Source organism: Pseudomonas sp. UBA6699 (assembly GCF_002454615.1).
Lineage (GTDB): Bacteria > Pseudomonadota > Gammaproteobacteria > Pseudomonadales > Pseudomonadaceae > Aquipseudomonas > Aquipseudomonas juntendi.
On record NZ_DKJF01000076.1, the window covers coordinates 1 to 57,671 of the forward strand.

General features: G+C 64.2%; 48 protein-coding genes (1 of these 48 running past the window's edge). 30 read left to right on the forward strand and 18 right to left on the reverse strand.

Annotated features, from left to right (window positions below):
- The 3 genes from B3361_RS14320 to B3361_RS14330 form a co-directional block, all read right to left on the reverse strand.
- Positions 1–675 (reverse strand): type VI secretion system Vgr family protein (locus tag B3361_RS14320; protein WP_286920258.1); only part of this gene is annotated, 675 nt, incomplete at its 3' end.
- Positions 676–1,161: 486 nt separating this feature from the next.
- Positions 1,162–2,178, reverse strand: coding sequence for an ADP-ribosylarginine hydrolase Tri1 (gene tri1 / locus B3361_RS14325; protein ID WP_286920259.1), 1,017 nt, complete (start codon positions 2,176–2,178; stop codon positions 1,162–1,164).
- 73 nt (positions 2,179–2,251) lie between these two features.
- The gene (locus tag B3361_RS14330) at positions 2,252–3,580 is read right to left on the reverse strand and encodes a DUF6861 domain-containing protein (protein WP_286920260.1); all 1,329 of its coding nucleotides are present in this window, start codon (positions 3,578–3,580) and stop codon (positions 2,252–2,254) included.
- Between the two features lie 268 nt (positions 3,581–3,848).
- Between B3361_RS14330 and B3361_RS14335 the strand changes: the two genes are divergently transcribed.
- The 24 genes from B3361_RS14335 (at position 3,849) to B3361_RS14450 (ending at position 37,419) form a co-directional block, all read left to right on the forward strand.
- Positions 3,849–4,400 carry a hypothetical protein gene (locus B3361_RS14335; RefSeq protein ID WP_054904735.1) on the forward strand — a complete coding sequence of 184 codons (552 nt, stop codon included), beginning with the start codon at positions 3,849–3,851 and terminating at the stop codon, positions 4,398–4,400.
- Between the two features lie 27 nt (positions 4,401–4,427).
- Complete coding sequence (locus tag B3361_RS14340; RefSeq protein ID WP_054904765.1) at positions 4,428–4,997, forward strand: hypothetical protein; 570 nt, start codon at positions 4,428–4,430, stop codon at positions 4,995–4,997.
- A gap of 437 nt (positions 4,998–5,434) precedes the next feature.
- Entirely contained in the window at positions 5,435–6,184 is a 750-nt protein-coding gene (locus tag B3361_RS14345; RefSeq protein WP_182336721.1) for a hypothetical protein, read from the forward strand.
- Between the two features lie 64 nt (positions 6,185–6,248).
- On the forward strand, positions 6,249–6,788 hold the full coding sequence (gene tssB / locus B3361_RS14350) for a type VI secretion system contractile sheath small subunit (RefSeq protein WP_028697264.1): 540 nt from the start codon (positions 6,249–6,251) through the stop codon (positions 6,786–6,788).
- A gap of 14 nt (positions 6,789–6,802) precedes the next feature.
- On the forward strand, positions 6,803–8,305 hold the full coding sequence (gene tssC / locus B3361_RS14355) for a type VI secretion system contractile sheath large subunit (RefSeq protein ID WP_286920261.1): 1,503 nt from the start codon (positions 6,803–6,805) through the stop codon (positions 8,303–8,305).
- Positions 8,306–8,331: 26 nt separating this feature from the next.
- On the forward strand, positions 8,332–8,814 hold the full coding sequence (gene tssE, locus B3361_RS14360) for a type VI secretion system baseplate subunit TssE (RefSeq protein WP_009686742.1): 483 nt from the start codon (positions 8,332–8,334) through the stop codon (positions 8,812–8,814).
- On the forward strand, positions 8,814–10,634 hold the full coding sequence (gene tssF, locus B3361_RS14365) for a type VI secretion system baseplate subunit TssF (RefSeq protein ID WP_054904737.1): 1,821 nt from the start codon (positions 8,814–8,816) through the stop codon (positions 10,632–10,634). The genes tssE and tssF overlap by 1 nt, the downstream gene beginning before the upstream one ends.
- A complete protein-coding gene (gene tssG, locus B3361_RS14370) occupies positions 10,598–11,668 on the forward strand; it encodes a type VI secretion system baseplate subunit TssG (RefSeq protein WP_182336723.1) in 1,071 nt (356 codons plus the stop codon). The genes tssF and tssG overlap by 37 nt, the downstream gene beginning before the upstream one ends.
- Positions 11,665–14,262 (forward strand): type VI secretion system ATPase TssH, encoded by a 2,598-nt coding sequence (tssH, locus tag B3361_RS14375; protein ID WP_054904739.1) that lies wholly within the window; start codon positions 11,665–11,667, stop codon positions 14,260–14,262. The genes tssG and tssH overlap by 4 nt, the downstream gene beginning before the upstream one ends.
- A 25-nt stretch (positions 14,263–14,287) precedes the next feature.
- The gene (gene tssJ / locus B3361_RS14380) at positions 14,288–15,010 is read left to right on the forward strand and encodes a type VI secretion system lipoprotein TssJ (protein ID WP_054904767.1); all 723 of its coding nucleotides are present in this window, start codon (positions 14,288–14,290) and stop codon (positions 15,008–15,010) included.
- On the forward strand, positions 15,007–16,350 hold the full coding sequence (gene tssK / locus B3361_RS14385; protein ID WP_009686737.1) for a type VI secretion system baseplate subunit TssK: 1,344 nt from the start codon (positions 15,007–15,009) through the stop codon (positions 16,348–16,350). Before tssJ ends, tssK begins: the two co-directional genes overlap by 4 nt.
- On the forward strand, positions 16,347–17,063 hold the full coding sequence (gene icmH, locus B3361_RS14390; protein ID WP_286920262.1) for a type IVB secretion system protein IcmH/DotU: 717 nt from the start codon (positions 16,347–16,349) through the stop codon (positions 17,061–17,063). The genes tssK and icmH overlap by 4 nt, the downstream gene beginning before the upstream one ends.
- Positions 17,064–17,093: 30 nt before the next feature.
- On the forward strand, positions 17,094–20,894 hold the full coding sequence (locus B3361_RS14395; protein WP_054904741.1) for a type VI secretion protein IcmF/TssM N-terminal domain-containing protein: 3,801 nt from the start codon (positions 17,094–17,096) through the stop codon (positions 20,892–20,894).
- Entirely contained in the window at positions 20,891–21,799 is a 909-nt protein-coding gene (gene tagF, locus B3361_RS14400; protein WP_029887854.1) for a type VI secretion system-associated protein TagF, read from the forward strand. The genes B3361_RS14395 and tagF overlap by 4 nt, the downstream gene beginning before the upstream one ends.
- Positions 21,796–24,288 (forward strand): type VI secretion system membrane subunit TssM, encoded by a 2,493-nt coding sequence (tssM, locus tag B3361_RS14405; protein ID WP_054904742.1) that lies wholly within the window; start codon positions 21,796–21,798, stop codon positions 24,286–24,288. Before tagF ends, tssM begins: the two co-directional genes overlap by 4 nt.
- Positions 24,289–24,432: 144 nt before the next feature.
- Entirely contained in the window at positions 24,433–24,951 is a 519-nt protein-coding gene (locus tag B3361_RS14410; RefSeq protein ID WP_029887856.1) for an Hcp family type VI secretion system effector, read from the forward strand.
- 94 nt (positions 24,952–25,045) lie between these two features.
- Positions 25,046–26,143: a type VI secretion system protein TssA gene (gene tssA / locus B3361_RS14415; protein ID WP_054904743.1), complete on the forward strand. Its 1,098-nt coding sequence runs from the start codon at positions 25,046–25,048 to the stop codon at positions 26,141–26,143.
- A gap of 57 nt (positions 26,144–26,200) precedes the next feature.
- Entirely contained in the window at positions 26,201–28,717 is a 2,517-nt protein-coding gene (locus B3361_RS14420) for an excinuclease ABC subunit UvrA (RefSeq protein WP_054904744.1), read from the forward strand.
- 100 nt (positions 28,718–28,817) lie between these two features.
- Positions 28,818–29,327, forward strand: coding sequence for a sigma-70 family RNA polymerase sigma factor (locus B3361_RS14425; protein ID WP_009686728.1), 510 nt, complete (start codon positions 28,818–28,820; stop codon positions 29,325–29,327).
- Positions 29,324–30,289 carry a FecR domain-containing protein gene (locus B3361_RS14430; RefSeq protein ID WP_054904745.1) on the forward strand — a complete coding sequence of 322 codons (966 nt, stop codon included), beginning with the start codon at positions 29,324–29,326 and terminating at the stop codon, positions 30,287–30,289. Before B3361_RS14425 ends, B3361_RS14430 begins: the two co-directional genes overlap by 4 nt.
- A gap of 112 nt (positions 30,290–30,401) precedes the next feature.
- On the forward strand, positions 30,402–32,804 hold the full coding sequence (locus tag B3361_RS14435) for a TonB-dependent receptor (RefSeq protein WP_054904746.1): 2,403 nt from the start codon (positions 30,402–30,404) through the stop codon (positions 32,802–32,804).
- A 213-nt stretch (positions 32,805–33,017) separates the two neighbouring features.
- Positions 33,018–34,667, forward strand: coding sequence for an MFS transporter (locus tag B3361_RS14440; protein ID WP_286920263.1), 1,650 nt, complete (start codon positions 33,018–33,020; stop codon positions 34,665–34,667).
- Positions 34,664–35,797, forward strand: coding sequence for an HlyD family secretion protein (locus B3361_RS14445; protein WP_054904747.1), 1,134 nt, complete (start codon positions 34,664–34,666; stop codon positions 35,795–35,797). Before B3361_RS14440 ends, B3361_RS14445 begins: the two co-directional genes overlap by 4 nt.
- A gap of 326 nt (positions 35,798–36,123) precedes the next feature.
- Entirely contained in the window at positions 36,124–37,419 is a 1,296-nt protein-coding gene (locus tag B3361_RS14450) for an MFS transporter (protein WP_009686723.1), read from the forward strand.
- 29 nt (positions 37,420–37,448) lie between these two features.
- On the opposite strand, the gene madM is transcribed toward B3361_RS14450, so the two are convergent.
- The 9 genes from madM to mdcA all read right to left on the reverse strand — a co-directional run bounded on the left by madM (position 37,449) and on the right by mdcA (position 44,791).
- On the reverse strand, positions 37,449–38,213 hold the full coding sequence (gene madM, locus B3361_RS14455; protein ID WP_054904748.1) for a malonate transporter subunit MadM: 765 nt from the start codon (positions 38,211–38,213) through the stop codon (positions 37,449–37,451).
- Between the two features lie 2 nt (positions 38,214–38,215).
- Positions 38,216–38,638 carry a malonate transporter subunit MadL gene (madL, locus tag B3361_RS14460; RefSeq protein ID WP_054904749.1) on the reverse strand — a complete coding sequence of 141 codons (423 nt, stop codon included), beginning with the start codon at positions 38,636–38,638 and terminating at the stop codon, positions 38,216–38,218.
- Positions 38,639–38,761: 123 nt separating this feature from the next.
- The gene (gene mdcH, locus B3361_RS14465; protein WP_054904750.1) at positions 38,762–39,682 is read right to left on the reverse strand and encodes a malonate decarboxylase subunit epsilon; all 921 of its coding nucleotides are present in this window, start codon (positions 39,680–39,682) and stop codon (positions 38,762–38,764) included.
- Positions 39,679–40,293 (reverse strand): malonate decarboxylase holo-ACP synthase, encoded by a 615-nt coding sequence (locus tag B3361_RS14470; protein WP_054904751.1) that lies wholly within the window; start codon positions 40,291–40,293, stop codon positions 39,679–39,681. Before B3361_RS14470 ends, mdcH begins: the two co-directional genes overlap by 4 nt.
- Before the next feature lies 1 nt (position 40,294).
- Positions 40,295–41,086 (reverse strand): biotin-independent malonate decarboxylase subunit gamma, encoded by a 792-nt coding sequence (gene mdcE, locus B3361_RS14475; RefSeq protein ID WP_054904752.1) that lies wholly within the window; start codon positions 41,084–41,086, stop codon positions 40,295–40,297.
- The gene (locus B3361_RS14480; RefSeq protein ID WP_054904753.1) at positions 41,083–41,931 is read right to left on the reverse strand and encodes a biotin-independent malonate decarboxylase subunit beta; all 849 of its coding nucleotides are present in this window, start codon (positions 41,929–41,931) and stop codon (positions 41,083–41,085) included. The genes mdcE and B3361_RS14480 overlap by 4 nt, the downstream gene beginning before the upstream one ends.
- Positions 41,924–42,223: a malonate decarboxylase subunit delta gene (locus B3361_RS14485; protein ID WP_009686716.1), complete on the reverse strand. Its 300-nt coding sequence runs from the start codon at positions 42,221–42,223 to the stop codon at positions 41,924–41,926. Before B3361_RS14485 ends, B3361_RS14480 begins: the two co-directional genes overlap by 8 nt.
- Position 42,224: 1 nt before the next feature.
- A complete protein-coding gene (locus B3361_RS14490; protein WP_054904754.1) occupies positions 42,225–43,130 on the reverse strand; it encodes a triphosphoribosyl-dephospho-CoA synthase in 906 nt (301 codons plus the stop codon).
- Entirely contained in the window at positions 43,130–44,791 is a 1,662-nt protein-coding gene (mdcA, locus tag B3361_RS14495; RefSeq protein ID WP_054904755.1) for a malonate decarboxylase subunit alpha, read from the reverse strand. The genes B3361_RS14490 and mdcA overlap by 1 nt, the downstream gene beginning before the upstream one ends.
- A gap of 329 nt (positions 44,792–45,120) precedes the next feature.
- Between mdcA and B3361_RS14500 the strand changes: the two genes are divergently transcribed.
- On the forward strand, positions 45,121–46,191 hold the full coding sequence (locus B3361_RS14500) for an enoyl-CoA hydratase/isomerase family protein (protein ID WP_054904756.1): 1,071 nt from the start codon (positions 45,121–45,123) through the stop codon (positions 46,189–46,191).
- Between the two features lie 16 nt (positions 46,192–46,207).
- On the forward strand, positions 46,208–47,359 hold the full coding sequence (locus B3361_RS14505; RefSeq protein ID WP_029887231.1) for an acyl-CoA dehydrogenase family protein: 1,152 nt from the start codon (positions 46,208–46,210) through the stop codon (positions 47,357–47,359).
- Between the two features lie 39 nt (positions 47,360–47,398).
- On the opposite strand, the gene B3361_RS14510 is transcribed toward B3361_RS14505, so the two are convergent.
- Complete coding sequence (locus tag B3361_RS14510; RefSeq protein ID WP_029887230.1) at positions 47,399–48,331, reverse strand: LysR family transcriptional regulator; 933 nt, start codon at positions 48,329–48,331, stop codon at positions 47,399–47,401.
- 124 nt (positions 48,332–48,455) lie between these two features.
- Between B3361_RS14510 and B3361_RS14515 the strand changes: the two genes are divergently transcribed.
- Positions 48,456–48,716 (forward strand): DUF2790 domain-containing protein, encoded by a 261-nt coding sequence (locus tag B3361_RS14515; RefSeq protein ID WP_286920264.1) that lies wholly within the window; start codon positions 48,456–48,458, stop codon positions 48,714–48,716.
- Positions 48,717–48,747: 31 nt separating this feature from the next.
- Here B3361_RS14515 and B3361_RS14520 read toward each other — a convergent pair whose 3' ends face one another.
- On the reverse strand, positions 48,748–49,410 hold the full coding sequence (locus B3361_RS14520) for a tRNA (adenine(22)-N(1))-methyltransferase (RefSeq protein WP_154211025.1): 663 nt from the start codon (positions 49,408–49,410) through the stop codon (positions 48,748–48,750).
- 136 nt (positions 49,411–49,546) lie between these two features.
- Here B3361_RS14520 and B3361_RS14525 point away from each other — a divergent pair, with 136 nt between their 5' ends.
- Both B3361_RS14525 and B3361_RS14530 read left to right on the forward strand, forming a co-directional pair.
- Complete coding sequence (locus B3361_RS14525; protein ID WP_054904758.1) at positions 49,547–49,927, forward strand: RidA family protein; 381 nt, start codon at positions 49,547–49,549, stop codon at positions 49,925–49,927.
- A 123-nt stretch (positions 49,928–50,050) separates the two neighbouring features.
- Complete coding sequence (locus B3361_RS14530) at positions 50,051–52,051, forward strand: peptidase U32 family protein (RefSeq protein ID WP_054904759.1); 2,001 nt, start codon at positions 50,051–50,053, stop codon at positions 52,049–52,051.
- Between the two features lie 47 nt (positions 52,052–52,098).
- Here the strand turns inward: B3361_RS14530 and B3361_RS14535 are convergent, their stop codons facing one another.
- A complete protein-coding gene (locus B3361_RS14535; RefSeq protein ID WP_054904760.1) occupies positions 52,099–53,424 on the reverse strand; it encodes a sigma-54 dependent transcriptional regulator in 1,326 nt (441 codons plus the stop codon).
- Positions 53,425–53,764: 340 nt separating this feature from the next.
- Between B3361_RS14535 and B3361_RS14540 the strand changes: the two genes are divergently transcribed.
- Positions 53,765–54,031, forward strand: a complete 267-nt coding sequence (locus tag B3361_RS14540; protein ID WP_009686703.1) for a hypothetical protein — start codon at positions 53,765–53,767, stop codon at positions 54,029–54,031.
- Between the two features lie 106 nt (positions 54,032–54,137).
- Here B3361_RS14540 and B3361_RS14545 read toward each other — a convergent pair whose 3' ends face one another.
- From B3361_RS14545 to cobN, 3 genes are all read right to left on the reverse strand, one after another.
- Positions 54,138–54,716, reverse strand: coding sequence for a vWA domain-containing protein (locus tag B3361_RS14545; protein WP_054904769.1), 579 nt, complete (start codon positions 54,714–54,716; stop codon positions 54,138–54,140).
- A gap of 89 nt (positions 54,717–54,805) precedes the next feature.
- Positions 54,806–55,816 (reverse strand): ATP-binding protein, encoded by a 1,011-nt coding sequence (locus B3361_RS14550; RefSeq protein WP_054904761.1) that lies wholly within the window; start codon positions 55,814–55,816, stop codon positions 54,806–54,808.
- A gap of 1 nt (position 55,817) precedes the next feature.
- Positions 55,818–57,671 carry the 3' end of a cobaltochelatase subunit CobN gene (gene cobN, locus B3361_RS14555; RefSeq protein ID WP_054904762.1) on the reverse strand. It continues 1,908 nt past the right edge of the window, so the window shows 1,854 of its 3,762 coding nt (coding positions 1,909–3,762); the start codon falls outside the window, past its right edge — the gene reads right to left on this strand; its stop codon occupies positions 55,818–55,820.

Below are 57,671 nucleotides of genomic sequence, written 5' to 3' on the forward strand. Positions count from 1 at the left end.
CCACTGGGTGATGGAGTCGGCGGTCTCAGTGACTGAGGCGCTGTGGAAGCGGATTTGCGGCTGCTCGGGGATGTCCACCAGTGTGCTGGAGTCATCGCAGATGATCATCGTGTGGCCTTCGGCAGTGTGCTCGAAGAAGTAGAACATCCCCTCTTCCTCCAGCAGGCGCTGGACGAAGTTGAAGTCGGTCTCGCGGTACTGGGTGATGTAGGTGTAGCGCTTCTGCGGCCGGGTCAGGCGGAACTCGTGACGGGAGAACGCCGGGCACAGGGCGAACACTTCGGTGACCACTTCCTCGACGGTGTTGCCCTGGAAGATCCGCGTGTCGAAGCGGTTCTTGAGCATCGAGAACCACGGGTTGAGGGTGGCAGTGTAGCGCGCCATGCCACCGTCGCTGCCGATGCTGGCAAAGCGCGTGAGGTAACCGGTGATATAGCGCGGGCCGCCTTCGGCCAGCTCGATCTCGATGCTGACGTGCTGGCCCATCATCGACTTCAGCGGCACGCCAGAATCTTCGCAGACCAGCAGCAGTTCGTAGTTGAATGCCCGCGACAAAGCCTCGACGCCCTTGAAGGTTTCCAGCAGCAGTTCCTGCTCGGGGTTGGCGAGGTTGTGGAACTTGAACAGGCGGCGGTTCTGCGGCGACAGCAGCGCGGAGGCCAGGTCCATGATCATGCGAAATCTCCTTGAAAACACGGCCAGCACGCGCTTGCGATGCTCAGCGACAACTCTGTTCATGCGGGGTACGAGGCGCACGCTTCGCGCGTGCGCGTCCCGCGGGTTCATGCGACCGCAAGCACCCGGAAAAGTGCCTTGTCGCGTTGCCATGAACGTGACACTGGTCACATTCGGGCGGGTCAGCGGCCAGAAAGGCCCAAAGAAAACACCGTCAAAAGCTACCCTGTCAACTTGCTGCAAGCCGCGAAAACCGTGGCTCACATGCAATCAAGGCAATGCCATATAGCCATCATTCAGGCAATTTGCTCCATCACCTGCACACCTGCTGTGTCGCGTGAAGCTTCCGCGTGCGCGGCTTTGCGCGGTCAGCGGGGCCAGCGCCAAGCGCTCTGTCAATCGTGCTCCGCAACTGTTGCAGCCATCGCAACCGCCACAAAAAAATGTATCGATTCGTGGCGCAGTTCACATTTGCTCCCCGTACCTTCAACGCTGGCCGTAAAGCAACGCATCCAGTTCATCCACTTGCGGTGCCAGCTCGAACAACTTCCCTGCCAGCGCCTGGATATGTTCCGACCAGGCAACCTTCGCCACCCACTCCGGCGGCATGCCAGAGACGCCGTACAGCGCCCCCGCCAGTTGGCCGGCAGTGGCCGCGACGCTGTCGGCATCATCGGCAAGGTTGGCAGCCAGCAGAATCGCGTCCTTGAAGTTGTCGGTGTTCCAAACTGCCCACAGCGCAGCTTCCAGGGTGTCGATCACATAACCGGAAGAGCGAATCTGGTCGCGGGACTTTTGCTTGTACTCGCCAGCGTTGATGATCATCGGGCGGGGGCGCAACGAACGCACGGCAGGTGCCAGGGTTTCTTCCTTATCGGCGCCATTGAGTGCCAGATGCAGTTGAGCGGCCAACAACTGGCAGCTGTTCACTGCCTCGTCGGCGTTGTGCGTCACGCTGCTCTGGGTGACGCTTTCCCACCAGCTCGCGGACAACGAATGCCGGCGATAGATCGCCGTAGGTGCGAGGCGGATGATCGATCCATTGCCTGCACTGGACGGGTCGTAGTTGCCTTGCCAGGTGATGCCTTCGCGCAGCCAGCCTTCGAGCGCGTTGCGCGTGGCATTGCCAATATCGAAGCAACGGCCATTGGCACTGTTTTCACCCTTGCGGTACCAGCGCACGAGAGCATTCGCATAGGTGGCGTAATCGAACTTGCCCTGGCTCACATAGGTATCTGCCAGGCACAGCGCCATGCTGGTGTCATCGGTCCACTCGCCCGCAGTGAGCTTGAAGGGGCCACCGCCGACCATGTCGCTCACCTGTTCCCGGTCACGCGGCAGGAACTCGAGCGTGGTGCCGACCGCATCGCCAATGGCCAGCCCCAGCAGCGCGCCTTTGGCACGGTCCAGCGCCTGCTCTGGCGTCAAGGTGCAGGCCCTGGACTGCAGCCATTGGGGTTTGACTGCGGGCGCCGCCGGCGCATCCGGCTGGCTCGAACGCATTGCTGGCCGATTACGTGCAGCGTTATGCGCACCTGTCACCGGAACCCTCCCGGCCGTTGCAACAGCGGATGGACTACACCTTGAAAGCAAGGGCCGAGTCTGCAGATGTGCTCATGAACGCCGCATCACTGGTTGGCAGGCCGACCTGCATCCTCGACAGGACATCGGACGGCAATGTGGTGCCGCGGAAGGTGTCACCTAAAGCGTAGGACGGCAGTTTGGCCAGACCGTCGTTCGCATGCGCGACGAAAGCCTCCATCTGCGGGCTGAACGGGGTTTGCCCGCGCAGTGCCGGGTTGATCCACTGATAGCCCTCGTTAGTGGTGTAACCATGCAGCGCGCCGATCTGGTCGTCGGTCAGCAATGCAGAGCGTTTGGGGTCGGTGAAGTCGGCAATACGCCTGCCCGTTGATATCCAGCGGTCTGCGGTCTGATTGCCCACGGCATCGCGCAAGGACATGACCGGCGGCTTAGCCACGGGTTTGGCTGCAGGTGCTGGTTCAGGGCGACGAACCGGCTCTGGCAGCTCAGGTTTCTTGAGGGGCGTCGGGTCTTTGACCTGCAGGTCTGGATGGGCCAGCAGCTTGGCTTCGTTCTTGGCCAGCCAGGCGCCAAACTGCTTGTTGGCGATATCGGCCTGCAGCTTGGCACTGCGGCTGGCGATGTTCTCCATGCTGCCCATGATGCCGGCTTTCATCTGCCCACGCAGCAGGTAGGTGACGATGCCCACCAGCAGTAGCAGCACCAGTTGCTCCTGGCCGCGAGCCAGTTGCCGGGCGGCACGCTCGGTGCGCTCCTGGATCACCGCCGCCGAGCCTCCGGTCGGGTCCAGCCCGGCGGGCTTGACACCTTCTTCGGCATTCCAGGCGGTGGCGATGCCTTCCTGGAGCGTACTCAGGCAAGCCGGCAAACCCTTGATGAAATACTCGGCAATGGCCGAAAGCCCCAACGCCAGGAGGATCAGGTTGCCGACTTCCAGGCCGATGCCCGCCCCCGCCACCGCACCCGGAGCTGCGCCAAAACCAAAGGCCAAGGCGCCGATCGCGCCGCCTGCGGCAGAGCCCACGGCGATGCTGCCACCGAGAATCATCGACACTTCCTTCACCAGTTGCAGCAGCACTGGCAGGATCTGTTCGATACCGATGGAGGCCCACTTGCGCTTGAGGTCTTCCTGGAAGATCGGATACGACATCGCCAGCGCCTGCTGCACGTTGTCGATGCGGTGGCCCCCCATGTAGCCATAGGCCTGGCTGGCGCCATCGCTGACGCGTCGACTAAAGCCGTCCCAACTGTCGTGGGCGCTCTGCAACCCGTGGCGGATGCTCTGGTTCGCCGCGCTGAACTTCTGGTCGAGGTTGCGCTCGATGTCACTCCAGCTGGGGACGTTGGCTAAAAGGTCCATTTTCTACATCACAGTCCGTTGAAAATTGGCGCGCCTGCCTTGTACCTCGGCAAGCACGGTGGAGGCCGCCAGTGGAGCAACTGATAGCGCATGGCCGCTACGCAGATGTGTGACCACCGTTCGTGAAATAAATTTCCCGGCGGCAGCATTTTCCTCAGGGAATCGCACGGCGGCAATGATGGCAAATAGTCAGCACCGCTTTGATGCCATTGCCCCTCCCTCACGAAAACAGGCACCCTGTCGCCCAGCACGGAATGCTGAGGCATGCATGAAAAACCATCCCGAACTGCACGTCAGGTCTCCGGTCCTTTTCAGGTTCACGGCCATAGGCCTGTGCCTGTCCATGTTAGCCATGGGCACATTTGCAGCCTACATCCTATGGGTGGATATCGTGCCACTCTATGGCCGCCTTTACCGAAATGCGCCCGTCGTGGAAACGTCGCTCAAAGGCTTTTTCATGATTGGCTTCATTCCCCTGACACCCTGCCTGATCGTCGCCTGCACGATCGCCGCATGGACCGGTCGCAAATTCGACCCACCTGGAAAATCCTGGCTATATCGATTCCAGACGCGCTCACTACAACTGACAGTCCTGCTGATGGTTATCGTCGCCCCGGCAATGATCGCACTGACGATCGCCACGCTTTCGGCGCAAGGCTACTGGTCGTGCCCCAAGCTGCGCATTTCAGGTTCTGGCTGGCAAATGTTCTGGGTGAACGATGAGCGCGTGTGCTTCAAGCCGGACTTCTACATCAACGACCACTGGCCATGCAAAACGATCGGCAGGAAGGACATCTGCATTCAGGTGGATGGCCGCTAGATGCATGTCTCGAAGGCGCAACCCAGCATGAAATTCAATGACACCTACACCAGCCAAGCGCACCGTTTTTCGCTTGGGATAGAACTGGCTTCATGGCAGTTCTACCTGTCGATCCCGGTCAGCAACGCCCTGGTCGATTACGAAGAGTATTACCGCATCGACCAGGCCCGGTACACGGCCTGGCTACAGGATCCATCAGCAGCGCTGCCCATGGTCGTTCGATGCCGCCGCCGCGAACTGGACCATGCCCTAATGATGCAACCTGGCACCCAGCGCGGCACAGCTGAGCCGTGCACTTGGGATCTGACGGAAATCTCCGCGGTACTGGCGCGTGCAGCAACCTTGCTGCTGCGCGATGGCGGTTACTCAAGCTGGGCCAACACGCTCCTGGGCTACCACTCACGGCTGCACAGCGACCCCGAACAGGTTCGCTTGAGCGCGTTCGCAATGCCCTGCGGGATGGGCACGCTCAGCGTTGCCGTCCTGTACGAAAACGGCACGCTGTCGGTCGAGGCCACTGATGAATTACACGCCTTGCTCGGGTGGTTACGGGAGTGGGCAATCGAGGGTCGCATGGTGGGCGCAAAGCCGCTCTGACAACCCTCACGAAACCGCTTCGGCACGCCATATTCCGTCGCATTGCCATCATTGAAACGCGCCGCGACGGAAGTCGAATGCCAATGGCATGACGCAAAAAAATGAGACCCGCTTCACTTTTTGAAAAAAACTTTTTACGGCAATTTTTACCGTTCTCTTAGCACTTCAGCCCCCTGACTTTAGGGGTAAAACCCCCATTTCCCGCACTCGAAACCCACCGTCAATGGCATGGCGCCATCATTGCGCGGCATCACAAAACAGGGAAAAATCGCGCCCCTCGCCGGAACTTCTTCCGCAGTGGGGTGCCCTACTCGGCATTGCTGGCAACACGATATTCATGTGCCAGCACTCAAATTGCCGCAGCCGAGAGGCGCGATTTTCAGGTCCTCGCCATTGGCGTTTCAGGACGATCAAGCAGGCTCATGGACGATGTACCGATGACACAGACTTTTGATGTCGAAGCACTGATCAAGCTGCGTAGCCAGACGCGGGCGATCTCCGATGCGCTGAAGGCGCAGGCGGCGGATTACCTTGCCACCGTGGCACCGCTGATCCGTCCGCAAACCCTGTTTGGCGAATACCTGCAAGGCGCCCAGCGCAGCAGCGGGCGCGAAACCCAGGGCCATTTCCAGTCGTTGATCGAACTCTACGAGCGCATCGGCTCGGCCGCGCCGTTCCAGCTGGTCACCGAGCTGGAAGTACCGCTGAACCTGATCAGCACCACCCCCGAACTGTTCCCGCTGGAATACGACAAGACCCTGGAACACAGCGGCCAAGTCATCCGCATCACCAGCCCGACCCGCTGGGTTGTGGGCTTCCACGCCTTCGACCTGGCGCGGTTTCGCAATGTCATCAAAGACCCCAACCGCAGCAGCGCCGAGCTGTACCGCTTCGTGGTGCACTACCTGGTGCTGTTCTACTGCCTGAGCAAGTCGCCTGGCCTTGGGCGGCTGTTCGAAGGCTTGCGCTACGGGCTGAGCTTCGAGCGCCTGAAGGGCTTTGGCGACCTGCCGTTCTGCGTCATCAGTTCGCCGGTACGCTCGGAACTTCCCGACGATTCGGTTATCCGTAGCAGCACGCAAATTGCCGGCAACACCAGCTTCGAAGAGCTGGTGGGGCGCGACAACATCCTGGAAATGAACGACGACATCCGTCAGCGCCTGCTGCGGACGATCGAAGGACTGTAACGCGCAGGGCCCGGATACGGGCGGCGCAATGATTCGCAGCGAACTGCTTGCACTGGAGAATACGATGGCGAAGAAGGAAAGCACCCAGCACAAACTCGACCGCGTCCGCGCGCCCCGGGTCCATATCACCTACGACGTGGACATCGGCGATGCCATCGAGAAAAAGGAGCTGCCCTTCGTCGTCGGCGTACTGGGCGACTTCTCCGGCAACCCGCTGGAGCCATTGCCCAAGCTCAAGGACCGCAAGTTCGTGTTCATCGACCGCGACAACTTCAACGGCGTGCTCAAGGGCATCAAGCCACGCCTGACCTACCGCGTCGACAACACCCTGGCCAAGAACGGCACCCAGCTCGGCGTCGAGCTGAACTTCAACAGCCTCGAAGACTTCGAGCCACAGAACGTGGTCAAGCAGGTCGAGCCGCTGCGCAAGCTGCTGGAAGTGCGTAACAAGCTGGCCGATCTGCGCAACAAGATGGGCGGCAACGACAAGCTCGAAGAGCTGCTGATGGACGTGCTGCAGAACACCGAAAAGCTCAAGACCCTGGGCAAGGAATTCGGCCGTGAAGCCGAAGTGAAAGACCCGTCCAGCGACGATCGCGCCTGAGCAGGAGCCCGAACATGACCGACAAGCAAACCGCACCGCAACAGGCCGGCGACCTGGTCGAAGTGGAAAACTTCGCACCGCAGCCATCGCTGCTCGACAGCATCATCTCGCAAAGCCGCGTGGCCCGCTCCGACACCGAGCGCAATCGCACCCGCGACCTGATCGGCGAACTGGTGAACCAGGTGCTCGAGGGTGAGATGACCCCGAGCAAGGACCTGATCGCCGTGCTCGACTCACGTATCGCCGAGATCGATTCGATGCTCTCCGAGCAGATGAACGAGATCATGCACGCCAGCGAATTCCAGCAGTTGGAAGCCTCCTGGCGCGGCCTGAAATACCAGGTAGACCAGACCGAGACCAGCACCACGCTGAAAATCCACCTGCTCAATGCCTCGAAGAAGGACCTGGTGCGCGACCTGAAGGCCGCCAGCGAATTCGACCAGAGCGCACTGTTCAAGAAAGTCTACGAAGAAGAGTACGGCACCTTCGGTGGCGCGCCTTTCGGCATGTTGACCGGTGACTACGAGTTCAACCGCAACCCCGAAGACATGTACCTGCTGGAGGAGATCTCGCACGTGGCCGCGGCGGCCCATGCACCGTTCATTTCGGCTGCCTCCCCCGAGCTGTTCGGCTGGGACTCGTTCACCGAAATGTCCGGCCCGCGTGACCTGGCGAAGATCTTCGACACCGTCGAGTATGCCAAGTGGAAGTCATTCCGCGCTTCGGAAGATTCCCGCTACGTCGGCCTGACCCTGCCGCATGTGCTCGGTCGCCTGCCGTATGGCCCCGATACCACCCCGGTGGAAGAATTCAACTTCGTCGAAAGCGTAGACGGCCGCGACCACAACAAGTACCTGTGGATGAACGCTGCGTACGCCCTGGGCACCCGCGTTACCGATGCCTTCGCCCGCTACGGCTGGTGCGTGGCCATCCGCGGCGTGGAAGGGGGCGGGCTGGTCGAAGGCCTGCCGACTCATACCTTCAAGACCGACGATGGCGAAATTGCCCTCAAGTGCCCGACCGAAATCGCCATTACCGACCGCCGTGAAAAAGAGCTGTCGGACCTCGGCTTCATTCCCCTGGTGCACTGCAAGGGCACTGACTATGCCGCATTCTTCGGCACCCAGTCGGCGCAAAAGCAGAAGCAGTACAACACCGACATCGCCAACGCCAACGCACGCCTGTCGGCCCAACTGCAGTACATCTTCGCCACTTCGCGCATCGCCCATTACATGAAGGCGATCATGCGCGACAAAATCGGCAGCTTCGCCTCGCGCATGGACGTGGAGCGCTTCCTCAACCAGTGGCTGGCCAGCTACGTGCTGCTCGACGATACCGCCAGCCAGGAAGCCAAGGCCAAGTTCCCGCTGCGCGAAGCCCGCGCCGAGGTTTTCGAAGTGCCCGGCAAGCCAGGTGTGTACAAAGCCGTGACCTACCTGCGCCCGCACTACCAGCTGGACGAACTGACCGCCTCGCTGCGCCTGGTGGCCGAGTTGCCGCAGGGCGCCCGCGGCTGATCAGCCGCTGTGTACAGGGATGACACATGAGTAACCAAGCCCGGCTGCTGCCCTCGCTGCTCGACCGCCTGCTGGACGACCGCCCTCACCAGTCGGCCGAGCCGGCCGCGCAGCGTACCTGCTCACTGGCCGAATACAAGGCCAGCATCGTGCGCGACCTTGAAGTGCTGGTTAACACGCGTCAGTCGCTGGTCGCCGAAGAGCTGGAGGGCTTCAGTCAGCTTGAGGGCTCCATCCTTGAATACGGCATGCCTGACTTCATCAGCCGCAGCGTGCTCGACCCGCACGATCGCCGCCTGATCCAGCAGCAGCTGGAGCGGGCGATCAGCACCGGCGACCGGCGCTTTCGCCGGGTGCGGGTTCAGCTGTTGGCCCAGCAGAACGGCCACCGCATGTTGACCTTCCGGGTAGACGCTGTATTGCGTCTGCAGGATATCAGCCGCCAGGTGTCATTCGACGCCGTGCTGCAGGTCAACACCCAGGAATACAAAGTACAGAACCTCAACTGATGCTCGACGAACTGCTGCCCTACTACGAAAAGGAACTGTCGCACCTGCGCTTCCTCGGCCAGGAGTTTGCCGCGCAGTACCCGAAAATTGCTTCGCGGCTACTGATCGAGGGCGACAACTGCGAAGACCCGCATACCGAGCGCCTGATCGAGGCGTTTTCGTTCCTTTCCGCGCGGGTGCATAAAAAACTCGATGACGAGTTTCCGGAAATCGTCGAGTCCTTCCTTGAGGTGCTGTACCCGCACTACCTGCGCCCAACCCCGTCGATGTCGATCGCCGAGCTGAGCCTGGGCAAGCACGAGAAGGTGACCGAAGCCTACCGCGTGGCGCGCCATACCGAGATGCATGCCAACGCCGTTGAGGGCGTGGTGTGTAAATTCCGCACTTGCTACCCGGTTGAGTTATGGCCGATTGCCGTGCAGAAGGCCACGTTCGCCGAAATGGAGCGCTCCGCTTTCAACGGCCACAGCGCCGACCTGGTCGCCCGCCTGAGCATCGACCTGGCCGCCACCGGCGACGCCCTGTTCGGGCAAATGCAAATCGACCGTCTGCGCTTCTTCCTCGACGGTGAAGCAACGCTGATGCTGCATTTGTACGAGCTGCTGTTCAACAACCTCGCCAAGGCGACCCTGAGCTTCCACGACCAAGGCCGCAGGCGCGAAATCGTGCTGCCAGCAGGTGCCCTGAGCGCTGTAGGTTATGGGCGTGACGAAGGCCTGGTGGACTATTCCGAACGCTCGTTCCTCGGCTACCGGCTGTTGCACGAGTATTTCACCTTCCCAGACAAGTTCATGTTCTTCGACCTCGGCGGGTTCGCTCGCCCCCTGAATGGTCAGGCCGTGGAACAGGTACAGGTCAATTTCTATTTCAGCGACTACGACCTGGGCGACCGCCTGGCGCGGCTGAGCCAGAACATCGGGCGCAACAACTTCAAGCTCAACTGCACGCCAATCATCAACTTGTTCCGGCAACAGGCCGAGCCGATCAAGCTTACCCATACGCGGCACGAATACCCGGTCACCCCCGACACCCGCCTGCACAATGCCGCAGAAGTGGTGTCGATCGATCGGGTACGGCGCGTGCGCAAACTGGGTGGCATCGACCAGGTCGCCACCTGCCAGGCATTCTTCGAGCCGCGTGGCGAGCAAGACCCGCACACCAGCTTCTGGATCGCCCGCCGGCGCAACCAAGGCGATGCCACAGCCATGAGCATCCGCGTGGTCGACCGCGACCTGGAGCTGATAGACGCCAGCAGCGATACCCTCAGCATCAGCCTTACCTGCAGCAACCGCGATGTGCCGCTGATGCTGCCTTTCGGTGGTGAACGCGGTGATTTCAACATCCCGGCCAACTCGGTGATCAGGGACATCCGCTGCCTGCGCAAGCCCACCGCCACCATGCGTGTGCCACTGGGCAAAGGCCTTATCTGGCGGCTTATTGCGCACCTGTCGCTCAACCACCTGTCGCTGGTAAGCCAGGGCCGCGAAGTACTGCTCGAGTTGCTGTCGCTCTACAACTACCGCAACGTCTCGGCCATTCGTAAACAAATCAACGGCATCAAGGCTATCGCCAGCGAACCGGTGGTTGCGCGTATCGGCCACCCGCGGCCGAACTTCGTGCGCGGTGTGGGTATCACCCTGACGCTGGACGAAAGCCAGTTCACCGGCAGCGGTGTGTTCCTGTTCGGCATGGTGCTGGACCATTTCTTCGGCCAGTACTGTTCGATGAACAGCTTCACCCAACTGACGCTGCGTACCCAACAACGAGAAAAGAGAGTCGTCCAATGGCCAGCACGCACTGGCGATCAGCCCCTGGTCTGATCGATCAGGCCCGAGCCGAGCCGCACCGATTCGAATTTTTTCAATTGGTGCGCCTGCTTCGCCTGCACTACAGCCGCACCGGGCGCATGGACCTGGCAACGCGCCCGCACGAAGACCCGCTGCGTTTTCGCACCCAGCTGTCCCTGGCGTTCCCGGCGAGCGAAGTCAGCGACTTGCATTTCGAACGCGAGGGCAAGGTTTCGCCGGCCGGCCGGCCGTTGTCGGAGGTCCAGGTGACCTTCATGGGCCTGGTAGGGCCGTCTGGTGTGCTGCCACGCCCGTACACCGAGCTGCTGTTGGAGCGGCACGTACAGTATCGCGACGATGCTGCGCATGCGTTCCTCGACATGTTTTCGCACCGCATGACCACGCTGTTCTACGAAGCCTGGCAAAAATACAAGTTTCATATCGAACACGAGCGCAACGGCACATCGCGCTTCGACAGCTACCTGCTCAACGTGGTGGGGTTCGGGCCCATGGCCCAGCGCCTCAAGTTCGAGCAGCAGCCCACGGCGCTGCGCCGCGAGCTGTTCAGCTACTTTGCCGGCCTGCTCAGCCAGAAGCCACGCAACGCCCTGAACCTGGAGCGCATGCTCGGCTTCTACTTCGCGCTGCCGATCAAAGTCCGCCAGTTCGCCGGGCGCTGGCTGCGCCTGCAGCCGGAACAATGTACCCAGCTGGGGCGGCGCAATGCCCAGCTGGGCCACAGTGCCGTGGCCGGTAACCGGGTCTGGGACTACCAGTCGTGCATCCGCATCGAGCTCGGCCCGCTTGGCCTGGCCGATTACCAACGGTTCCAGCCCGGCACCGCGTGCTACCGCAAGCTGGTCGAGCTGGTGCGCTTCTACCTGGGTGCCGAGCTGGATTTCGAAATTGCCCCGCGGCTCAAGCCCGAGGCTGTACCACCCGCCCAGCTCGGCCGCACAGGCAACCTTGCCCTGGGCTGGCTGGGCTGGCTCAAACGCCCTGGCCGTGACGCGGAGCCATCGCGTTGCGCCGTCTTCCACATTCCTTACGATGGGGTCGCCTTGTGAACCTGAAGTCTTTGTTCGCCAAGCTCAACGAAACCAGCCGCACGGCGACAGAAAGCGCTGCAGCCCTGTGCCTCTCGGAGCAACACTACGACGTGGAAGTCGAGCACCTGCTGTTGCAGCTGCTCGATGCCGGCGACACTGACCTGGCGCCAATCCTGCGCCACTACGATGTGGTCGCCGAGCGCCTGCAGGCGCAACTGGTAACGGCCCTGGGCACATTCAAGAAAGGCAACACCCGCACCCCGGCGCTGTCGCCACATATCACCCGCATGATCGAACAGGCCTGGCTGCTGGCATCGATCGAGTACGGCGTCGCGCAAGTACGCAGTGCCCATCTGCTGCAAGTCCTGCTGGACGATGCCGAACTGCATCGCGTAGTGGTCGCCTCGGCCCCTGAGCTGGAGAAGATCAACCCAGACGACCTTCGCCTGAACCTTGCCGCTTTGGTCGAGGGCAGCGCCGAATCGCGCCACGCCAGCGCCTTGGCTGGCCCAGCGGCACCGGCCCCTGCCACGGGCAAGGCTGGCGGCAAGACCCCGGCGCTGGACCAATACACGGTCAACCTTACCCAAAGTGCCCGCGAAGGCCGCATCGACCCCGTGCTTGGGCGCGAATTCGAGGTGCGGCAGATGGTCGACATTCTCACGCGCCGCCGGCAGAACAATCCGATCCTCACCGGTGAGGCCGGGGTGGGCAAAACAGCCGTAGTCGAAGGTCTGGCCCTGCGCATTGCCCAAGGCGACGTGCCGGCCGTGCTCAAGGATGTGGCACTGCATACCCTCGACCTGGGGTTGCTGCAGGCGGGCGCCGGGGTCAAAGGTGAGTTCGAGAACCGCCTCAAGGCAGTGATCGAAGAGGTCAAGCGCAGCCTGCACCCGATCATCCTGTTCATCGATGAAGCCCACACCCTGATCGGCTCCGGTGGCCAGGCGGGGCAAAATGACGCCGCCAACCTGCTCAAGCCTGCGCTGGCACGTGGCGAGCTGCGCACCATCGCCGCCACCACCTGGGCCGAGTACAAGAAGTACTTCGAAAAGGACGCAGCCCTCGCCCGCCGCTTCCAGGTGGTCAAGGTCGAAGAGCCGGATGAAGACAAAGCCATCCACATGCTGCGCGGCCTGCTAGGCAAAATGCGCGAACACCACAAGGTGGCGGTCATGGACGAAGCGCTGGTGCAGGCAGTGCGCCTGTCCAACCGCTACATCACCGGCCGCCAGCTGCCAGACAAAGCTGTCAGCGTGCTCGACACCGCCTGCGCACGCATCGCCTTGGCGCAAACCTCGCAGCCTGGCGCACTGGAAGACTGCCGTCGGCAGATCGACAACCTGCAAGCTGAAATCAGCGTGCTGGGCGACGAAGCCGGCAAAGGCCACGATCATGCCCGCCGCCTCGGCGAACTGCAGGCTGCCTTGCAAGCCGCGCAGTTGCAGGAACAGCAACTGAACACCCAGTGGCAACAGGAACTGGCACTGGTCGAACAGCTCAAGGCGCTGAGCGCCGCCAGTGAAGCCGACCCCGCGCAGCTCAATGCCCTGCGCAGCGAACTGGCCCGGGTGCAAGGCGACCAGCCACTGGTGCATGCCTTGGTCGACAGCGGCGCCATCGCCCAGGTCATCAGCGGCTGGACCGGTATTCCGCTAGGCAAGATGCTGCGCGACGAGATCGATACCGTTCAGCGCTTGCCTGAACTGCTGAGCCAGCGCGTACTGGGCCAGGACCATGCCCTGCACGAAATCGGCAAACGCATCAAAATTTCCCGTGCGCGCATGGAAGACCCGAACAAACCGATCGGCGTATTCCTGCTGCTTGGCCCCAGCGGCGTCGGCAAGACCGAAACCGCCCTGGCCCTTGCCGACACCCTGTATGGCGGTGAACGCAACCTGATCACCATCAACATGTCCGAGTACCAGGAAGCGCATACGGTATCCAGCCTCAAAGGCTCACCACCGGGCTATGTCGGCTACGGCGAAGGCGGCGTGCTGACGGAGGCGGTGCGCCGCAAACCGTACAGCGTGGTACTGCTGGACGAGGTGGAAAAGGCTCACCCCGATGTACTTGAACTGTTCTTCCAGGTGTTCGACAAAGGGGTGCTGGACGACGGTGAAGGCCGCGAGATCAATTTCCGCAACACGGTGATCATCCTCACCTCCAACACCGGCACCGAGCACATCATGCACACCTGCCTGAATGCCGAGCAGCAGCCCACCCCCGCAGCCATCATCGAAGGCCTGCGCGGTGAGCTGAACCAGGTATTCAAGCCAGCTTTCCTTGGCCGCCTGAGCATCGTGCCGTTCTACCCGGTGCAGGACCAGGTGCTGGAGCGCATCGTCGCGCTCAAGCTCGAGCGCATCGCCAAGCGCTTCGCGCGCAACCACCAGGCCGAACTGAGCTACGAACCGGCGTTGGTGAAGGCCATCGCCGCACGCTGCACCGAAGTCGATAGCGGTGCGCGCAACATCGACAACATTCTGTCCCAGACCCTGATGCCAGAGCTCGCCCAGCGCGTGCTGGAGCGCATGGCCCAGGGCACGCCCATCGAGCGCCTGGTCATCGAGCTGGGCAGCGATGGCGATTTCGCCTATCGCCTGGCCTGACCCGCACCCGGAGGTTTTTGCCGTCATGTACCACAAGCACACTGCCCTCAAACGCTTGACTGCCGTTGCCCTGCTGTTGGCAATGGCCGGCTGCGGGGTTACCGACCGCATCGGCAAGCGCATGGAAGACAGCTGGGCGGCCGACATGCTGGCCGACAGCGAAAAAGTCATTCTGACCTCTGATGGCGGCAACCAGCTCAACCCGGATGCCGACGGCAAACCGCTGTCGGTGGTGATGCGCGTGTACCAGCTGACCGACCTCGAGCGCTTCGCCGCCAGCGATGCCGAAACCCTGTGGGCTACCCCGCAGAAAGCCCTGGGCAACACCCTGGTGGAGGCACGCGAGATCACCCTGCTACCGGGCATTGGCCAGATCGACCAATGGCCGCTGGCCAAGAGCGCCCGGTATGTCGGCGTGGCAGCGTTTTTCCGCGACGAGCAGGATGCCCGCTGGAAAGTCGCCTTCGACGCCGACTCGCTGCGCAAGGACGGGATCTGGTTCTCATCGGACGGCCTGCGCGTGCTGGTGGACAAGACCGAGATCCATGCCATGCGCGGTGTGGACGTATTGAACAAGCCGCCGACCGCCGAGCAGCAGGCCGCCGCCGAGCGCGCCAGGCAAGCCGCGCCTGGCCTCACCGACAAGGTGCAGGACGCCGCGCTCGACAAGGCTAGCGATATGGCTGGCAAATCAGCACAAAACGCCGTCGACAATTCCTTCAACTCTTTAGTGGATAGCGTCAAATGAGCAAGCAGAGCCGGGTGATGTGGTCGGAAGGCATGTTCCTGCTGCCACAGCACTTTCAGTATCAGGACGAGTTTCACCAACACCAGTTGGCCGAAGCGACCCTGCGCAGCACCCCCTTCCACTGGGGTGTACAGGCGCTGCAAGTGGACGAGGACGCCCTGAGCAACGGTTCGCTGCAACTCAAGCGCCTTAAGCTGGTATTCCCCGATGGCAGCCTGTACGACGCGCCGCAGCACGACCCACTGCCGGCCGCGCGTGACCTCAAAGACCTGCTCAAGGCCAACGACCTCAAGGTGTACGCTGCCCTGAAGCTGCCCGAGCCGTTCGGCCTCAACTACGTCGAAGACGGCCAGGAACACAAGGCAGCGCGGCGCTATCGCAAACAGTTCGACACCCTGCCCGACCTCAACGAAGGCGAACTGGAGAACGAGATCACCAGCCTGCGCCTGAACGTCGTGCTGCTGGTCGATGGCGATAGCCTGGATGGCTATAGCTACTGCCCACTGGCCAAGCTGACCCGCAACAGCATGGGCGGTTTCAATCTGGACCCGCATTTCGTCCACCCTACCCTGCACCTGGGTTGCCACGAAACCCTGGCCGGCATTGGCAAGCGCCTGCTCGGCGCCTTGCAGGCCAAAAGCAAGGCACTGTCTGGCCGGCGCCGCGAACGCGCCGACCAGATCGCCGAGTTCGGCTCCAGCGATGTCACCTTGTTCTGGCTGCTGAACACCGTCAACCGGGCGCACCCGCAACTGGCCCACCTGCTGGCCCACCCACGCCTGCACCCAGAGCGCCTGTACCTGTTCCTTGCCGACCTTGCCGGTGGCCTGCTGACCTTCACCCTCGACACTCAACTGGCCGACATCCCCGAGTACGACCACCACGACCCAGCCGCATCGCTGGTCAAGCTGGACGAGATGATCAGGGTGATGCTGGACAACGTCGTGCCCAACCAGTGCATCGTCATCAACCTCACCCAGACCAAACCGTCGTATTGGCAAGGGCAGTTGCACGACCCGCGCCTGGTCGAGGCCGACTTCTACGTGTCGGTCCATGCCGACATGCCCGGTGCCAGCTTGCTGGAACTGGTGCCGCGGGCCTTCAAGATCGGCTCGCCCGAAGACATCGAGGTGGTGGTCAACAGTGCCATGCCCGGCGTTACCCTCAACCACGCCGCGCGGCTCCCCAACGCGATCCCGGTGCGCCTGGACAATCAGTACTTCGCCATCGAGCCGCATGGCCAGGTGTATGAGCGAATGATGAACGCCCAGACCATCTGCTTCTACGCGCCCAGCGCCTTTACCAACCTCAAGCTTGAACTGATGGCGGTGCTCAAATGACCGAAGCCGTACTGCAACAGGGCGCTACCGTGCCCGCCCCTGCCAAACCGTCGCTCAAGGACCTGGTGCAAGACTTCATCAGCATGGCGCTGATCGTGCGCCGTGGCCGCCAGGTCACTTCGGTGCAGGCCTTCGAAGGAAGTGTCGAACGCTTCTTCGCCAACCTTGAACGTGACGCCCGTGCCGCCAACTACAGCGCCGAACAGGTCAAGGACACCCAGTACGCGCTTTGCGCCTTCCTGGATGAAAGCGTGTTGCGCGCTGGCGACAACGCGTTGCGCCAGCACTTCGAGCTGCAACCCTTGCAGTTCCGCTATTTCGGCGTGCACCTGGCGGGTGAAGGCTTTTTCGAAAAGGTCGAGGCTCTGCGGGGCGATGTCAAACAGAACCTCGATGTGCTCGAGGTTTATCACCTGTGCCTGGCGCTTGGCTTCGAGGGCAAGTTCAGCCTTGGCCAGAAAGACCAGCTGCGTTACCTGGCCAACACCCTCGGCCAGGACATCGCCCGCTACCGCAAGGCACCCAAGGCCTTGTCACCGGACTGGGCACTGCCGGACCAGGTGTCGCAGATGCTGCGCCACGAAGTGCCGCTGTGGGTGTACCTGGCGCTGATCGCGCTGGTTTGCGTCGCCGTGTACCTGACCCTTGACTGGTTGCTGGACAAGGACGTCGCCGCCCTCTCCGAACAAATCCGCCAGCTGTTCAGTGCCTGAGTGCACCTCAGGTAGCCGAGTCAGGAAGACATGAAAACATTACTGCGCCTCTTGAAAAGTTTCTGGGTTCTGCTGCTACTGCTGTGGCTGGGGAGCCTGTTGGTCTGTTGGCTGGTGTCGCCGCTGCTGCCGTGGCTGCAGCAGCACCTGCCCGAAGCCCTGGCCATCATCAGCGCCTGCTTCCTGCTGGCCGTCGTGCTGCGCCAGTACCAGCGTATTCGTGCCGAGCACAACCTGGAGAACCTGCTGCAGATCGAAGTCGACCGCTCGTGGAATGCCACCGGCGAGTTCCGTGACCAGCAGGTACTGCGCGAGCGCCTCAAGCATGCCATCAGCATGCTGCGCACCGACCGCTCCGCCGGCGGCGGTGGCAAGTCGGCGCTGTCCGACCTGCCCTGGTACCTGGTGGTCGGCATGTCGGCGGCAGGCAAGACTTCGCTGCTGACCCACTCCGGCCTGTCAGCCAGTATCGCCACCGCCAACGACAGCGAAAGTGGCACCCAGCACTGCGACTGGTATTTCAGCCCCGACGCGGTGATGATCGACACCGCCGGCCGTTACCTGCGTGACGACCAGTCGGCAAGCGAGTTTTCGGCGTTCCTGCGCATGCTGCGCAAGCAGCGCGGCAAGGCAGCGATCAATGGCCTGGTGCTGGTGGTCAGCCTGCCCGAACTGCTGGCCGCCAACAGCGAAGAGCGTGATGCCCTGGCAGCGCAGCTGGTAGCCCGGGTGGAAGAATACGCCCAGTGCCTCGACACCAACCCACCGCTCTACCTGATGCTCAGCAAGACCGACCAGTTGCCGGGCTTCAGCCAGGCTTTTGATGGCCTGGACCTGCACCAACGCCAGCAACCGCTGGGCATGACCTTCGCGTTGTCGGAAATCCGCAACCAAGGCCTGCAGGCGGTGCTGCAGGCGCGCCTGGGCAACCTGCACAGCCACATTCGCCAGCACGTCGACGCACAAGTGATCGCCTTGGGCGCTGCAGCCGACAGCACGCTGCTGAACTTCCCGCAATACTTCGCCGCGCTGGGCGGTGTGCTCGAGCAGTTCCTCGGGCACTTCACCCACGGCCAGCGCAGCGGCGCCCCACTGATGCTGCGCGGCCTGTACTTCACCAGCGCCCTGCAGACCGGGCAACAACTGGGGCACGTGTACGAAGACGCCATCGCCGACGAATTCGCCTTGCAGGCGGCCGAGGATGGCCAGGCCGAACAGGCTGGCACGGCAGCGGGCAACCGCAGCTACTTCATTACCGACACCTTCCGCCGGGTCATTTTCCCCGACCGTGACCTGAGCCTGTATCACTCGCGCCAAGGCCGCCAAGCGGGGCTCAGCCCGCTGCTGCTGGGCCTGGCCGTTGCCGCCGGCGTGCTGCTTGTCAGCTGGCAGGCAGTGTCGTTCGTCAACAACCGCCAATGGCTGGACAATCTGCGCCTGCAGCTGGCCCAGATAGGCCAGGCCGAAGACAGCCAGCAGCAGTTGGCCGCGGGCAAAGGCCTGCAAGTGCTGCGCGAGCAGATGGCCACTGTCGAGTCGCATCGCACACAAGGCGTGCCGCTGCGCCTCAGAGCCGGCCTGTACCACGGTGAGGCGGTTGACCAGGTGACCCGCAGCGCGTATCTGGCGCAATTGCGCAGCCAGGCCCTGGAACCGATCGCCCGTAGCCTGCAAGTGCAAATGCGCGCGTTCAATACCTTCGCCGCGGGTATCAACCAGTCACTGGAGTTCACCCCGGCCCCGCCGAAAAAACGCAACGCCAAGCCATTGGCCCCAGCGGTTGCAGCCAAAGCGCAGGCCGCGCTGGCCAACACCCGCGCAGGCGCCCATGCGGCCAAGGTCAACCTGGCCACAGCCAGCGATGCCGCCGAGCTGTCCGCGACCACCGGTGGTCTGTCGTTGTCCGAAGAGATGCTGGGGCGCCTTGACGAGCAGCAAGTCGCCTCGATCATCGATGCCTACAACACGCTCAAACTGTACCTGCTGCTGACGGCACCCGACGCCCACCCAGACCCGGCCTTCATTGCCGCAAGCCTGCCACAGGCCTGGGCCGCGGCGGCCGGCGAAGGCACCCCCGCCAGCGCCGACGTGATCGGCGCAAACACTCCTTTGTATGTGCAGTTGCTGGAGCAGGGCCAGGCGCCTTCACTGCCACGCAACGACCAACTGATCAACGAAACCCGGCAGAACCTCAAGTCGTTCATGATTTCCAGTTCGCTGGTCGATCGCGAATACCTGCGCCTGCAACTCGAATCCAGCCGCCAATTCCCGGCACTGAGCCTCAACGACCTTGTGCCTCAACCTGGGCGCGCACTGCTGTACGGGTCGGCCGGGGTACCTGCGATCTATACCCGCCAAGGCTGGGATACGTTCGTCAAGCCTGAACTGATCAAGCTGGTATCGAGCAACTTGCGCAACGAGTCCGACTGGGTACTGGACGGCGACGGCGGCGATGCCCTGGTGCAGAAGGCCAACTTCGTGCGCGAATTCATGAGCCGCTACAAGCGCGATTACACCCAAGCCTGGTACAAGATGGTCAGTAGCGTGGGCGTGCGCCACTTCGCCGACCTGGCATCGGCGACCCAGCAGTTGGGGCTTTTGAGCGACGTTCAGCACTCTCCCGTAAAGAACCTGCTGCAGGCTGTGAACGACAATACCCAGTGGGACCTGCCGGTCAAACGCGAAGTACCGTCGGCCGGCACTGGTCGTGATGACGGTTTCTGGAGCAAGGTTACCGGGCTGTTCGACGCCAACGACAGCCTGCCTGCCAACGTAGCCCCGGCCCTGCCGGCGGTGGACGACGGCAGCCTCGCCAAGCGCTTCGAACCGGTTGCCCGGGTATTCGCCCAGAACAACGCCGAAGGCGCCGACAGCACCATCATGGACCGCTACCTGGCGGCGCTGCGCAAGCTCAAGGTCCGCATGAACAACATCCAGCGGTCGCAGGATGTCGGCAAAAGCAGCAAGCAGCTGATCAGCGAAACCCTGGAAGGCCAGCCAAGCGAGGTCACCACGGTACGCAATTACGTGGAAACCAGCGTCGACACCAGCCAGGACAGCCTGTCGCGTTCGCTGCAAGGCTTGTTCAACCTGCCGATCCAGTACGCCTGGGCGACCTTGCGTGACCCGGCCGGCCAGCAGATCGCCAAAGCCTGGGCGCAGCAGATCGCCAAGCCCTGGCAGCAGGTCATGGCGCACCGCTACCCGATTGCCGGTGGTAGCCGCAACGAAGCCTCGGTCAAAGACCTGCAACGTTTCGTAGACCCGGACTCGGGGCTGCTGCCGGCCTTCAAACGCAACGAAATCGGCAACCTCGCCGGCGGCGAAGGTCTGGGCGTAGGTGATGGCAAGGCACCGGCGTTGGTCAACCCTGGCATGCTCAACAGCATCGACCGGGCCAGTTCGGTAGGCCAGGTGATCGCCAGCCTGTCAGACCGCGACAACGGCTTTGAAATCATGCTGGAGCCCTCGGCCAACTTCACCGACATCGTGTTCACCCTCGATGGGCAGGAACAGCACTACCGCAACGGCCGCAGCAGCTGGAGCCGCTTCGCCTGGCCAGGCACCAGCAATGCCCCGGGCGCTCGCCTGGATGTGGTAACGCTCAGTGGCGCACGGGTAACGGTGTTCGACTTCCCCGGGCGTTGGGGCCTGCTGCGCATGAACGAAAGCGCCCGCGTCGACGACCTCGACGGCATCCAGCAGCGCTTCAGCTGGAACACCGCCAATGGCCGTGTGAGCCTGGTGGTGCGCAACTTCGGTGGGGTAAAACTCACCGACCTGAGCCAGGTCAAGGCCCTAAGCGCACTCAACGACAGGAGTGCCCAATGATCGGCTGCTTCGGCAAACTGCCATCGAGCGCAGACTTCGTCAGCCTGCATGGCGCGGCGGAGGAAGTCTGCGAATTCGACAGTTGGCTGCAGACCTCGCTGGCGGCCATGCGCCACCGCGAAGACTGGCAGGCACTGTTCGATGGGTTGCCGATGTGCTTCTTCACATACCGCGCACGCAATGGCAACTGGCTGCTGGGCGGGCTGTTGAGCTCGCGTGACGCCAGTAACCGGCGCTATCCGTTCTTCATCTACCAACTGCTCAAGGGCAAGGAAGGCATGGCCCTGGGCAACCCATTCACCTTGGGCGAGCTGTTCTGCGCACAGATAAAGCCTTTGCTGCACCAGGCCGTGCAAGGTGCCGACGGCACCCGCCTGTTCGAACGGGTCAAGGCCTTGCGCCCACTGCAAGCCCAGGACCTGGACCTGTTCCGCCGGGTGCACGCCAAGTTCCTGCGTGACTTCAGCTTCACCGATATCGCGCGTGCACTGCACGGCTCCTGGCCAGGTTTCGACAGCGCCGCCGCTTTGACACGGCTGCGCGCATGCCGGCCGGCGCTGCACAGTGACTTCGAGGGTGGCATTGAGTTGCCCCTCCCCGCTGAGCGCGGTTTGAAAAACCCTACAGCCGATCTGTGGCTGACTTGGCTGTGCCACATGAACGGGCAGCCAGATACGCCAGCCGTGAGCCTGCTGGCAGACGATTTCATGCACCCGCGCCTGTTCTGCTTCCCGTCACGCCACGCCAGCAGTGCCTATCGCCTGCTCTGCGGCTGTGCCGAAGCCCAGCAGCATCTGGCGCTACTGGGCCCTGCGGCATCGGCCCGCGGCCAACACGACTTCGATCTACCCCTTGAACGCGTTATCGAGCAATTCGTCGATGCGCTGGATGCGACGCCTGTATGAACAAGATCAAGTACTACTGCCTGCGTTACCAACCCTATCTGCTGGGGGTGGCGTTTTTCCTGGTGATCTTCCTGGTATGGGCGATCGGCAGCGCGTTGGGCTTCGCTTCGCTGCACAGCCTGTTGGCTGGCATCGGGGCTTTCCTGCTGCTGTCGGCGGGCTACGTCCTGCTGCTGTACCGTGGCGCCGGCCAGCATCACAACCTCGAAGGCTTGCTGCGCGACGACGCCGACCAGGCTGTACTCAATGCCACGCCGGCCGACCGCGAGGAGGTCAGCCTGTTGCGCGAGCGCCTGCTGCAGGGCATCGAGCGCCTGCACAAGAACACGCCACGCGGCACCTCTGCCAAAGACGCCCTGTACGCGCTGCCCTGGTACCTCGTGATCGGCCAGCCCGCCGCTGGCAAGAGCACCATGATCCTGCAGTCCGGCCTCAACTTCCCTTACGCCGAGCGCGAAGGTGCACGCGTCGCAGGGTTGGGTGGCACGCGCAACTGTGACTGGTTCTTCAGCTCTGAAGCGGTGCTGCTGGACACTGCCGGGCGCTACATGAACAGCCCGGAAGAGGCCGGCAAGTGGCGTGGCTTCCTGCAGTTGCTGCGCCAGCACCGGCAACGCCGCCCGCTCAACGGTCTGATCGTCAGTGTCAGCATCGCCGACGTTGTGCACGGCTCGGCCGAAGACCAGCAGCGGGTGGCCAAGCGTTTGCGCGAACGCATCCAGGAAAGCTGCGCCTTGCTGGAAGTGCGCCTGCCGATCTACCTGGTATTCACCAAGTGCGACCTGATACCCGGCTTCACCCCCTTCTATCGCCAGCTGGATGAGGCCGCGCGCGGCGAAGTGATGGGCAAGACCTTCGCGCACAAAGGCTACGAACAGGCGGACTGGGGCCAGCGTTTTGGCCAGGCGATGGACGACCTGACCCGGTACTGGCAGCAGGTTGCCAGCCAGCAACTGGTGCAGCAGGACATTCAGGTAACGCGGCAAAACGACGCCGCTTACCGCTTCCCGCTGGAGCTGGCCGCAATCAAGCCACGGCTGCAGGCGTTCGTCGACAGCCTGCTGCGGGCCAACCCCTACCAGAATGCCGAAATGCTGCGTGGCTTCTACTTCACTGCCGCCTTGCAGGCCGATGAAGCGCTGTGGGGCAGCCATGGCCAGCATGTTGCCGAGCGTTTTGCCCTGGAACACGGCGAGGGGGCGGTCAGCGCAGGCAGCCAGCCTGCGCCGCTGTTCATCAACAGCCTGTTCCGCAAGGTCATCATCCCCGACCAGCACCTGGTGGCCCTGTACACCAGCAACCACCGCGAGCGCCGGCGCAAGGCCGCCTGGGTGGCCTGTGCCAGCCTCGCCGGGTTGGTGCTGTGCAGCCTGTGGGGCTGGTCGTACCTGAACAACCGTGCGGTGCTGGGCAGCATCGCGAGCGAGCTGGCCGAGGCCAAGCGCCAGGACCAGGCTGCCGATGGCCAGTACGCCGCCTGGCGCAGCCTGGACCGCCTGCGCTTCTGGGCCGCCCATTACTACCGGCAGCACCGTGAGCAGGGTGTACCGTTCAGCCTGCGTCTGGGCCTGTACCAGGGCCATCAGGTTGAGCCGCTGCTGCGCGACCGTTACTTCACCACCCTGCAGCAGGTGATGCTCAAGCCCACCGCAGACAACCTCACCCGCACGCTCTACCTGCTGACCACGCTCAAGGTCTACCAACGCAATACCCGCGAATTGCAACCGGTGAGCGGCGTGGACAGTGTGGAGGCCGAAGCCCTGCCACATGACAACCGCGCCCAGTCGATCGCCGATTTCGGCAAGGCGACACTGGACACCTACGTGATGCTTTCGCCCGCCCAGCGGGAGAAGGCCGACCCGGCGTTTCTCAAGGCGCACCTGCCCGACTACTGGTACCCGGCCATTGCCCGGCACACCGGCCACAGCCTGTCCGAGGCCAACCAGGGCAAGGGCGACCAGGACTACCTGTACGCCAGCCGGCAGATCACCTTCTATGCCGACCAGATCCGCGAAACGGATGTGCCGCGCATTCTCGACAACGCCTTCCTGATTTCTAGCTCGCGCAACTACATCGACAGCCTGCGTGCCCAGTCGCTACGCGCGATCGAGACCATCACGCTGGAATCGGACACCTTGTTCGCCTTTGGCCGGGCAGATTTCCAGAGCCTGAAAAGCGAGGGCCAGAACCAACTCAGTGCCATCGCCAGCAAACTGTTGAACACGCCCAATATCGGCAAGATCGTCATCTCCGGCCACGCCGACCAGCTCGGTGACAGCCAGAGCAACCTGCAGGTATCGCAACAACGGGCGCAAACCATTCGGACTTATCTGGTCGGCAAGGGCGTCCCGGCCGAACTGGTGGTGGCCCAGGGCGAAGGCAGCCGTAAACCGTTGGTCAACTGTGACATGCAACAGGCACGGGCCCAGTTGATCAAATGCCTGGAGCCCAACCGCCGGGTAGAAATCGAAGTGCGCGGGCTCAACTGAGCGCGCGCCGCACCAACCGGCCACCCGGGCTCACAGGAGGAGCACCGGGTGGCGGCACGCTACCTCTGCCGGCCTGTTCGGCGAGGTGAAAAACCAAGGGTCGCATGAGCAACCCTTTACCAGTTGTTAATGGAGAGTTTCACAATGGCATTTGACGCGTATATCCAAATCGACGGCATCCCAGGCGAAGTACTGGACGAAAAGCACAAGGACTGGATCGAAGTGCTGGGCTACGAGTACGGCGCCACCCAGGCGACCTCGGCGACTGCCAGCTCCTCGGGCGGCGCGTCGTCCGAGCGTGTTGCCCTGAGCGACTTCAAGATCCGCAAATCGGTCGACAAGGCATCGGCCAAACTGTTCGAGCACTGCTGCACCGGCAAACACATTGCCAAGCTGAAGCTCAACGTCAACCGCGCCGGTGGTGACAAGGTCACCTACCTGACCATCGACATGGAAGAAGTCGTGGTGTCGTCGGTCAGGTTCGTTGCCGGTGGCAACCAGGCCGGTGAAGACAAGGCGGTCAGCGACCTGCCGATCGAAGAAATCACCTTCAACTTCGCCCGCATCAAAACCACCTACACCCAGCAGAACCGTACCGACGGCCAGGCCGGCGGCAACATCGTCGGTGGCTGGGACCGCACCGCGAACAAAGTCTTCGCCTGATTACCTGCATGCCCAGGGCCGCTTCAGCGGCCCATCCTTCACAGCGTGCCAGCCAGCCTGGCACGCTGTTCACTAGCCAGAACCTGAGTGCTTTATGCCTGACATTCTCAATGACCTTTCGCTGGCCGCACTGGTCGCACCCATCGAAGGTGGCAGTGGCGAAGACTTGAGCTTCTCTGCGTTGTTCGACCAGATCAAGGAGGCGCGCCGGGCCGACCCGGACTACCTGACCCAGGGCGACTGGCAAACCGATTTGAAAACCGCCGACTGGGAGCAGGTGATCAACTTGTCTGCCCAGGGCCTCGCCCAACACAGCAAGGACCTGATGCTGGCAGCCTGGCTCAGCGAAGGCCTGGCCCAGCGCGCGCACTTCGAAGGCATCACCTTCGGCCTGGTACTGACTGAACAGTTGCTGCAGGCGTTCTGGGAAAACTTGTACCCAACTCTCGAAGAGGGCCTTGACGAGCGAGCGGCCCGGTTGTCCTGGCTCAAGAGCACACTCACCGACATCGCCGGTGGCTTGCCCATCACCCAAGGGCAGAATTTTGGCGTGTTGCGTTACGACGAATCACGTCTTGTGGAAAACCTGGCCCTGCGCGACACCAAGGCCATGCAGACTGCATTGAACGAAGGCAAGATCAACGCCGAGATATTCCAGCGCTCGGTGGCGCTGTCCGACACCGAATACCTGCGCAACAAGGCGCTGCAGATCAACGACAGTCTGCAAGCCTGCAAACGCCTGCAGGCCACTGCGGAGCAACTGTTCGGCCACGAGGCACCGAGCTTTGCCAGCCTCGCCGACATGCTGACCCGGGCCAGCCAGCTGGCTGAAAAACTGCTGAAAGACCGTGGTGTCGAGCTGCAGCCGCCAGCCCCCGTGGTCGACGAACCCGAAGCCAGCGTCGCCCCCGTCGAACAGGCAGGTGAAGCCATGAACACTCCCGCCCAGCCCACTGCCCCTGCGCCCATGCGTACCACCCCGCTGACCCGGGACGAAGCCTTCAGCATGCTGGCCGGCATCGCTCAGTTTTTCAAACAGACTGAACCGCAAAGCCCGGTGCCGTATCTGATAGAACGTGCCATCAAGTGGGGCAACATGCCGCTGGAAGGCTGGCTGAGCGATGTGATCAAAGACAGCAATGTGGTGGACAACATTCGCGACGTACTTGGCACCCGCGAACCGAAACCCTGACCCACGTCAGCGACTATGCTGCTACCGTGAGCTTCCCGTACCGCCAAGGAAAGCGCCATGCCGCCACGTTCCACTCCCCCCACCGGTTTCGTTCGTGTCCGTGGTGCCCGCGAGCACAACCTGAAAAACATCGACGTGGATATTCCGCGCGATGCGCTGGTGGTGTTCACCGGGGTGTCCGGCTCGGGGAAATCCTCCCTGGCGTTCTCCACCCTGTACGCCGAAGCCCAGCGCCGCTATTTCGAATCGGTGGCACCCTACGCGCGGCGCCTGATCGACCAGGTGGGTGTGCCGGATGTGGATGCCATCGAAGGCCTGCCCCCGGCAGTTGCCTTGCAACAGCAACGGGGCACACCAAGCGCCCGTTCTTCGGTAGGCAGCGTGACCACATTGTCCAGCTCCATCCGCATGCTCTATTCACGCGCGGGGCAGTACCCGGCAGGCCAGGCCATGCTGTACGCCGAGGACTTTTCGCCGAACACCCCGCAGGGTGCCTGCCCGCAGTGCCACGGCCTGGGCCGCGTCTACGAGGTGAGCGAGGCGACCATGGTGCCCGACCCGTCACTGACCATCCGCGAACGCGCGATCGCGGCCTGGCCAATGGCCTGGCAAGGGCAGAACCTGCGCGACATCCTGGTCACGTTGGGGTATGACGTGGACATACCCTGGCGCGACCTGCCCCAGGCCCAGCGCGACTGGATCCTGTTCACTGAAGAAACGCCCACCGCACCGGTCTATGCCGGCCTGACCCCGGCGCAAACCCGCCAGGCCCTCAAGCGCAAGCTGGAGCCCAGCTACCAGGGCACTTTCATGGGTGCCCGGCGCTATGTCATGCATACCTTCATGCATTCGCAAAGTGCACAGATGCGCAAGCGCGTCGCCCGGTACATGCGCCCCAGCGCCTGCCCGCTGTGCCACGGCAAACGCCTGAAGCGTGAAGCGTTGGGCGTGACCTTTGCCGGGCTGGACATCGCCGAGCTGTCGCAGTTGCCGCTGCAAGCGCTGGCCGAGGTGCTGCGCAAGGTCGCGGCAGCGGGCTACCTGGAGCCACAGCAAAGCCAGCTGACCCTGGAAAAGCGCCTGGCCGCGCAGCGCATCGCCCATGAGCTGCTGGAGCGCATCGACACCCTGCTCGAACTGGGCCTGGGCTACCTGGCCCTGGAGCGCAGCACGCCCACCTTGTCATCTGGCGAACTGCAACGCCTGCGCCTGGCCACCCAGCTGAATTCGCAGCTTTTCGGCGTGATCTACGTACTCGACGAACCCTCGGCCGGGCTGCACCCGGCCGACAGTGAAGCGCTGTTCCAGGCACTGCAACGGCTGAAGCAGGCGGGCAACTCGGTGTATGTGGTGGAGCACGACCTGGACACCATGCGCCGGGCCGACTGGCTGGTGGATGTAGGCCCCGCCGCCGGCGAGCACGGGGGTAGCATCCTGTACAGCGGGCCCCCGGCGGGGCTGGCCAAGGTCGAGCAGTCCTGCACCCGCGCCTACCTGTTCGGCGCCCAGGCCCAGGCCCCACGTGCGCCACGCCAGCCCCGTGGCTGGCTGAAGCTGGAATGCATCAGCCGCAACAACCTCGACAACCTCAGCGCGGCATTTGCGCTGGGCTGCTTTACGGCGGTAACGGGTATTTCCGGTTCGGGCAAGTCGAGCCTGGTCAGCCAGGCCCTGCTGGAGCTGGTGGGCGCGCACCTGGGCCATGCCGGGCAAGGCGACGAGCCTGAGGAGCAGAGCCTGGAAGACGAACCGCAACAGACCAGCAGCGGCCATGTCAGCGCCGGGCTCGAGGCTATCAAGCGCCTGGTGCAGGTAGACCAGAAGCCGATCGGGCGCACGCCGCGCTCCAACCTGGCGACCTACACCGGGTTGTTCGACCATGTACGCAAGCTGTTTGCCGCCACCGAACAAGCCAAGGCGCAGGGCTTTGACGCCGGGCGCTTTTCCTTCAACGTGGCCAAGGGCCGCTGCGCCAATTGCGAAGGCGAGGGTTTCGTCAGCGTCGAGTTGCTGTTCATGCCCAGCGTGTACGCACCCTGCCCGACCTGCCACGGTGCGCGCTACAACCCCGAAACCCTGGCGGTCAGCTGGCAAGGCATGAACATTGCGCAAGTGCTGCAACTGACCGTCGACCAGGCCCTGCAGGTGTTTGCCGAACAGCCGCCGGCACGGCGGTGCCTGCAGGTGCTGCAAGACATCGGCCTGGGTTACCTGCGCCTGGGCCAGCCAGCCACCGAGCTGTCCGGGGGTGAGGCGCAACGCATCAAGCTGGCGACCGAACTGCAACGCATGGCCCGGGGCGCGACCCTGTACGTGCTGGATGAGCCGACCAATGGCCTGCACCCGCAAGACATCGACCGGCTGCTGGTGCAACTGAACCGCTTGGTCGAGGCTGGGCACAGCGTGGTGGTGGTGGAACATGACATGCGGGTGGTGGCGCAGAGTGACTGGGTGATCGATATTGGGCCAGGTGCCGGGGCTGCCGGGGGCAAGGTGGTGGTCAGCGGAACGCCGCAAGTGGTGGCCAACTGCAAGGAAAGCCGCACGGCGGCGTTTCTGGCCAAGGCATTGTAAGGGCCTGTACCGGCACTTTTGTACATTGCCAGTTCTGCAACCCGGGGCATAGAATGCGATCAATTCCTAATTGCACCTATTTCCCGGAAACCCGCGCCCCATGCCGCCCGCCGACCCCACCCTCAACCTGCAGGTTCAGACGCTGTACACCGAGCACCACGGCTGGCTGCAGGGCTGGCTGGGGCGCAGGCTGGGTAATGCCTGCGATGCGGCCGATCTGGCCCATGACACCTTCCTGCGCCTGCTCAGCCGTCAGGGCAACAGCTATTTCGGCGGTGAGCCTCGGGCATTGCTGACGCACATTGCCAAGGGCCTGGTGATAGACCGCTGGCGTCGCCAGGATGTCGAACGGGCGTATCTGCAGGCCATCGCGCATCTGCCCGAACCCGAAGTGCCGTCGGCCGAGACCCGCTGGATGATCCTCGAAACGCTGTACCGCATCGATGCCATGCTGCGCGAGTTGCCGGCGCGGGTTCGCCACGTATTCCTGCTGTCGCAACTGGACGGGCTGACCTACGCGCAAATCGCCGAACAACTGCAGGTTTCGCTGGTGACCATCAAGCGCGACATGCGCACCGCCTTCCTCGCCTGCCTGAGCATGGACGAATGAGGCCACCTATCGACCCACTGATCCTCGGCGAGGCCGCCGACTGGCTGGTGCAGCTGCAGTCGGGCGCAGCCACCGACGATGACCATCGCGCCGTCCAGGCCTGGTGCCAGCGCAGTAGCCAGCATGCCCTGGCCTGGCAGCGCGCCGAGGCCATCCTCGGTGAGTTTCGCCGCCTGCCTGCGCCGGTTACCGGGGAAACCTTGCGCCGGCTCAGCCGCCAGGGTGCGGTCAGCCGCCGCCAGGCCCTGCAGCGTGTGGGGATGTGGCTGCTGGCGGCACCAGCAGCCTGGATGGCCTGGCGCGAGGCACCCTGGCAGCAATGGGCCGCCGATGCCCGCACGGCGGTTGGCGAACAACGCTCACTGACACTGGCCGACGGCAGCCACGTACTGTTGAACACCCACACCGCCATCGATATCCGCTTCGATGCCCGGCAACGCCGTATCGCCTTGCTGGCAGGTGAAGTGCTCGTGACCAGCGCCAACGACCCGGCAACCCCGCCGCGCCCGCTGGTGGTGACCACCCCGCAGGGCCATGCGCGGGCGCTGGGCTCGCGCTTCAGCGTACGTATCGACGGCGCACTGACCCGGGTAGCGGTGTTGCAGGGCACCATCGCCAACCGCCCGCTGCACGCCGCCGCCAGCGTGCAGCTCAAGGCGGGCGAGCGCACCGCGTTCGATGCCGACCGGGTACTGCCCGCCACCCCGCTGGAAAACGGCGACCTGGCCTGGGAACACGGCATGCTGCTGGCGCGCGACATGCGCCTGGCCGACCTGTTGCAGGAGCTGGGCCGCTACCGCCCGGGCGTGCTGCGTTGCCACCCGGCGGTGCGCGGCCTGAAAGTGTCTGGCGCCTTTCCGGTGACCGATACCGATGCCAGCCTGCGGTTGCTGGCCGACACCTTGCCGGTAACTGTCCAGGGCCTGACTCGCTACTGGGTGACGGTCGAGCCCGTGAGCTGACCCGGGCTCAGCGCACACGGGAATCAACGACAGGCTTTTTGATACCTTTTCCGGCGTCGTCCGGTGATCAGTGCAGAACCTCCCTTTTCTGCACCTACAGGACCCTCGCCCAATGCCCCATTTGCCTTTCAAGGCACTGAGCCTTGCCATCGCCATGGCCGCCCTGGCACCAGCGGCGATCGCTGCCGACGCCACCACCCGCGACTATCACCTGGCCGCTGGCCCACTGGCCGATGTGCTGGCACGCTTCGCCGCCAATGCCGGGGTGCCCTTGTCATTCGACCCGGCGCTGCTTCAGGGCAGGCAAAGCCAGGGCCTGCAGGGCAGTTTCAGTGTGCCGGAGGGTTTTGCTCGCCTGCTGGCCGGCAGTGGCTACAGCCTGATCAGCACCGGCAGCGGGGGCTACACCCTGGCGCCGGCAGTGGACCTGGGCAGTGCCCTGGAGCTGGGCGCCACCACCATCAACAGCAACCTGGCCGCCAGCGGCGATACCTGGCAAGGCGGCCAGGTGGCGCGTAGCGCACGCCTGGGTGTGCTTGGTGAACAGCCGACCAGCGATGTACCGTTCAGCGTCACCAGCTACACCGCCAAGACCATTGCCGATCAACAGGCGCGTACCCTGGGTGATGTGTTGCTCAATGACGCGGCAGTGCGCCAGTCGGCAGGCTTTGGCAATTTCTCGCAGGTGTTCACCATCCGCGGGCTGCCACTGAGCACTGACGACATCAGCTACAACGGCCTGTACGGCGTGCTACCGCGGCAGATCATCACCACCGAAGCACTCGAGCGCGTCGAGGTGTTCAAGGGCCCGAACGCCTTTCTGAACGGCGTCGCCCCCCAGGGCAGCGGTATTGGCGGTGCGGTCAACCTGGTTCCCAAGCGTGCCGCAGACACGCCAACCCGCCACGTCAGCCTCGATTATGCCACCGGCGCCAATGTCGGCGGCCACCTGGACCTGGGCCAACGGTTTGGTGAAGACAACCGCTTCGGCGCCCGTATCAACCTGGCCCAGCATGACGGCGGCACGGGTGTGCACGACGAAGCGCAGCACGCCACCTTGGTAGCTGTAGCCCTGGACTACCGGGGCGAACGCCTGCGCCTGTCCACCGACCTGGGTTACCAGAAAGAACGCATCAACCAGGGCCGGGCGGTGATCTACCCAACCGGCAGCAAAGTGCCCCATGCCCCCTCGGCACGCGACAATTACGCCCAACCGTGGACCTGGTCACAGCTGGAAGACACCTACGGCATGCTCAACGCCGAATACGACCTCAACGACAACTGGGTGCTTTATGCCGGTGCCGGGGCCAAGCACACTCGCGAAAACGGCGAATACTCCTCGTTGTACGTCAGCGATGCCAACGGCACTGCGCGGGGTGGCTACCTCTATTCACCACACGATGAGGATAACAAGAGCGCCATGGCCGGCATCAATGGCCAGTTCGCCACGGGGCCGGTCAGCCATCGGCTCAACGTCGGGCTTTCGGGCATGTGGGGCGAACAACGTTCGGCTTACGCCGCAGTTGCTGCTGCAAACCGCTATGCCACCGACCTGTACCACCCGGTCAAGGTGCCGCGCCCGACCAATACGTACACGGGCAGTGACCTGCACGACCCGCGTATCGTGGGCAAGAACCGGGTCAAGAGCGTGGCGCTGTCCGACACCCTTGGTTTTGTGGATGACCGTGTGCTGCTGACCCTGGGCGTGCGCCGGCAATCGATCGGTGTCGACGGCTGGTCTACCGCTAGCGGTGAGCGCAACGCCAACTATGACGAGTCGGTGACCACGCCGGTCTATGGCCTGGTGCTCAAGCCGTGGGAGCATGTGTCGTTCTACGCCAACCGCATCGAGGGCCTGGCACAAGGCCCCACTGCCCCGTCGAGCGTGACCAATGCCAATGAAGTGTTCCCGCCCAGGCGCAGCAAGCAGGTCGAGGCCGGGGTCAAGCTGGACTGGGACAGCTTTGGTGCAACGCTTGGCCTGTACCGCATCGAGCAGCCCAACAGCACCACGTTCCGCAGCGCCGGTGCCGAGCGCGACACCTTCAGCATGGACGGCGAGCAGGTCAACAAAGGGGTGGAATTGAATGTGTTCGGCGAGCCGGTGCTCGGCTTGCGCCTGCTGACCGGTGCAGTGTTCATGCACACCGAGCTCAAGAACACTGCCAATGGCGCCAACGACGGCAACCGTGCGCCGGGCGTGCCGCGCTTCCAGTACAACCTGGGCGCGGACTGGGACGTTCCAGGCATCGCCGGCGCGGCATTGAATGCGCGGGTGTTGCGTACCGGCGGCCAGTACGTCAATGCCAGCAACAGCCTGAACATCCCGGCCTGGACCCGGGTCGACCTCGGCGCACGTTACCGTTTCAAGCTGGATGAGCAGTGGGTGACCTTGCGGGCCAACCTGGAGAACGTCGCCAACAAGGCCTATTGGGCGTCGGCCTCGACCACCAACAACTACCTGACCCAAGGCACGCCACGGGTGCTGCGCTTGTCCGCCAGCGTAGACTTCTGACGCCCCCGTCAGCCAGCAGCCCCGGCCCTTTAGCGGGTAAACCCGCTCCCTTGTGGGAGCGGGCGTGCCCGCGAACACCGGCGCAGCCGGTGCCAGCCACCGCGTCGGGTTCGGTGCCACCCGCGAATACAGTGCTACCGGCAACGCACAATATGCTCAAAACCAAAGCCTGCACCTAGCAGCACCAAGCGCCGCTCAAGTACAGTCTGCCCCATGGACAAATACGCCCCACACGCGTGGCTACCCCACGAAAAACCCACCCTGCCAGGCTCCCCTTCCACGCCTTTGCATTCGCCAGCCAAACGCCTGGCGTATGGCGTGGTCGGCCTGCTGGTAGCCATTACCGGTGGCTTGGGCAACGCGCTGGTCACCGCCAACCTGATGTTCCTGCAAGGCGCGCTAGGTGCAACCACGGCGGAAATGGCCTGGCTGCCAGCGGCCTACGTGATGACCAACGTGTCCATGAACCTGCTGTTGGTGAAATTCCGCCAACAATTCGGCTTGCGCGCCTTCACCGAGGTGTTCCTGGTCCTATACATCCTGGTCACCTTCGCCCACCTGCTGGTCAACGACCTCAACTCGGCCATCGCCGTGCGCGCGGCCCACGGCATGGTGGGGGCGGCGCTCAGCTCGCTGGGGCTGTACTACATGATCCAGGCCTTCCCCGCCCAGTGGCGGTTGAAGGCCATGGTACTGGGCCTGGGCGCTTCGCAGCTGGCATTACCCTTGGCGCGGATCTTTTCCGAAGACTTGCTGCAGATAGCCGAATGGCGCGGGCTGTACCTGTTCGAGCTCGGCCTGGCCCTGGCGGCACTGGGCTGTGTCCTGCTGCTCAAGCTACCGCCCGGTGACCGCTTCAAAACCTTCGAGCCACTGGATTTCCTGACCTTCACCCTGATGGCCAGCGGTACCGCCCTGCTTTGTGCCGTGCTGTCGCTGGGGCGCATCGACTGGTGGCTGGAGGCCCCATGGCTCGGCGTGGCGCTGGCGGCATCGATTGCGCTGATGCTCAGCGGCCTGGCCATCGAACACAACCGCCGCAACCCGTTGCTGATGACCCGCTGGCTTGGCAGTGGCGCCATCATCCGTCTGGCCCTGTGCGTGGTGCTGATCCGCATGGTCACCTCGGAGCAATCCACAGGCGCGGTAGGCTTCCTGCAGGCCTTGAACATGAGCAGCGAGCAGATGCGCAGCCTGTACTGGATCATGCTGCTGGGTGCCGTGGCGGGCCTGGCCAGCAGTGCCCTGACCATAAACCCCAACCACCTGATCATCCCGCTGTTCGTGTCCTTGCTGGCCATGGCCGTCGGTGCATTCATCGACAGCGGTTCCAGCAACCTCACGCGCCCGGCACAAATGTACTTCAGCCAGTTTCTGCTGGCCTTTGGCAGTACCTTCTTCCTGGGGCCGTCGATGGCCCTGGGTATCAGCCATGTGCGCGCCAACCCCCGTAACCTGGTCAGCTTTTCGGTGCTGTTCGGCATCTGCAACAACGTCGGCGGCCTGGTTGGCGCGGCACTGCTCGGCACCTTCCAGACCTGGCGGGAGAAGTTCCACTCCAGCCACCTGATGGACCACCTGAGTTATTTGGAACCACTGGTCAATGCCCGCGTACAAAGCGGTGCAGCAGCCTACAGTGGCATCCTTGCCGACCCGGCCCTGCGCACCGAAGCCGGCATGCGCCTGCTGGCCACGGCCGCCAGCCGCGAAGCCAATGTCATGGCCTACAACGATGTGTTCGTACTGATCGGCAGCATCGCCATACTGACCATGATCTGGATCTGCATCCGTAGCACCTGGCTCTGGTACTCGAAACGCCAGGCCACCACCACCGACTCCACCCCCGGCGTGCCCACCCGATGACCGACGACACCCGTACCACGACCACCACCGCCATCGCCGAAACCCCGGAAGGCACAACGCCGCCCAGCGAGCCGGGTAGCCCGGTACGCACGCGGCGGGTGCGGTTGCTGTCCTCGATCTGCTTTGCCGCCGTGGCCCTGGCAGGTGTTCTGCTGGTGCTGTATGCCTGGCGCCTGCCGCCCTTCAGCAGTGCCATCGAAAGCACCGAAAACGCCCTGGTGCGCGGGCAGGTCACCCTGATCGGCCCCCAGCTCAGTGGTTACATCGTCGACGTGCCCGTGCACGATTTCCAGTTCGTCAAGGCCGGCGACCTGCTGGTGCAACTGGACGACCGTATCTACAAGCAGCGCCTGGCCCAGGCCCTCGCCCAGTTGCAGCAGCAACAGGCAGCCCTGGCCAACAACCTGCAACAGCGCAAGAGCGCCGAAGCCACCATTGCCCAGCGCCAGGCCGCCATTGGCGATGCCCAGGCCCAGGCGGCCAAAGCCAAGGCCGACCTGCGCCGTAATCAGGCGCTGGTCAGCGACGGCTCGGTTTCCCGCAGTGAACTGGACGTGACCCGCGCCAACGAGGCAGCTGCCGTCGCCAGCCTAGCCCAGGCCAAGGCCGCGCTGGAAATCGCCCGCCAGGACCGGGAGACCGTGGTGGTCAACCGGGCTGCGCTCGAAGCGGCCGTGGAAAACGCCAAGGCCGCCGTGGAGCTGGCGCGCATCGACCTCGACAACACCCGGGTTACCGCCCCGCGTGACGGCCAACTGGGGCAGATCGGCACCCGCCTGGGTGCTTATGTCAATTCAGGTGCGCAGTTGATGGCGCTGGTGCCCGACACCCTGTGGGTCATCGCCAACATGAAGGAAACCCAGATGGCCAATGTGCGCATCGGCCAACCCGTGAGCTTTACCGTGGACGCGCTGAACCACCTGAAGCTGTACGGGCACGTGCAGCAGATTTCGCCGGCCACCGGTTCGGAGTTCGCCTTGCTGCAGGCTGACAATGCCACCGGCAACTTCGTCAAGATCGCCCAGCGGATACCGGTACGGATCACCGTGGATGCCGGCCAGCCACCCGCTCGGCAGCTGCGGCCGGGGATGTCGGTGGTGGTCAGTATCGATACCCGGGTGCAGCCTTAGCTGCCGGGCGCAGTTGCCTGGCTGCCTGCGGCGTCTCGTCGCAGGGCCAGGCCCCTTGGGCAAACCCTCGCAACCCCGTAGAATCGCGCTTCCTTTTCGCCCGTCGCCGTCAACGGTGGCAACCAGCAGCAATGACAGAGTCCGTGCCTGAACACATGCCCACCATGTGAAATAGGCTCAACCCTCCCCGCCCGGCCCCATCCCCTACGGCCCAGCGGTTGAGTCTTGCCCAGGTCGCATCCGTGCAGCTACTCGCCCCTTGCGGGGTCGAGCCGGTGTGCGCGTCCGAAAAGGCGCTCATTCCGCTCATCCAACCAGAGGTACCTATGTCTCCGCGTTTGCTGGCCATGGCGCTGGCGCCCCTGCTCGGGCTGTTCATCATCGCCCTGGGCAACGGCTTCATGTCTTCCCTCACCACCCTGCGCCTGGGCGCTGCCGGTGAGTCTGCCACCACCATTGGCATCGTTTCGTCGACCTACTTCATCGGTCTCACACTGGGCGCCATCTTCAACGACCGGCTGATCCTGCGCATCGGCCACATTCGCGCCTATACCAGCTTCGCCTCGCTGATTGCCGTGACCATCTTGCTGCAGGGCTTGTTCTACGACGTGACCTGGTGGTCGGTGCTGCGCCTGATCAACGGCTGGGCCGCCGTGGGCGTGTTCCTGGTGATCGAAAGCTGGCTGCTGCTGGCCGGCGACGCGAAAATCCGCGGCCGCCTGCTGGCGCTGTACATGATCGCCTTCTATGGCGCCGGGGTCATCGCCCAGGCCGGCCTGGGGGAGATCACCCAGTTGGGCGATACCGCGCCGTTCATGCTGGCCGGCGTGCTCGCCGCGCTGTCGGTGCTGCCCATCGTGATCCTGCCGCGGGTATCGCCCTTGCTGGAGCAGGTCGAACCCCTCAAGCCCCGGCAGTTGCTGGGCGTGGCCCCCTCGGGCCTGGTGGGTTGCTTCGGCTCGGGCGTCGCCATCGCCGGCATCTATGCCCTGCTGCCGCTGTACCTGCAACGCATCGGCCTGGAGGTGGGCGAAGTCGGCAACATGATGGCCTGGGTCATCCTTGGCGCCATGCTGTTGCAGTACCCGGTCGGGCGCTGGTCGGACCGCAAAGACCGCCTGGACGTACTGCTGGCGCTGGCCGCCTTGTGCGTTGTGCTGTCACTGGTCACGGTGTTCCTGCCCTCGGACTCGTTCCTGCTGCCGGCCATGCTGTTCCTGTTGGGCGGAGGCGTGTTCACCCTGTACCCGGTCGCGGTCAGCCATGCCGCCGACCGCGCACCGTCCGATGCGCTGGTGCCGATGATCCAGGGTTTGCTGCTGATCAACTCACTGGGCTCGGCCATGGCACCGGTGGCCATTTCGCCGATGATGACCGAGTTTGGCGAGGCCGGACTGTTCTGGGCGTTTGCCGTGGTCAACCTGGCGATGCTGTGCTTCTTCATGTGGCGCCGTGGCAAGCGTCCGGCGGCAGAACACCCGGCGCCCTTCGCCGCCTCGACCACGTTCTCGCCCACCGGTGCCGAACTGCGGGTAACCGAAGACCTGATGCATGCCGCGCAAGAGCACCCGCCGCTGGAGCCCGCCGACCCTGCACCGGCTGCCCAGAGCCAGGCCCACTGAGCCAACGGGCTGCCATGCAGCCCGGTTGTCTACCCCACCAACCCTCGCACACAGAAGTACAGGATCGACGGCCCCATCAGGCACCCCAAGCCGGTATGGAACGTGGCGGTCAGTGCCCCATAAGGCACCAGCCGCCGGTCCGTCGCCGCCAACCCGGCGGTCACACCCGACACAGTCCCCGCCAAACCGCCGAACACCATTGCCGAGCGTGGGTTGTCCAGCGCCAGCAAACGGGCCGATACCGGGGTGAATACCATCACCAGAATCGCCTTGATCAAACCGGTGGCGATCGACAGGGCCATCACGTCCGAACTGGCACCCAGCGCCGCGCCGGTCACCGGGCCGACGATGTACGTCACGGCGCCGGCACCAATGGTGGTCATGCTCACCGCGTCGCGGTAACCAAAGGCGTACGCCACGCCCGCCCCGACAATGAATGGCAAGACCGTGCCGAGCAGCAGCGCCACCGCGCCGATCATCCCGGCACGGCGAGCCTCGGTGGCCTGCACCTCGAACGCCGTGGCAACGATGGCGAAGTCGCGCAGCATGGCTCCGCCCATCAGGCCGATGCCGGAAAACAGCGCCATGTCGGCCAGGCCTTTCTGGCCGCCTGTGAGGGTACCGCCCACCCAGGCCAACACCAGCCCGATGACAATGGCGATGGCCGAGCCGTGCACGCGGCCGAAGGTCAGGTACTTGGACAACAACACCGACAGCCACATGATGCCGCCCACCACCGCGAAGGCAGTGATCAAGCCGTTATGTTCCAGGGCATTATCAATGATCGGCCACATGTTCAGCGCCCCCCTGCAGGGGCAGCATGCCCATTGGCCTGGGCTGGTGCCTCGACCGCGGGTAGCGGTTCGCCGCGGTGGCTGCGGCTGATCAGTGCAATGGTCGCACCGCACACCAGCACCGCACCTATTGCAGCCAGCAGCGCCACCGGCCCGCCGTGCAGGGCGGTGACCACGTTCTGTTGCGCCGCCATGGCCACCACGACCGGAATGTACATGGCCCCCCAGAACCCCACACCGAACTCGCACTCCTTGCTCATGCCACCGTGACGGTGCATGTAAAGGCGTGCGCAGATCAGCAGGATCATGGCGATGCCGACCCCGCCTACATTGGATTTGACGCCCAGCAGTACGCCCAGAAAGTCGCCGACGATAACCCCAGCCAGCGTACAGACCGCCAGCAGTGCCACACCATAGATGATCATTGTTGTTGTCCTCAGGTAGTGTCGAAGTTGCTTGTTGTTGTTCTTCGCCATCGGTAAACCCGCAAGCGCCGCACTGGCTTCATTGGCGGGCGTAGCCCGTGCCAGCCGGCGCGATGCCCGCCATCATCGCCGGTCCGCCACCTCCTGGCGCAGCAGCGCATCCAGGCTGTCCCATCGGGTGCCTTCCACCGCCAGCACCCTGCCCTGTTCGAACACCGGCCGGGCCAGGCCGCTGAGCGTGCTGCCAGGCGGCATTTCCAGGTGCAGGCGCACGCCGCGTTCATAGGCATTGCGCAACGCCGCCCGCCAGTCCACCCGGCGCGCCATGTTGCCGGCCAGATCGTCACGCAGGCGCTGCGGGTCGACTATCACCCGTGCGCTGCTGCCACTGAGGTAAGTGATACGTGGCCGCTGCAGTTCGACCGCAGCGAAGGCCGCAGCCAGCTCGGCTGCCGGGCCAGCCAGCAACGGGCAATGCGATGGCACGCTGACTGCCAGCCGGCGCGCGATGCCCCTGCCCAGGCTGCGCGCGCGGGCCGCCACCGCCGCCATCGCCGTTTCGCTGCCGGCAATGACGATCTGCTGCTCGCTGTTGAGGTTGGCGACATACACTTCGCCACCCACCTCGCCGAGCAAGCGCTCGACACTGGCCAGCTCCAGGCCACTGAGCGCAGTCATGCCATAGCCGCGCGGATAGGCCCGTTGCATCAGTTCGCCGCGCAGGGCAACCAGGCGCACAGCGTCGGCAAAGCCCAAAGCACCGGCCACCACTGCCGCCGGATAGGCGCCGACCGACAAGCCCGCCACGCAATCCGGCCCTGGGCTGCGCTGCATCAACCAGCGCGCCCAGGCCACGCCACTGAGCAGCAGGCACAGCTGCACGGCGCGGGTCGACTGCAGGGCGTGCTCGCTGTCCAACGCCAGTGCGGCCTGGCCAAGGGCATCGCTGGCCTCCTCCAGCACCGGCGCGCTGCCTTCGGGCAGGCGCTGCAACATGCCCACCTGCTGGGCACCCTGGCCCGGGAACGCGAACAGAGTGCTCATGGGGCACGCTCCCGTACAGCCCACGGGTCTTCGCACAGGCAAGGCCCCACGGGCGACTTGAGCAACACACGCTGGGCGAAACCGGCCCACTCACGCAACGCCACAGCCCCGGCCGGGGTTTCCAACTGCGCATCGATACGGCATGGCGCGGCGGCCAGCGTCGCCAACAGCGTGCGGGCCTGCGCGCGCGCCAGCGGTTGCGGCGTGCGTACCAGTATGTCCAGGTCGCTGTCGGCGTGCAGCACGTCGATACCCGTTGCAATCTGGTAACCCACGCCACCTGTCGGCCCCCAGGCCAGGCCGCAGGCATCGAGCATTGGCGCTATCGAGGCCAGGGCCTGCTGTGCTGGCCAGGCGCACTGTGTAGGCCGCTGCAAGGCTTCAGGGGCCTGCTGGCGTTGAATGTCGGCAACCCGCATCACAGCAGCCAGGCGCTGCGCGCGCCCTTGGCCACGCACGCCAACGGCGACCCAGCCGGCGTCACACACCGCGCGGCGCACGACCACCGGCTGGCCGCCGGCCAACACTTCCCGTGCCCACTGCGGCGCGTCAGCCGGCAAGGCCGAAGTCGGCATGCCCCACAGCAGGTCATGGGGGCGTGGCGCGTTCATCTCAGGCACCCTGCCATTGGCGGCGCAGTTGCTCACGCACTTGCCGCGAGGCACTGCGGTGTTCGCCCGCCAGCCGCGACGACAGGTCGGTCGAGCTGCCAATATCCCGGACCGCGTCGGCAAGGCAGGCACGCACCCGGGCAATGTCGGCGCTGCCAGGCGCTTCGGCGTTGGCCACCGTCAACCGACGCCACAGCAGGCCCAGTGACGCATAGCTGGCCAGGTCATAGGCCATGGGCGGCACCTTGGCGGCCAACGCTTCCAGTTGCTCGACACTGCGCAGGGTAATCCGCGCGGCTGCCGCCTTGCCCATGGCATGCACCATTACCCCGGCATCGTCTAGGGCGATCAGGCGCTGGGCCTGGTAGCCGTGGGCAAGAAAAGCGCCAGACATGGCCTTGCCGACCAGCAGCCCGATTACCGGGTGACCGGCCAGCCGGGCCTGGGCGTAAGCCTGCACAGCGCCAGCCAAGGCCTGATGGATACCCAAGGCCTCCTCACGGCGGCCGTAGGCCTGGCTGGGCACATCGATCACCGCGACAATTGCGCGCTTGTGCCCCTGGCTGTCAGCGTCGACCGCGTCGCTCACGGCCTTGGCCAGGCCCCAACCCTCCAGCAGGCCGACTTCGCCCCCGCGGGCGCGGGGGAACGGATTGGCGGGATCGGGGACCACGGCGATAAAGCGCGCCAGGCGGTTGTCCAGTTCGCCATCGATAACCTGCAACGACGCCGGGTAGCCCGGCAAGGGTTGGCCGCCCGCCAGGCCCGGCAACCAGTTCATGGCACGGTTCATTGGGCTTCTCCTTGGTAAAGGGCACGCACAGCGGCAGCGTCCAGTTGCGGGCACTCGGCGCCCAGCCGGGCCAGGCGCTCGAGGAACCAGGCGTGTTGCCGGGCGCGGTCAGCGCCAGGCGAGTCGAGCAGTTGCAGCAGGCAGTCGCGCAGCGCCTGGATGTCATCGGCCACATAGCCATCGACCAGCCCGCTGGCATGGCGCTGTTCGCCGCCGCTCAGGCTCCAGATGAACGGCCGGTCCTTGGCGTCATACTCGGCAATGCCGGCTTCCTGTTCGATGACCTGAGGCCCGTTCAGGCCCAGGCGGGCCTCGCGGGTGACCAGTAACTGGCTGCACAAGCCAGCGGCGATCGACATGCCGCCGAAGCACCCGACGGAACCTGCAATCAGCCCGATTACCGGCTGCCAGGCCCGCAGTTCGACAATCGCCGCCTGGATTTCGGCAATCGCTGCCAGGCCAAGGTTGGCTTCCTGCAACCGCACACCGCCGGTTTCCAGCAGCAGCACTGCACACGTGGGGATGCCATTGCGGTTGTCTTCGATGGCCAGCTCCAACGCCCCGGCAATCTTGGCGCCGCCCACCTCGCCCATGCTGCCGCCCTGGAAGCCGCCCTCGATAGCGGCGACCACCGCATTGCGCTCGTTCAGCGTGCCTTTGGCGATGACCACGCCGTCGTCAGCCTGCGGCACGATGCCCTGCAAGGGCAGCCAAGGCGACATCAGCCGGTCGAAGGGGCCGAGCAGCTCGCGGAAACTGCCCGGGTCGAGCACGGCGCGGGCGCGCTGCCGGGCACCCAGTTCTACGAAGCTGCGGCTGCGCAGCAGGCGTGCGGTGTCAGTCATGGGCGATCTCCTCGAAGCCTTGTTCCAGGCGCAGGCGGACCACCCCCGGGGTGGCGCCGAAGTCATGAATGTCGATGTTCACGGCCGGCCAGGCGCGGCCCTCGAACAGGCGCTGGAACAGTTGCGCCCAGCGCGCGGCGCTGCCATCGACCGAAGTCACCACCTGGATCTGCAGGTGGCCGGCGGTGCCGGGTTCGATCAGTACTTCAAGGTCGCCGGAGCTGACACAGCCCACCAGCGTGCGGCCACGCCCTGGTTCGGCGGCGGGGAAATCGAAGGTCAGGGTTTCCATGTCACAGGCTCCCGGCTTTGTCGAGGAACAGGCAGGCGGCCAGTAGGTCGGCGGCGCCGCCCGGTGAGGCGTTCAGTTGCAGCAGTTGCTGGTCCAGCGCACGCAGGTGGCGGCGCCCGGCCAGGGTGGCACTGCCCCCGGCACCCAGTACCGCGCGGGCGCCCTGCTGCACGGCGGCCAGCCCGGCAGGGCCGCTGCGCCACAGCACACAGGTATCGCTGAGCACGGCCATGATGGCGAGCAAGGCATCGAGCCGGGCGTTGGCCTCACTGGCACCGCTGGCACGGCTGCGTTGCAGGTGTGGCAAGCCGTGGCCGATAACCGCAGGGAAGCCTTGTTGCGCCTGTTCGCGGGCACCGCTGCGGCCATAGCGCTGGCGCACCTGCAGGCCATGGCTGTGCTGCTGCGGCATGCCCGGGTCGTCGAACAGGGCGATGCGCCCGGCCCGCGCGGCCACCGTGCTGGCGCTGGCATCGGGGTCGAGCGCCTTGGCGGCGACCAGCAGGCCCAGGGCCCAGATAGCGCCGCGGTGGGTGTTGACCCCATGGGTCGCGGCCAGCATCGCGGCTTCGCCTTCACGGCCGAGCTGGCCCAAGCTGGCGCGCAGGGGTTGGCCGATGGTGCCAATGGTTTGCGCGGCTGCGGCCATGTTGCGCAGGCAGGGCCACAGGGCCAGGGCCGAGGCGTGCATCAGGGCCAGGGTCATGTCGGTGTGAGCGCCGTTGCTGCGGCGGTCGACCAGGCCGGGTTTGGGGGACAGCTCGGCTTCGTCGATCAGGGCTTCCACGGCCAGGTCGGCCAAGTGGTCTGGCAGTTGAATCCGGGTTGTGTGGGCTGGCCTCTTCGCGGGTAACCCCGCGCCCACAGGGACCGCAACAGGTTCAAGGCGCAAGTCGCGTGCTTTCATCACCAGCTCCTGAACCGTGCCGGCGGGTTGTACAGGCCGCCGGACCATTCAACCAGGTCGGCAACGCTGCGCGCTGCCAGCAGCTCGCGGCTGGCGTCGGTGCGGCGGATGCCCAGGTCTTCGGGCAATGCGACCAGGCCTTGCTGGCGCAGGCGCGCAGTGTCTTTCGGGTCATGCCGCAGGCCGATGGCGGTAACCCCGGCCACAGCGGCAATCATCTGCTGGCGCTCTTCCAGGCTGCGGGCCTTGTACAGGTAGGCAATGCCCTCTTCGGTCAACAGGTGGGTAACGTCGTCACCGTAGATCATCACCGGGGCCAGCGGCATGCCGGCCTTTTTCGCCACGGCCACCGCATCGAGGGTTTCCACGAAGGTCGGTTTGCCGCCTTCCTGGTAGGTTTCGACCATCTGCACCACCAGCTTGCGGCCGCGCTCCAGCAGGGTTTGCGGCACGGTCATGTCGAGCCAGGCCGGCGTTGCATGGCGCCGGCCCCGGGGGTCGTGGCCCATGTTCGGCGCCCCGCCAAAGCCGGCCAGGCGGCCGCGGGTCACTGTCGACGAATGGCCATCGCCGTCTACCTGCAGGGTCGCGCCAATGAACAGGTCCACGGCGTACTGCCCGGCCAGCTGGCACATCATGCGGTTGGAGCGCAGTGAACCGTCACGGCCGGTGAAGAACACATCGGGCCGCTGGGCGATGTAGTCCTCCATGCCCAGCTCGGTGCCAAAGCAATGCACGCTTTGCACCCAACCGCTTTCGATAGCCGGGATCAGCGTAGGGTGCGGGTTGAGGGTCCAGTTGCGGCAGATCTTGCCCTTGAGCCCCAGCGACTCGCCGTAGGTGGGCAGGATCAGCTCGATGGCAGCGGTATTGAAGCCGATGCCATGGTTCAACGACTGCACCTGGTGTTTTTCGTAGATGCCGCGAATGGCCATCATCGCCATCAGCACATGCACCGGCTTGATATGACGTGGGTCGCGGGTGAACAGTGGTTCGATGTAGAAAGGCTGGTCGGCAACCACCACGAAATCGACCCATGACGCCGGGATATCGACCCGCGGCAGGTCATCCACACGGTCGACCAGGTGGTTGACCTGGGCGATGACGATACCGTCGCTGAACGCGGCCGGCTCCACCAGCGCCGGGGTGTCTTCGGTGCTGGGCCCGGTGTACAGGTTGCCTTCACGGTCGGCCATGAAGCCTGCCACCAGGGCCACGTTGGGGATCAGATCGACCAGCAGCCGCGAGTACAACTCGATATAAGTGTGGATCGCGCCGACTTCGAGCAAGCCGTCTTCAAGCAACTGGCCAATGCGCAGGCTTTGTGGCCCCGCGAAGGAAAAATCCAGCTTGCGGGCGATGCCGCGCTCGAACAAGTCCAGGTGCTCTGCACGGCTGACGCTGGGCATGATCATGTGCAGGTCGTGCAGGCGCCCAGGGTCGACCTTGGCCAGCGAACGCGAGAGGAAGTCGGCCTGCTTCTGGTTGTTGCCTTCCAGCACCACGCGGTCGCCGGGGGCCAGCAACAGTTCCAATGCTTCGACGATACGCTCGCTGGGCAGCACCGCACCGTCGGCAAGGTGCCGGACCTGATCGAGGCGGCGTTGCTTTTCGGCACGCCGTCGCGACCATTGCGGCGGTGGATTCTGTGTTGTTGTCATGGTGACTCCACGGGTTCGCTGTCGTGGGGTCACCTTAGGGCGGGGGCCAGCCGGGCATCAATCAAGCTCGGCGCTGGATCGTTACGCTAAGGTTAATGATCGTGATTCTGGTGGACCAAAACACCAAGAACATCGGCGCCCATCCACCAAGCCAATCCGGTAAACCTCAAACCTTGCTAGAGTGGCAACACTGCCAGGCACGCAAAAATGCAGATTCCCCCTGCAGATTTGTCGATTGTACAAGGCAAATTCGCATGCAAGGATCGCCAGATCCTCCAGCGAAATCCAGACTTCACTTGGAAAATCAATAACAAAGCAGGGAGAAGGCAATGACTGCGCACGCTTACACCTCGGCCACCGACCATGTACTGGCCGAGGTCCGCAACCAGGTCGGCCACCTGACACTGAACCGCCCCGCCGGCCTCAATGCCCTTACCCTGGACATGGTCCGTAGCCTGCGCCATTACCTGGAACAGTGGGCTCGGGACCCGCACGTACGGGCGGTGGTGCTGCGCGGTGCAGGCCCCAAGGGTTTTTGCGCCGGTGGCGATATCCGTTCGCTGCACGACAGCTTCAAGGCCGGCGATACGCTGCATGAGACCTTTTTCGTCGAGGAGTATGCCCTCGACCTGGCCATCCACCGTTACCGCAAACCGGTGCTGGTGCTGATGGACGGCTTCACCCTCGGCGGTGGCATGGGCCTGGCTCAGGGCTGCGACCTGCGTGTGGTGACCGAGCGCAGCCGCCTGGGTATGCCCGAAGTCGGCATTGGCTATTTTCCCGACGTGGGCGGCAGTTATTTTCTGTCGCGCCTCCCTGGCGAGCTGGGCATCTACCTGGGTGTGAGCGGCGCACAGGTGCAGGCCGCCGATGCGCTGTATTGCGGCCTGGCCGACTGGTACCTGGCCAGCGACCAGCTCGCCGCCCTGGATCAGGGCCTGGACCAGCTGAGTTTCGGCGACCACCCGCTCAAAGACCTGCAGGGCCTGCTGGCCAGGCTCGGTAGCCAGGTGCTGGAGGATGCCCCGCTGGAAAAACTGCGCCCGGTCATCGACCACTTTTTCGCCCTGCCCGACCTGCCGGCCATCGTCGAGCAATTGCGCACAGTCAGCATTGGCGACAGCCACGCCTGGGCCATGGCCACTGCCGATCAGCTGGAAAGCCGCTCACCGCTGGCCATGGCGGTTACGCTGGAGATGCTGCGCCGGGGCCGCCAACGGGACCTGGAGGCGTGCTTTGCCATGGAGCTGCACCTGGACCGCCAGTGGTTCCAGCATGGCGATATCATCGAAGGCGTACGCGCCCTGATCATCGACAAGGACAAGCAACCGCGCTGGAACCCACCCACCCTGGCTGCACTGCAACGCCAGCGGGTCGACCAATTCTTCGAAGGCCTGTGAGCCCGGGAGTACACCGATGCAAGACCTGGAACTGAGCGAAGAACAGATCATGATCCGCGACATGGCGCGCGATTTTGCCCGTGGCGAAATCGCCCCGCACGCCCAGGCCTGGGAAAAGGCCGGCTGGATCGACGACGACGTGGTACGCAAGATGGGCGAACTGGGCCTGCTGGGCATGGTCGTGCCCGAAGATTTTGGCGGCAGCTACACCGACTACGTCGCCTATGCCCTGGCGGTAGAGGAAATTTCCGCCGGTTGTGGCGCCACCGGGGCGATGATGAGCATTCACAACTCCGTGGGTTGCGGCCCGCTGCTGGCATATGGCACGGCCGACCAACAGCAGCAATGGCTGCCGCGCCTGGCCACGGGTGAAGTGATCGGCTGCTTCTGCCTGACCGAGCCGCAAGCCGGCTCCGAGGCGCATAACCTGCGGACCCGCGCAGAGTTGGTAGACGGCCAATGGGTAATCAATGGCGCCAAGCAGTTCGTCAGCAATGCCCGGCGTGCCGGCCTGGCGATCGTGTTTGCGGTAACCGACCCGGACCTGGGCAAGAAGGGCCTGTCGGCCTTTCTGGTGCCTACCGACAACCCGGGCTTCAAAGTCGACCGCAGCGAACACAAGATGGGCATCCGCGCCTCTGATACCTGCGCGGTCACGTTCGACAACTGCCGTGTACCGGCCGCCAACCTGCTGGGTGAGCGCGGCAAGGGCCTGGCCATCGCCTTGTCCAACCTTGAAGGGGGCCGGATCGGTATCGCCGCGCAAGCGCTGGGCATCGCCCGTGCGGCGTTCGAAGCAGCGCTGGGTTATTCACGGGACCGTGTGCAATTCGGCAAGCCGATCAACGAGCACCAGAGCATCGCCAACCTGTTGGCCGACATGCAGGTGCAAGTAAACGCCGCGCGGCTGCTGATTTTGCATGCTGCGCGCCTGCGCAGCGCCGGCAGGCCGTGCCTGTCAGAGGCATCCCAGGCCAAGCTGTTCGCCTCGGAAATGGCCGAACGGGTGTGCTCGATGGCGATCCAGGTACATGGCGGCTACGGCTACCTGGAAGACTACCCGGTAGAGCGTTACTACCGCGATGCCCGGATCACCCAGATCTACGAAGGCTCGAGCGAAATCCAGCGCATGCTGATTGCGCGGGAGCTGAAGCACTACACGCTTTAGTAGGTCGACGACCGAGCCCTGGCGCCAGGCTCTGCCCACCTAGCGCCAGTAGCGAGCGTCGTCCACCAGCTCGGCGTGCCTTTCGAACAGCGCTGGCAACTGCTCCTTGAGGTAGTCGATCCAGGTACGCACCTTGGCATCCAGGTAGTGCCGTGACGGGTAAATTGCATACAGCGCACTCTCGCGCAGCCGATACGGCGCCAACAGGCGGCACAGCCGTCCCTGCCCGATCGCCTGGCTGGCGGTGTAGAACGGCAACAGGCCTATGCCCATGCCCAACTCGCTGGCCACCAGCATGGCATCGGCAACATTGGTGGAGAAACCGTCCTTCGGTACGATCACACACTGGTCGACCCCTTGCGGGAACACCCAGTCACCTTCGTACAGGGGGTACGACATGCGCAGGCAACGATGGCCGTGCAAGTCTTCGGGGCTTTCCGGTACGCCATTGGCTTCCAGGTAGGCCGGGGCCGCGCAGGGGATACTGAAGATATTGCCCAGCGGCACCGCGATCAGCTGCGAATCGGGCAACGCGCCGTCAACGGTAATCACCACATCATGCCCTTCGGCCAGCGGGTCGGGGTTGCGCTGTGACAGGGTCAACTCGATCACCACCTCCGGGCACAACGCGTTGTAGCCGGCCACCAGCGGCATCAGCAACAGCCCCAGGCCATGGGGACAGTGCAGACGTAACCGCCCACGCGGCGTCAGGTGCGCACCACGGGCCTCGCCCACCGCTTCTTCGGTCAGCAGCATGATCTGCCGCGCCCGCTCGAGAAACCGCTCGCCGGCCTCGCTCATGCGCAAGCGCCGGGTGGTGCGGTGCAACAGGCGGGTCTGCAACTGGTTTTCCAGCTCCGCCACGATGCGCGAAACCTGTGCCGCAGAGATGTCCAGGGCGTTGGCGGCCGCCGCGAAGCTGCCGCATTCCACCACACGGGCGAAGGTACGCATGGCATGCAGCATGTCCATGAAAGTGAGCTCCTTACTGGGTGTTATTGTTACGTTAAAGGCAGGAATCTATCACAACTTAGCCCATTTATTGTGTAAGGCCTTTGAATACATCATTAGTCATACATTGTAAAAGGAGCCAGCCATGAAACCCTCCCTCGCTATAATCGCCATTTTCGCTGCCATGGCTTCGTGCGCATCCCTCGCCGCCACGGGCAACGATCAGCCAGCCAGTAGCAACTATGCATACGGCATGTACCTGGATGTGGCCAAAGTGATTTCCATCACCCCGCCCAGCAACGTCGGCGACTGCCAGATCGGCACCGCTCACATGGTGTACCTCGACCACCATGACCAGAAGCACGAAATCAGTTACCGCGAGATGAGCAACTGCCCGCAACAGTGACTCAGGCCAGCAGCTGCGTTATCCAGCCTACCTACTGGTTGAAGTCGTCTATCTTCGCTTGCGGCACTGCGCCCCGGGCCCGCTGGAAATTGGCCAGGGTGTGCTGCTTCTGGCGCAGCATGCGCTGCCATTTACCCAGGAACGCCGCGCTTTTTTCCTGCATCAGCAACGGCCCGAAGTACAGCTGTTGAGCGGTGTACACCGCCCTGCCCGGCTCGGCAACGATGATCTCGTAGTCGAAGCGGTTTTCCCGCAGCAGTTCCTCGTGGACGATCCGGTAGCCATTGCCGGCCAGCCACTGGCGTAGTTCGCGCTCACCGCCGTTGGGCTGCAGTACCAGGCGGGTGACGCCGGCCAAGCGCTGCGGGCCTGCCTGCAGGATGGCGCACATGGTGTCGCCGCCCATGCCGCACAGGCTGACCACCGTGATACGGTCCTGTGGCTCGATGGCTGCCAAGCCATCGGCCAGGCGCACGGCCACAGAGGCCTCCAGGCCGTTGCGGCTCACCGTGCGTTGGGCCGAGGCGAACGGCACCTGCGCCACCTCACCGGCCACCCCGGCCTCGATCACCCCGCGCAGCATCAACGCCACCGGCAGGAAGCCGTGGTCCGAGCCAATGTCGGCCAGGCGCGCGCCCTGCGGCACATAGGCAGCCACGCGCTCCAGGCGCCGGGACAAAGTCTGTTCGTTCAACGTAAACCTCTGGTCTGGCAATCGGCCGCGATTCTGCCGGTGAACGCCGCGCTTTACAAACGCCGGGGTGCGCTCGACCGGTGCGTTGCGCTCGCGTAGGCTTGCCGTTTCCTTCCGTTGCAAGGCAAACCACACCATGGCTCAAGCAGACATCATCTATACCCCCGACCCGGACGCCGACTCGATTTCTTCCGACGTCGCCGAGTACAACGGCGTGCTGGTCACCACCCAGATCCCAACCCGTGCCGACGGCAGCCTGGAGCTGGGTGGCATCGTCGCGCAAAGCGAGTGCACCCTGCAGGCCTTGAAAGTGGCGCTGGAAAAAGCCGGCAGCGGTATGGACCGCGTGCTGCACCTGACCATCTACCTGACCGACATGGCCGACCGCGCGCCATTCAACGAAGTGTACCAGCGCTTCTTCAGCAAACCCTGGCCGGTACGTGCCGCCGTTGGCGTGGCCGCCCTGGCGTTCGACGGCATGCGCGTCGAAGTGACGGCGATGGCCGCCAAGCGCTGACCGGCCGTCGTTGCCGCCCCCTCGCACCCTGGCTGCACACCTTCGGGCAGCCCAAGGGTGCCGCCAGCCCGTTTCGCCGCTACAATGCGCGCCTAACCCGTGACAGCCCGAAAATACAACGACATGTCCCTTCCAAAGAACCAGCTGGAACTGCTCAGCCCTGCGCGTGACGTGGCCATCGCCCGTGAGGCGATCCTGCACGGCGCTGATGCCATCTACATCGGCGGCCCAAGCTTCGGCGCGCGCCACAATGCCTGCAACGAAGTCAGCGACATTGCCGAACTGGTCGAGTTCGCCCATCGGTACCATGCGCGCGTGTTCACCACCATCAACACCATCCTCCACGACAACGAGCTGGAGCCGGCGCGCAAGCTGATCCACCAGTTGCATGACGCCGGTGTCGATGCACTGATCGTGCAGGACCTGGGGGTGATGGAGCTGGACATCCCGCCGATCGAGCTGCACGCCAGCACCCAGACCGACATTCGTACCCTGGAGCGGGCGAAATTCCTCGACCAGGCCGGTTTCTCGCAACTGGTGCTGGCCCGCGAGCTGAATTTGCAGCAAATCCGCAGCATCGCCGCCGAAACCGACGCGGCCATCGAGTTCTTCATCCATGGTGCACTGTGCGTGGCATTTTCCGGCCAGTGCAACATCTCCCACGCGCAAACCGGGCGCAGCGCCAACCGTGGCGACTGCTCGCAGGCCTGCCGCCTGCCCTACACCCTGAAGGATGACCAGGGCCGCGTGGTCGCGTTCGAGAAACACCTGCTGTCGATGAAAGACAACAACCAGACCGCCAACCTGGCCGACCTGGTCGATGCCGGCGTGCGCTCGTTCAAGATCGAAGGGCGTTACAAGGACATGGGCTATGTGAAGAACATCACGGCCCACTACCGCAAGGAACTGGACGCCATCCTGGAAGGCCGCCCGCACTATGCCCGCGCTTCCAGCGGGCGCACCGAGCACTTCTTCCTGCCCGACCCGGACAAGACCTTCCACCGCGGCAGCACCGACTACTTCGTCACCGACCGCAAGGTCGATATCGGCGCATTCGACTCGCCAACCTTCACCGGCCTGCCGGTGGGCGTGGTGGAAAAGGTCGGCAAGCGCGACCTGCACGTGGTGACCGACGTGCCGTTGACCAACGGCGACGGCCTGAATGTGCTGGTCAAACGCGAAGTGCTGGGTTTTCGCGCCAACATCGCCGAGCCCCGTGGCGAGTTTGAAGAAGACGGCCAAGCACGCTACCGCTACCGCGTCGAGCCCAATGAAATGCCCGAAGGGTTGCACAAGCTGCGCCCCAACCACCCGTTGTCGCGCAACCTGGACCACAACTGGCAACAGGCCTTGCAGCGCACGTCCTCCGAACGCCGGGTGGGCGTGGAGTGGCACGCGGTGCTGCGCGAGCAACGCCTGCTGCTGACCCTGAGCAGCGAGGAAGGGGTCAGTGTGCAGGTAGCCCTGGAGGGCCCGTTCGGCGTCGCCAACAAGCCCCAGCAGGCACTGGAGCAACTGCACGACCTGCTCGGCCAGCTGGGTACCACTATGTACCACGCCGACCGTATCGAGCTGGACGCCCCGCAGGCGTACTTCATCCCCAACTCGCAGCTCAAGGCCCTGCGCCGCGAGGCCATCGAGGCACTGACCGCCGCGCGGGTACAGGCCCACCCACGCGGCGCGCGCAAGGCCGAGACCACGCCGCCGCCGGTGTACCCTGAGTCGCACCTGTCGTTCCTGGCCAACGTGTACAACCAGAAGGCTCGCGACTTCTACCACCGCCATGGCGTGCAACTGATCGACGCCGCCTACGAGGCCCATGAAGAGCACGGCGAGGTGCCGGTGATGATCACCAAGCACTGCCTGCGTTTCAGCTTCAACCTGTGCCCCAAGCAGGCCAAGGGTGTCACCGGCGTACGCACCAAGGTCGCGCCCATGCAGCTGATTCAGGGCGACGAGGTACTGACGCTGAAATTCGACTGCAAGCCGTGCGAGATGCATGTGATCGGCAAGATGAAGAGCCATATCATCGACCTGCCGACACCGGGCAGCGCGGTTGCACAAGTGGTTGGGCACATCAGCCCCGAAGACCTGCTCAAGACCATCCCGCGCGGACCGCATTGAGGGGTTCGGCCCTGGGTGATGTTCGCCCAGGTGCCGTGGTGTAACGCTCAGCGTATCTGGTGCTTGTGCAACAAGCGGTAGAACGTCGGCCGTGAAACACCCAGCACCTTGGCAGCCATGCTCAGGTTGTCACTGTGCCGGTTGAGCACATCGCACAAGGCCTGGCGCTCGGCGCGGTGCTTGTATTCTTCCAGGGTGCCTAACGGCTGCTGTTCCTGGTCGTGCAACTGCAAGCCCAGGTCCTGCGCCTCGATCTGCCGCCCTTCGGCCAGCACCAGCCCGCGGCGTACGCGGTTGGCCAGCTCGCGAACGTTCCCCGGCCAGTCATGATGGCCCATGGCTGCCAAGGCGTGTTCACTGAAGGAGCGCGGCCGGCGCCCGGTTTCCAGGCTGTAGAAATGGGCAAAATGGTTGGCCAGCATGGACAAATCGCCGTGCCGGTCGCGCAGCGGTGCTGTCACCACCTGCAATACGTTCAGGCGGTAATACAGGTCTTCGCGAAAACGCCCCTGCTCAATGGCCCGTTCCAGGTCCACGTGGGTCGCCGCCAACACCCGCACATCCACCGGTATTGGCTGGCTGCCGCCTACCCGCTCGATGTGCTTCTCCTGCAGAAAGCGCAGCAGGTTGGCCTGCAGTTCCAGCGGCAAGTCGCCAATTTCGTCCAGGAACAAGGTGCCGCCGTGGGCCGCTTCGATACGCCCGACCTTGCGCTGGTGCGCCCCGGTAAAAGCGCCTTTCTCGTGGCCGAACAATTCGGACTGGATCAAATGCTCAGGGATGGCGCCACAGTTGATGGCGATGAACGGCTGATCACTGCGCTGCGACTGGCGGTGCAGCGTGCGCGCCACCAGCTCCTTGCCAGTGCCGCTTTCACCGCGGATGAGCACAGGTGATTCGGTAGGCGCCAGTTTGCCCAGCAGCTTGCGCAGTTCGCGAATCGGCCGGCTGTCACCGAGCAATTCGTCGTTCGCTTCATCGACCTTGACCGCACCCTTGCCGCGCAGGCGCGCCATGCCGAACGCCCGGCCCAGGGTAACCTGCACGCGCGAGACGTCGAACGGCAAGGTGTGGAAGTCGAAAAACCACTCACACACAAAGTCACCGAAGGCTGGCATGCGCAGTTGGTCGGCGCTCAGCACGGCGATCCACTCGGTGTTGCTGCGCTTGATCATGTCCTTGACCGCGTCCGGGTGCCGCAGGTGCGCGGCCTGCAAGCGCAGCAGGCCCACATCGCAGGGGTGGTCCAGTGCAGCGGTGAGCATGCAGCTGTCGACATCCCAGCCGGCGTTGCGCAGGCCCGGCAATAGGCGGTGGCAATCGTCGCAGGGGTCGACGATCAGCAAACGGCGTTGCGCGGCAGGCTGTTGCATGACCGATCCTTGGCGCCATTGTTTGATTTTTTTAAAGTAAAACAGCAAGTTGTGGCGCCCGTTTAACAGTAGCAACGAAGTTGACACTGCCCAGTACCGTCCGTCTGCCGACGCATTTTTTTACAAACGCCCACGGGAATTTTCGCACTTTAACGACATCACATGGCGGCGCAGGGAATAACGGAGATAGCCCTGGCAAAAAATTTATTCGCAATGTGTGACTTGCTACCGCACAGCGAGCATCAGTACACATAACCCCGCGCTGCACTTCGCGCACCTGAGGCGACTTTTAAGCAACGCGGACTTACTTCGCTGTTTGGGACCATAGAGAGACCGAACCATGAATGCCCCGCTCCGTGTCAACGAAGCACTGCTGATTGCCGACCACGCCTTCGAACCCTTCCAGTGCGTAGCCTGGGATGCCCCCAATGGCACTGGTGAACTCAGCCTGGCAGTGATCGACCGGACCAACACCCGCATTGGCGCCAAGCAGGTGTCTTCGCGCATCTACTCCGACCCCGCGCAGTGGGCCAGCCTGATCGAGGAAGTGCGCGCCGAATTGTGCGAAAAAGGTTACGACCTGCAACCTTGGTCGATGCCGAAATAATACCGGCGTTTATAACAAGTGCGTGCAGCGCCACGCACTTGTGCAACTTTCATCGTGCAGGCCTGACAACTTTGTCACTTGCGACATTGTGCCGCAGTGCCCCTCTTCAATACGCCAGCTTAAAGTGGTGCAAGTGCTGATAATCCGCCTGCAATTGCTCGGCCAGGCGCTGGGCACGCCCTAGCCGTACCGGTGCCAGTTCCATGTCCACCAACAGCGTGGCACAAGGCATGGGTTGGACCGTGTTGCTGTGCTGCACGCGCCCATCGGTAAACACCAGGCAGCGCAGCACTTCTTGCGGGTGTGCCCGCTGGCGTGCCTGCAGCCAATGCCGGGCCTGCTCCAGGGCTGCGAACAGTGGCGTGCCCCCGCCAGCCCCCAATGCCTGTAGCCATGGCTGCAAGGCCGCCGACGCCTTGAGGCCATGGCGCTGCCACTGCGGCGTGCGCCCGCTGGCCGTGAGCAGCGCCAGGCGAGCACGCTGGCGATAAGCCTGATCGAACAGTGCTGCCAACACCCCCTTGGTTTGCGCCAGGGCCTGGTGGCGGCGGGTTGAAGCCGAAGCATCGACGATCACCAACCACAGTTCGGCAGGCCTGGCCCGGCGTTGCTGCCAGCACAGGTCCTGGCGCTGGCGTGGGCGCCCCTTGAGCAAGGTCGGCAGCCAGGCGACCCTACCTGTCACCGCGTCGCGTGCGCGCCCCCGGCTGGCACCGTGCTGCTTGCCTGCACCCGCCTTGGCATCCCCCCCTATGGCGTGTGGCTGGGGGGGGCTCAGGGCTTTTTTGCCCAGTTTGGCACCTCGCGACGGGCGCCACTGGCCACCGGCTGCGCGGGCAATGCACCCCAATCGCCCTGCCCGCCTTGTTCACCAGGGTTGCTGCCGGCCGGCTGTTCGGCCTGTTGCGGGGGGGCTGGCGGATTGGCCTGTGGCGCCACCCGGCGGCGATGGCGCAAGGCAAATTCGGCTACGGCCTCCACGTCGGTTTCTTCAATGGCTGCACCACCGCGCCAGGCACAGTGGGCGCGCGCCGCGCGCAGCCAGACCAGGTCGGCGCGCAAGCCATCCACGCCAGCAGCAAAACAGCGCTCGGTGATCCAGGCCAGTGCCTGGTCGTCCAGGGCAATGCCCGCCAGCACTTGGCGCGCCGCCTGGCAGCGCTCGCGCAACTGCGCCTGTGCCTGCGCCCATTGCGCGCAGAAAGCCTGCGGGTCATGGTCGAAGGCCAGGCGCCGACGGATGATCTGCTGCCGGGCCGCAGGTTCGGGCAAACCTTCCAGGGCCACATTAAGGCCGAACCGGTCGAGCAACTGCGGGCGCAGTTCGCCTTCTTCCGGGTTCATGGTGCCGATCAGCACGAAGCGGGCGCTGTGGCGGTGCGAGATGCCGTCGCGCTCGACGCGGTTGGTACCGCTGGCGGCCACGTCAAGCAACAGGTCGACCAGGGTATCTGGAAGCAGGTTGACTTCATCCACATACAGCACGCCGCCATCGGCCTGGGCCAGCACCCCTGGGGAGAACTGAGCCTTGCCCTGGCCAAGCGCGGCGTCGAGGTCCAGGGTACCGACCAACCGTTCCTCACTGGCACCCAGCGGCAGGGTCACGAACGGGCCCTCACCCAGCAGGTCGGCCAGGCCACGGGCCAAGGTGCTCTTGGCCATGCCGCGCGGGCCTTCGATCAGCACGCCGCCGATTTTCGGGTCGATGGCCGTCAGGCACAGGGCCAGCTTCAGGTCCTCGGCACCCACCACGGCCGCCAGCGGAAATTGTACGGGTTCACTCATGTCAAGCCTGTTCCTCGCCGTCGAGCAGTTGCTCCTCAAGCGCTTCGCGGTAGTCACCAGGCGCTTGCCACAGGCCACGTTGCTGGGCCTCAAGCAGGCGCTCGGTAAGGTCACGCAAGGCCTCGGGGTTGTGCTCGCGCATGAAGTCGCGGGTGGCCGGGTCGAGCACATAGGCGTCGGCCAGCCCCTGGTAATGATGGTCGTCGATCAGGTGCGTGGTGGCGTCGAAGGCGAACAGGTTGTCCACCGTCGCCGCCATCTCGAAGGCGCCTTTGTAGCCATGTCGCTTGACCCCATCGATCCACTTGGGGTTCAGCGCACGGGCGCGGATCACCCGGTTCAGCTCTTCTTTCAAGGTGCGGATGCGCGGCCGGTCCACCTGGCTGTGGTCACCGTGGTAACTGGCCACGCCGGCCCCGCCCAGGGTTTCTGAAGCCGCCAGCATGCCACCCTGGAACTGGTAGTAGTCGTTGGAATCGAGCAGGTCGTGCTCGTGGTTGTCCTGGTTTTGCAACACCGCCTGGACCTTGGCCAGGCGCTGGGCGAACTGGGCGCGGGCCGGGGTGCCGTCATCGCTGCCGCCGTAGGCATAGCCGCCATGGTTAAGGTAGACCTCGGCCAGGTCTTCGCGGCTGTGCCACAAGCGGCCGTCGATGGCATTCTGCACCCCGGCACCGTAGGCGCCGGGTTTGGCCCCGAAGACCCGCCAGCCAGCCTGCCGAGCGGCCTGTTCGGCGCTTGTACCCTGGGCCTGCAGCGCAGCGCGCTCGGTGCGTACACGGGCAGCCAAGGGGTTGAGGTCGTCGGGCTCGTCCAGCGCCGCCACCGCTTGCACCGCGGCATCGAACAGGCGGATCAGGTTGCCGAAGGCATCGCGGAAGAACCCGGAAACGCGCAAGGTCACGTCCACCCGTGGGCGGTCGAGCAAACTCAGCGGCAAGATCTCGAAGTCATCGACCCGTTGGCTACCGCTGGCCCACACCGGCCGCACGCCCATCAGCGCCATGGCCTGGGCGATGTCGTCGCCGCCGGTACGCATGGTAGCGGTACCCCACACTGAAAGGCCCAACTGGCGCAGGTGGTCGCCATGGTCCTGCAGGTGGCGTTCAAGAATCAGGTTGGCCGAGGCGAAGCCCAGGCGCCAGGCCGTGGTGGTAGGCAGGTTGCGCACGTCCACGGTATAGAAGTTACGGCCGGTGGGCAGCACATCGAGGCGGCCACGGCTGGGCGCGCCACTGGGCCCCGCCGGCACGAAGCGCCCGGCCAGCGCCGCCAGCAAGCCCTGCATTTCTGCGCTGCCGCAGGCATCCAGGCCCGGCGCCACCTCCATGCACAGGGCTTGCAGGACCGCATGCACGGGGTGCCATGCGGGGCTGTCAGGTAGCTGTGCAGTGCCGGCCAGCGCCTGCTCGATCAGTTGCAGCGCCAATAGCTCCAGGCGCTCCCGTGTATCGCCACAGGTGCGCCATGCCTCGCTGCTTACCGCTTGCAACGGCTCGGGGCGGTCGCCCTGCCACGGCTGGCCGAGTTCGCAATCCAGCGGGTCGAAGCCGGGTACCAGCGCCTTGGCCAAGGTGCGTAGCAGGCTGGCATTGCCGCCTCGGCCGTCGCCGCGCTCGACCCTGAGCAACGCCAGCAGCGTATCCAGCCGCAGGCGCCCGGCAGGCGATTGGCCAAACACATGCAGGCCGTCGCGGATCTGCGACTCCTTGAGGTCGCACAGGTAAGTGTCCAGGCGCGGCAGCCATACGGCAGCATCGTCCAACTGCCCCTCCAGCTGCAGCTCGCGGTCGATATGGTTGGCCTTGACCAGTTCGAGGATGTCGCGCTGCAACTCGCGCGCCCGCCGAGGGTC

Excerpts from the sequence above, each read along its gene's own strand:
- tri1 (WP_286920259.1), bottom strand. The coding sequence starts at position 2,178 with ATGCGTTCGAGCCAGCCGGATGCGCCGGCGGCGCCCGCAGTCAAACCC.
- B3361_RS14330 (WP_286920260.1), bottom strand. The coding sequence starts at position 3,580 with ATGGACCTTTTAGCCAACGTCCCCAGCTGGAGTGACATCGAGCGCAAC.
- B3361_RS14335 (WP_054904735.1), top strand. The coding sequence starts at position 3,849 with ATGAAAAACCATCCCGAACTGCACGTCAGGTCTCCGGTCCTTTTCAGG.
- B3361_RS14340 (WP_054904765.1), top strand. The coding sequence starts at position 4,428 with ATGAAATTCAATGACACCTACACCAGCCAAGCGCACCGTTTTTCGCTT.
- B3361_RS14345 (WP_182336721.1), top strand. The coding sequence starts at position 5,435 with ATGACACAGACTTTTGATGTCGAAGCACTGATCAAGCTGCGTAGCCAG.
- tssB (WP_028697264.1), top strand. The coding sequence starts at position 6,249 with ATGGCGAAGAAGGAAAGCACCCAGCACAAACTCGACCGCGTCCGCGCG.
- tssC (WP_286920261.1), top strand. The coding sequence starts at position 6,803 with ATGACCGACAAGCAAACCGCACCGCAACAGGCCGGCGACCTGGTCGAA.
- tssE (WP_009686742.1), top strand. The coding sequence starts at position 8,332 with ATGAGTAACCAAGCCCGGCTGCTGCCCTCGCTGCTCGACCGCCTGCTG.
- tssF (WP_054904737.1), top strand. The coding sequence starts at position 8,814 with ATGCTCGACGAACTGCTGCCCTACTACGAAAAGGAACTGTCGCACCTG.
- tssG (WP_182336723.1), top strand. The coding sequence starts at position 10,598 with ATGGCCAGCACGCACTGGCGATCAGCCCCTGGTCTGATCGATCAGGCC.
- tssJ (WP_054904767.1), top strand. The coding sequence starts at position 14,288 with ATGTACCACAAGCACACTGCCCTCAAACGCTTGACTGCCGTTGCCCTG.
- tssK (WP_009686737.1), top strand. The coding sequence starts at position 15,007 with ATGAGCAAGCAGAGCCGGGTGATGTGGTCGGAAGGCATGTTCCTGCTG.
- icmH (WP_286920262.1), top strand. The coding sequence starts at position 16,347 with ATGACCGAAGCCGTACTGCAACAGGGCGCTACCGTGCCCGCCCCTGCC.
- B3361_RS14395 (WP_054904741.1), top strand. The coding sequence starts at position 17,094 with ATGAAAACATTACTGCGCCTCTTGAAAAGTTTCTGGGTTCTGCTGCTA.
- tagF (WP_029887854.1), top strand. The coding sequence starts at position 20,891 with ATGATCGGCTGCTTCGGCAAACTGCCATCGAGCGCAGACTTCGTCAGC.
- tssM (WP_054904742.1), top strand. The coding sequence starts at position 21,796 with ATGAACAAGATCAAGTACTACTGCCTGCGTTACCAACCCTATCTGCTG.
- B3361_RS14410 (WP_029887856.1), top strand. The coding sequence starts at position 24,433 with ATGGCATTTGACGCGTATATCCAAATCGACGGCATCCCAGGCGAAGTA.
- tssA (WP_054904743.1), top strand. The coding sequence starts at position 25,046 with ATGCCTGACATTCTCAATGACCTTTCGCTGGCCGCACTGGTCGCACCC.
- B3361_RS14420 (WP_054904744.1), top strand. The coding sequence starts at position 26,201 with ATGCCGCCACGTTCCACTCCCCCCACCGGTTTCGTTCGTGTCCGTGGT.
- B3361_RS14425 (WP_009686728.1), top strand. The coding sequence starts at position 28,818 with ATGCCGCCCGCCGACCCCACCCTCAACCTGCAGGTTCAGACGCTGTAC.
- B3361_RS14430 (WP_054904745.1), top strand. The coding sequence starts at position 29,324 with ATGAGGCCACCTATCGACCCACTGATCCTCGGCGAGGCCGCCGACTGG.
- B3361_RS14435 (WP_054904746.1), top strand. The coding sequence starts at position 30,402 with ATGCCCCATTTGCCTTTCAAGGCACTGAGCCTTGCCATCGCCATGGCC.
- B3361_RS14440 (WP_286920263.1), top strand. The coding sequence starts at position 33,018 with ATGGACAAATACGCCCCACACGCGTGGCTACCCCACGAAAAACCCACC.
- B3361_RS14445 (WP_054904747.1), top strand. The coding sequence starts at position 34,664 with ATGACCGACGACACCCGTACCACGACCACCACCGCCATCGCCGAAACC.
- B3361_RS14450 (WP_009686723.1), top strand. The coding sequence starts at position 36,124 with ATGTCTCCGCGTTTGCTGGCCATGGCGCTGGCGCCCCTGCTCGGGCTG.
- madM (WP_054904748.1), bottom strand. The coding sequence starts at position 38,213 with ATGTGGCCGATCATTGATAATGCCCTGGAACATAACGGCTTGATCACT.
- madL (WP_054904749.1), bottom strand. The coding sequence starts at position 38,638 with ATGATCATCTATGGTGTGGCACTGCTGGCGGTCTGTACGCTGGCTGGG.
- mdcH (WP_054904750.1), bottom strand. The coding sequence starts at position 39,682 with ATGAGCACTCTGTTCGCGTTCCCGGGCCAGGGTGCCCAGCAGGTGGGC.
- B3361_RS14470 (WP_054904751.1), bottom strand. The coding sequence starts at position 40,293 with ATGAACGCGCCACGCCCCCATGACCTGCTGTGGGGCATGCCGACTTCG.
- mdcE (WP_054904752.1), bottom strand. The coding sequence starts at position 41,086 with ATGAACCGTGCCATGAACTGGTTGCCGGGCCTGGCGGGCGGCCAACCC.
- B3361_RS14480 (WP_054904753.1), bottom strand. The coding sequence starts at position 41,931 with ATGACTGACACCGCACGCCTGCTGCGCAGCCGCAGCTTCGTAGAACTG.
- B3361_RS14485 (WP_009686716.1), bottom strand. The coding sequence starts at position 42,223 with ATGGAAACCCTGACCTTCGATTTCCCCGCCGCCGAACCAGGGCGTGGC.
- B3361_RS14490 (WP_054904754.1), bottom strand. The coding sequence starts at position 43,130 with ATGAAAGCACGCGACTTGCGCCTTGAACCTGTTGCGGTCCCTGTGGGC.
- mdcA (WP_054904755.1), bottom strand. The coding sequence starts at position 44,791 with ATGACAACAACACAGAATCCACCGCCGCAATGGTCGCGACGGCGTGCC.
- B3361_RS14500 (WP_054904756.1), top strand. The coding sequence starts at position 45,121 with ATGACTGCGCACGCTTACACCTCGGCCACCGACCATGTACTGGCCGAG.
- B3361_RS14505 (WP_029887231.1), top strand. The coding sequence starts at position 46,208 with ATGCAAGACCTGGAACTGAGCGAAGAACAGATCATGATCCGCGACATG.
- B3361_RS14510 (WP_029887230.1), bottom strand. The coding sequence starts at position 48,331 with ATGGACATGCTGCATGCCATGCGTACCTTCGCCCGTGTGGTGGAATGC.
- B3361_RS14515 (WP_286920264.1), top strand. The coding sequence starts at position 48,456 with ATGAAACCCTCCCTCGCTATAATCGCCATTTTCGCTGCCATGGCTTCG.
- B3361_RS14525 (WP_054904758.1), top strand. The coding sequence starts at position 49,547 with ATGGCTCAAGCAGACATCATCTATACCCCCGACCCGGACGCCGACTCG.
- B3361_RS14530 (WP_054904759.1), top strand. The coding sequence starts at position 50,051 with ATGTCCCTTCCAAAGAACCAGCTGGAACTGCTCAGCCCTGCGCGTGAC.
- B3361_RS14535 (WP_054904760.1), bottom strand. The coding sequence starts at position 53,424 with ATGCAACAGCCTGCCGCGCAACGCCGTTTGCTGATCGTCGACCCCTGC.
- B3361_RS14540 (WP_009686703.1), top strand. The coding sequence starts at position 53,765 with ATGAATGCCCCGCTCCGTGTCAACGAAGCACTGCTGATTGCCGACCAC.
- B3361_RS14550 (WP_054904761.1), bottom strand. The coding sequence starts at position 55,816 with ATGAGTGAACCCGTACAATTTCCGCTGGCGGCCGTGGTGGGTGCCGAG.